Source organism: Ruegeria sp. AF3 (genome assembly GCF_056536285.1).
On record NZ_JBQFJM010000002.1, the window covers coordinates 518212 to 574895 of the forward strand.

The window sequence follows — 56684 nt, forward strand, 5'->3', positions numbered from 1 at the left end:
CCGCCTGAAAATAGCAGAACTGATGAGGCGACGGGACGAATGCCTCGGCATTGGCAGAACAACCGAACTTGAAATCCAGCAATGGCACGCCGCCGACCGCACCCTGTTCGATCATCCAGGTAACCGACCCGTGCAGCCCCTCTTCGACGAGAATGCGAGGGACATTGGCCGAGATACCAAAACCGATATTCACGGCCCAACCATTTTTCAGCTCTTTCGCAACCCGGCGTGCGATGACCTTCCCGACGTTGAATTCCGCCGTGCGGAAACTTTCGATGGGACGCGTCAGTTCACCTGAAATTGCCGGGTCGTATTCTGTCGCCGTCGTCTGCAATTGATCTGGGGCCTCGACAATCGCGTCAACCAGAATGCCCGGCACATGGACATCGTGGGGCCGAATGCTGCTGGCGGCAGCGATGCGCTTGGCCTGGGCGATCACGACACCGCCGTTGTTCCGCGCAGCCAGCGCCATTTCCATTGCCCCCAAATATGCGCCTTCGTGCTCGAAACTCAGATTGCCCTTTTCATCAGCGGTGGTGGCGCGAATTATCGCCACGTTTGGGGCCATGGATTTGAAATACAGCCAATCCTCACCTTCGAACTCCATACGTTTGACGATTGGTTCGGCACGGGCTGCATCGTTCATGGCGCAACCTTCGATGTCGGGGTCCACAAATGTGTCCATCCCTACCTTGGTCAAAACACCAGGCCGCTTGGCCGCTGCTTCACGCAACATGTCAAAGATGATGCCCGACGGGACATTATAGGCGCGCACCTGTTCGCCTGTGATCATTTGCCAGATAAGCGGAGGTTCGGCCTTGCTGGGACCTGAAGGGTACGAGCCGCCAATGATCCGGGTCAACAGACCGGGTTTTGCGATGTGATCCACGCCTTTGGTGCCAAACATATCCCCAGCCGCGATAGGATGGATCGTCGTCAGGCTACTTGGCGCACCTTCCTCGTCAAAGCGTTCGCCCAGACCTTTGAGAACCGCATCGGGGCAGCACAGTCCGCTTGACGAGTTTATTGCCACTGTCGCCCCGTCAGGAACAAGGTTTGCTGCTTCGCGTGCCGTCATCTGCTTTGTCATGCGATCCTCACGAAGGTAACTAACTGGTTATATGTATGCCTTGGCAGGCTTCCAAAATCAACCAGAATTAATCACACAGCAGAATTGACCTAACAACAAGTAACCAATAAGTTACTTACTAACTTGAGATCAGGGAGAACCGCTATGAATATCTACTTTCAAAACACCAATCAGCGTACTTTTGGCACATTCCCACTAACCGGAAACGAACTTCGGGACGCCATGATAATCGCGGCAGAGGTCGGATATCGCTCGTTCGACACAGCACAAATGTATGAAAACGAAAAAGAAACTGGAGACGCGCTGGCTGAGCTTGGTCTTGCCCGCAACGAGGTTTGCGTCACCACAAAAGTCCATCCCGACAATTTCGGCGCAGCGGCGTTTCTACCGTCCGTTAAGGAGAGCCTGAAGAAACTGCGACTGGATTACGTCGACGTTTTGCTTTTGCACTGGCCTCCAATCGGCGGCGACATCGCGCCATCCCTCAAACAGTTGGAACTAGCACATGCAAATGGGCTGGCCAGGAATATCGGTGTTTCGAATTACACGGCGCAGATGATGCGGGACGCAACCAAAATCATCGATACGCCGTTGGTAACGAACCAGGTCGAGTTCCATCCGTTGCTGAATCAGGATATCCTGCTTGCAGCGGCCAGTGAAACCGGGATTCCACTTTCCTCTTATTGCTCGGTTGCGCGTGGCGAAGTCTTCAAACATCCGATCTTTGCCGAAATCGGTGAAGGTTATGGAAAGACCGCAGGTCAGGTAGTGTTGCGGTGGATTCTGCAAAAAGGCGTCTCGATCAACACGATGTCCACCAAACGCGCCAATATTCAGGCTAATTTCGAAGTAATGGACTTTACGCTTTCCAGCATTGACATGGATCGGGTTGATGCCATGACCCGGGCCGGCTACCGGATTGTCAGCGAAGATCTGGTGCCTTGGGCGCCTGAATGGGACTAAACAAAAAAAACGGCGGTGCCGCTATTAGGCACCGCCAGTTCGGGGAGTTATCCAAGCCTTTGAGAGCGGAATAGCTTAGCAATTACCCCTGATCATGTCAGAAGCTTTCTCTGCCATCATTATTGTCGGGGCATTGGTGTTTGATCCGATCAGGCTGGGCATTGCCGAGCTGTCGCAAATTCGCAACCCTTCAATCCCATGCACGCGCATCCGCGGATCGACCACCGCCATCTCATCCACGCCCATCTTACAGGTGCATGTGGGGTGATAGGATGTACGCCCGTATTGCCGTGCATAAGCTTCGAACTCGGCGTGTGTCCTGACACTGTCATCCGGGAACCGGATCTTGCGGATATATCTCTGCAGGCTTTTCTGCCGGAAGATCTCGACACTGTGTTTCACTCCCTCGATCGAGGTTTTCAGGTCATCGGGATGCCCAAGGAAGTTGGGGTCAACGAGCGGCATGTCCTCGACCCGGTTTGAGCGCAGCCGCACAGTACCTCGTGCCTTGGGACGCAAGGTGTAGGAGTTCAGTGTGATACCCGAGCTGCCTTTGGGAACACTTGGCACACCGGCCTCGGCACCGGCGCCGGCCAGGAAATGAAACTGCAAATCAGGCTGACTTTCGGACCTGTCACCGTACCAGAATGCGCCACCTTCCACCACGTTCGATGCCACCGGCCCTGACCCGAACAAGTAATATTGAATCCCGGCCCACATCGCCCAGTGCGGTTTGTTGTATTTGTCGAGGCTTTGATGCCCATTCAACTCTGCCACGATATCAATGCCGAAATGGTCATTCAGGTTTTCACCTACTCCCGGCAGATCTTGTTTGACCTCGATCCCATGCGCGCGCAGATGCGCGGCCGGACCAAGGCCTGACAGCATCATCAGTTTGGGTGTGCCGATCGCACCAGACGTCACCAGAACCTCCTGATCGACCGCCACCCGCCGCATCTGTCCACTCTTGTCGTATTCAACACCGGTCGCACGCCCACCTTCGATCAAAATGCGATGCACCTGGCAGCCGGTTTCAACGGACAGGTTTGGTCGTGATAGCGCCGGTTTCAGGTAACCCACCGCCGCCGAACAGCGTTTCGCGTTCCATATCGTGGTCTGATAGACACCCGCCCCTTCCTGAACCGCGCCATTGAAGTCAGGATTATAGGGAATGCCCGCCTCCTGACAGGAACGCACAAAGGCACGCGTCATTTCCTGTGGCGAAGCGATATTCGATACGCCCAATGGACCTTCGGTCCCGTGCCAGTCACCAGAAAGAATTGCATTGCGTTCCGAGCGGACAAAATACTTCTGGATTCCCTTGAACGACCAGCCCTCGCAGCCTTCTTCCTTGGCCCAGCGATCATAGTCGATGGGGTTGCCTCGGGTGAACACCTCGGCATTGATTGAGCTGCCACCGCCGATCACCCGACCTTGAGCATAAGGAATCTCGCGGTTGTTGGCGTTGACCTGCGGAACTGTAGTGAAACCCCATGTGTGGGGACCGTCAGTCATCTTGGCAAAACCCACAGGCATGTGGATCAGCGGATGGCTGTCCTTGCCGCCAGCCTCCAGTAGCAGAACCCTGGCCGCGCTGTCTTCGGTCAGGCGGTTCGCCAGAACGCATCCGGCCGAGCCACCGCCGACGATAACATAGTCATATCCAGTTTCAGCCATCACTCCACCCAATGCGTCCGCTTGCCGATCTCGATATGGATCGATTTGACCTGCGTATATTCCTCGACCCCGTGCATTCCGGCCTCACGCCCCCAGCCGGACGCCTTGAAACCTCCAATCGGCAGTTCCGGTCCCCCGGCCAAAGTGGTGTTAACCCAAAACCGGCCCGCCTGAACCCGACGCGAGACGGTCAGTGCCGTGTCGATATTCTTGGTCCAGACACTCGCGGCCAGCCCATATTCCGTATCGTTGGCAATCGCGATTGCGTCGTCAATCGTATCGAACGGAATCACGCACAGGACGGGGCCGAAAATCTCTTCCTGGGCAATCGCCATGTCCATCGTGACATTGGTGAAGACAGCCGGGTCGATATACTGGCCACCGGAAATCTCGGGCGTGGTTCCGCCTGTCAGCAGCGTCGCCCCTTCTTCCTGGCCTTTTGTGATGTAAGACAGGATAGTGCGGTTCTGCGCATCCGTAGTAATTGCTCCGGCCTGAGTGTTTTCATCCAGTGGATCGCCAACACGTACCTTCCGTAGCTTGTCTGCCACTTGGTTTGAAAACTCCTCCGCGACCGATCGTTCGACCAGAAGGCGGGCACCGGATACGCAGCATTGCCCGGTATTGAACGCGATACCAAAGGCAACGCCGTCGGCGGCATCCTCCAGATCGGCATCCGCAAACACGATTTGCGGGTTTTTGCCGCCAAGTTCCAGCCCCAACTTCTTGAAGTTGCTCTGGCCAGACGCCGCAACCACCGACCGGCCGACGGCAGTCGAGCCGGTGAAAGACAGCATGTCGACATCCATATGCTCGGCCAGTTTCTGGCCAATCACACTGCCCGCGCCGGTGACGACATTAAAAACCCCGTCAGGCAACCCGGCCTCACTGAGAATTTCCGCAAGAAGCAGGGTTGTTGCGCTGGTCACCTCGGAAGGCTTGGCGACAATCGTACAGCCAGAGGCAAGGATATACGGCACCCTCTCGCAAAGGATCAGAAACGGAAAATTCCAGGGCGTGATAAGTCCGACGACACCCACGGGTTCACGGGTGACGATACCCATTGCCCTGTCGCCGCTGTTGTTGAAGCTGTCACCATGCAACGCGCGCGCAAGGCCTGAGGCAAACTCGAACATCCCGACACAGCCCTTAACTTCGACCCGCGCCTGACTGATTGGCTTGCCGTTTTCCAGCGTTTCCCAATAGGCAATCTCATCTGTGCGAGTGTGGATCAGCTCTGCCGCCTTCAATAGTACCGCGGCGCGATCAGCGCCGGACAGACCACACCAGCGACGATCATCAAACGCATTTCTGGCCGAGGCGACAATCGCGTTCAGATCGTCCTCGGTGCAGCGGGGAATGCGGGTCACCGGAACGCCGTGACCTGGTGAGGATCGTTCGAATACCTCACGGTCTCCGGCAGGCACCCATTGCCCATCCAGAAAAAAGCCAAACTCCCGCGGCTCAGACGGCGGTGTCAGAATGTGGCTCTTTTGATCCATTTGATGTGCTCCATCGTTGCGTTTCGACTCAGGCCGACGCGTCCAGCCTGTCGCGGAAATCGTTCCAGCCACCATCAACCGAAGACGGCGCATCATGCCATTGGTGCAACATCTCTCCGGTCGCCGGGTCATTGTCTGGGATCGGTAGCATCATGATCCGCTTGGCTGCTGCTTGAAACAACTCGGGCGTCAGGAAAGCTTCCTGAATATTGTCCCAGTCGCGGCCTCCGGCATAACCACCGCACATCATGATGTCGTCCGAGCACCCGACCATCTCATGGCTGACACCTGCGGGCATGACGATCACGTCGCCGATTTCAATCCGCACTCTGGTCCAGCCTTCCACAGACAGGTTGAATTCCATCCAGCCTGCGGCACAGCCCAGGCATTCATGTGAGGTCGAGTGGAAATGAGGGTATTCGTAAATGCCAGGGTATTCCCAGTTGTTCCCCCACCCATTTGAACGAAACCGCGACTTGACCGCATCCACTCCACCACCGGGAATTGCTCCTCGATGGACCAGCAGCGGAAAGCGGCTGTTGGGGATCATACCTTCGGGTTTCGATTTGTAGATTTCAACAGTCAATTACAGCTCCTCCCCGGTTGGATGATGCGCTATGACAATCTGGGTTTTCAGGTCCTTTGGCCGGTCCCGGAAGCTGTCAAACGCCTCCTGAATGCGATCCAGCGTGTAAGTGGCTTGGGTAAAGAGACCGGTCTTGATCCGGCCATGCGTCAGCAAAGTCAGGGCATCGTGCATATCCTGACCCATGCCTGCGACGGACCCTTTGATCGAGTTCTCCTGCAGGATGGTCTGCAAGATATCGACCGGCAATGTCTTCCCAGCACCGGTCAAGCCAAAGGCCGCTATGTGGCCGCCCTTGCGGATCAGTTGCATCGCCTGCCGGTACAACGCCGGCAGACCAACACTTTCAATCACCACATCCGCGCCGCGCCCGCCCGTGTGTTTCAGGACGGTTTGTTCCAGCATGGCCGCGTCGGTAACACCGATGTCGGCCCCCGCCTCAAGTGCCATGCTGACCCGATCCTCGGACAGATCCGCCACGATGACCGGAGCGGCACCGATAGTACGAAGCAGCTGCACATGCAGATTGCCGATGGGCCCTGCGCCCAAGACCACTACGGATTGACCGAAGGTGATATTGGCCTTGCGCGCGCAGCGCACTACACAGGCCAAAGGTTCGGTCAGGGTCAGAACCTCGGCGGGAACGTCGTCCGGGGCCGGGATCACCAGCCTGGCGGGAACCGAAATATATTCTGCGAAAGCTCCGTCCATGGTGATACCCAACTGCTGCATCTCAGGGCAGTTCAGTATCTCGTTCCGGAGGCACCAATAACAGGTGCCGCAGCCAATATTCATATCAACCACAACCGGAGCACCCAAACTCAGGCCGGTCACACCCTCGCCTAAAGCTGCAATTGTTCCGGTAAATTCGTGACCCGGAATCATCGGTAGTTTTTCCACCGAATAGTGGCCTTTGAAGATATGAATGTCCGTGCCACAGATGCCGACCCGCGATATGCGAACCAGCACCTCGCCCCAACCAGGATCAGGGCGCGGCACATCCCGAACCTCGAACTGTCCCGGCCTGGTCAGGACAGCGGCTTTCATGGTCCCGGTCATTTCACGACCCTGAGCTTTGATCGATCGATGGTCAGAGCAATCGCCACGATCAGGATGATGCCAAAAACCATCTGTTGCTTCGTGGCGTCCACTTCGAAATACAGCATCGAGGACCGGATCACCGCCACGATAAGTGTACCTATCAACGTGTTGATGACGCCGCCGACGCCACCGGTCAGCGGGGTGCCGCCAACCAGAACCGCGACGATTGCAGGCAGCAGGAACCCGTTCGCCAGTGTGGGAGAACCACCGGACAGCTTGACCGAGAACAGCAGGCCCGCAATCGCCGCCAGCCCGCCGGACAGCGCGAATGCCATAATCTTGATCCGGTTGACATTCAGACCCGAGGCGACCGCCGCAGGTTCCCCCGCGCCCACCGCCTTGAGCGCACGCCCGAAGATCGTCCGCGACTGCAGGAACCACGCACCCAGAACCAGAACAGCCGCAATGATCAACTCGCTTGGCAGACCGAAAATTGACCTGGTCATCCAGCCGAACGTCGCATCCCGCAACGCCGCGTCCATGAACAAGGCGCGCTGACCCGAAAGGTATTGCGCCGTCGAAAACGCGATACCGCCAACCGCCAGGGTCGAGATGAACGACGGCACGAACAGTCGCGTTGTTACGTAACCCGAGATACTGCCCAGAACGACGCCTGACAGAATGCAGATCAGCCCCGCACCAATGCCGAAGGTTGGCAGCGCGATGGTGGCTACAACAGTTGTCATATTTGCAATTGATTGGGCCGACAGGTCGATACCGCCGATATAGATGGCAAACGTCATGCCAAGGGCCATGATGAACAATGGCACGATGTCGGCCACCATCGATATCAGGTTCGCGGGTCGCAGGAAATTTGAATCCGCGAGGCCAACCACCAGCACAAGCGCCAGCAAGGTGATCCAGGGCAGATGGGGTTTGATGCGTTCGAAACTCATGGCGCGTGCCTCAGATCATATGGTGGACAAGGTCGTACAGCGACGGCTTGTCTCCCGGGCTGCAATCGAAACGTTTCTGTGCGACACCATCCTTGAGAACGATGATTGTGTGGCTGAGGCCGATGGCTTCTTCCAGAGTATCTGCGACCAGAATGATGCCGACACCGTCATCCGACATCTCGCGCACCATGTCATAGACATCCTCTTTCGCACCGATATCCAGACCGCGTGTCGGATGGTCGAGCAGGATGATGTCGGATCCGGCTGACCGCCATTTGGCCAATACGACTTTCTGCTGGTTACCCCCCGACAGCCCGCCGCAATCCTTGTAGACATCCGGTGTCTTGATCGCGAGGCGATCTATCCATTTGCGGGCCAGCGCCTTTTCCTCGGCAATGCGCAGCACGCCCGAGTTGGCATAGTTCCCCATCTGACTGAGCGTCATGTTCTCGTAGACGTTCATCCCGGCTACGATGCCTTCGACCTTGCGTTCGCGGGGGACGTAGCCCACCCCGCCCACGACACCGGCCTGCGCGGTAAATCTGCTGACGGCTTTCCCCTTGAGTATCACCATACCCGAGGACGGGGTTTCCAAGCCAAAAATCGTTCGCAGGATGGCCTCTCTCCCGGACCCTTCGGTGCCAACAAGACACAGAACCTCGCCAGGATGCAGTTGGAACGAGATGTCTGTGTATTTGCCGCTGACCGACACGTCGCTGAACGCGACAAGGGGATGCGCAGCGGACTGGTAGGGGTTCTGCTTCTGCTCGCGGTAATATTCTTTGTCGACGTCACGACCGACCATCTTGTGCTGGATGGAGCTGACATCGGCATCATCGTGGGCAACGACATCCACAACCTCACCATCCTTCATCACGTAGATGCGGTCGGAAAGCTCCAGGACCTCATCCATACGGTGGCTGACAAAGATGAACGACGCACGGTTGGTCAGTTCGCGCACTAGGCCGAACAAAAGCTCGACCTCTTCTGTAGCCAGAACCGATGTCGGCTCATCGAGCAGGATAACCAGATCACCGTCGATCCGTTCTTCCAACGTCAAAACCTTGGCCAACTCCACCAGTTGCCGTTGTGCAAAGGACAGCTTTGACGTGATTATTCTGGGCTCGATATCCAGTTTAACCTTGGCCAGTTGCTTGCGCGCGGCCTCGGCCATAGCGTTCCAGTTGATGACGCCAAAACTGACGAATTGCTGCTCGAACCCCAGAAAGATGTTTTCCATCACAGTCAGGTTCGTGATCAGGGATTGCTCCTGAAACACCATGCCGATCCCATGATCCATCGCCTGGCGCGGGTTCTGAAATCGAACTTTGATACCGTCGATCGTGATGTCGCCGCCATCGGGTTGGTAAGCGCCATAGATGACCTTCATCAGGGTCGACTTTCCCGCGCCGTTTTCACCCACAAGGCCAACGATCTCGCCTCGTTCAATCTTGAAGTTGACGGATTTCAGCGCGTGAACGCCGGGGAATTTTTTGTCAACGTTTATAAGTTCGTACATCTGCCCGCCCCTATTTCACGAAGGTTACGGATTTTCGGTCGGTCGACAGAACCACCGCGGCAATGACCAGAACGCCCAGAACGCCGTCCTGCACGTAGCCCGGCAGTCCGATCACAACCATGCCGTTGTTAATGACATTTACGATCAGAACGCCGATCAGCGTGTTCCAAACACCGCCAATTCCACCCCAGAGTGCGGTGCCGCCCACGACGACCGATGTTATTGACACAAACATGAAGTTCGACCCGGTCGCGGTTTCAGCAATCCCGATCCGTCCAACCGCAAGCAGCGCGCCAACCGCGTAGAAAACCCCAGCCAGCGCAAATCCCATGATCCGCACGCGTTTGACGTTCAGGCCAGATGCATGGGCCAGCTCTTCACCCCCGCCAACGGCGTAGAAATTCCGCCCCAAGGTCGTACGCGATTGGATAAACCAGGCAATCAACAGAAGAAACAGGGCCACATAGCACATAATCGGAAACCCAAACCAACGCTCGGTCAGGAGCGAACGGAACAGCTCATCTTCGACCCGGATCCGATCACCCCCGGTTAATAGCAATGCAAACCCGGTACCTACAAAGCCCATGGCCAAAGAGGCCATGAAGGAAGGAACCCTGAGAATGACATGGACAAGCCCGTTCACCAGCCCGATTGCGGCGCCGACCAGCCCTGCCAGTGGAAGGGCCAGCCACGCCCAGGATGACAATGTGCCCCCCATACCAATAAAGGCAAAGGCGAAGACTACAGCACAGACCGAAACCGTACCTTCCATCGACAGGTCAATCGATCCCATGATGATGATGAATGTCACACCGATAGCGACCATCAGCGCAGGCGTGGACGAGATACCGATCCGTGCGAAGTTGCGCAGCGAGAAGAAACGGGGCTCAATCGCCGTAAAGAACAAAACCAGGACGATAAGGACGATCAGAGGGGCCCATTTGATCAGAACATCCCGTGCCAGCACATTACGCATGTGCTTCCTCCCACTGAGTAAATTATTCGGGCTGACTGCCCTTGAACTTCTTAGCCAGACATGAAGTGGCAGACCGGGCTATAACCCGGTCCGCCTAGGCCACTACTTGTACTGAATCTGGCCGTTTGACGTGGACCAAAAGTCTTTCCAGTCATAGGTGGGAACATCGTCCAGATATTCTGCCTTGAACGCCAGCGCATCTTCGGGCCGGACCATGATGGTCGGACCATAGAACTCGCGATGTTCATTGGGCTCTTCCGAAGGCTTGAAATGGCCGGTCGCCGCATAGTAGGCCAACGCCGCCGTTATGCCGCCGCCCCAATGCGGGTTGGTAAAGACGGTAGCCAGGATTTTGCCTTCGCCCACCAGTTGGACTGCCTGCGGGTTGCCGTCATAAGATACGATTGGCATGTCCTCGATACCTTCGGCGCGCAGCGCTTCGAGCACACCATAGGCGATTGTGTCGTTGGCACAATGAACCCCTTTGATCTCATCACCATAACGGGTCAGGAAGGCACTCATGACCTGATTGGCTTTCTGAGTATCCCAGTCGGCAGGCTCAGCGGCCAACAGCTCGGCGTTCGGATAGTCTTTCAGTGCGTTCTTCAGACCTGCTAAACGTTCAATCGCAGGGTTATTCGACGCGATGCCACCTAGATGGACAACGCCGCCTGAACCGCCCATCGCATCCAGCAGGATGCGCGCGGTCTGCTCGGCGGGCCCCTCGTCAGACCAGCTCATATGGCTGACATAGTTGTCCCCGAAATCCCAGGGATGCAGATCGTCAGTTTTGTTCCAAAGCGTCGAAACATAGGCGCCGGCTTCCACACAGGATTCCACCACCGGGCGCGCGTTTGGCGCGTCATTGGTGTCGATAGCCAACGCCAGCTCACCATTGGTTTTGGACAGCAGCGCCTTAACATCTGCCAGCGACTTCTCTGACGAGCCTTCATTGATCAGATGCGTTAGGAAATCCTTGGGCTTGCCGAGACTTTCAACGAAAGCCTCACCACCCGAAACAATCTCGTTCCAGTACGGATTGGTCCGGTTGCGGTACGACCATGCAACCGTCGGGTCTGTGATCGCCGCGCGCGCCATGCCGCCCAGCATACTCGATACTGCTGCGCCGCCCACACCATAGGCGGATGCGAGCAGGAAGCTACGACGGGTTATCGTCTCCTGCTCGATGTATTTTTTGATGAATGACATAATGTCCTCCCTTTCGATCAGCACTTGGGACCACAGGTACTTCCCATGTCGGCCCCTCCCCGACACATATCTCGCATAACGGCAACTTGCACCATTAATGCACTAACCAGTTACTTCTTTACGAAACGCTATGTCAAGCGTTAAGAATGAGGTAGAAACGAAGGTGGGCGGCACGCAGTAGCGTGCAATTTAAATCGGAAGGTCAGGCAATAGGACCGCGTTGGCCATTTTCACCGTGCAAGAAGCCCGGAAGAAAGGAAGTTCGTAGTGGTCGAAAAAACAAAAAACAAAAAGAAAAGAGATGCTGAGGCGACAAAGGCACGGATACTTCACGCCGCGAAGAAAGAGTTTGCCAAACATGGTTTGGGTGGCGCGCGCGTGGATGAAATTGCCGAGCGCGCGGATGCGAACAAGCGGATGCTCTACCACTATTTCGGAAGCAAAGAAGATCTGTTCCGAACCGTTCTGGAAGCGGCCTATCTCGACATCCGAACCGCGGAACGCAAGCTAAACCTGGAAAGCCTGTCACCGTCCGATGCCCTAGAATCCCTGGTGAGATTCACCTGGAAATACTACCTCAGGAACCCAGAGTTCATTACACTCGTCAATAGTGAGAACCTGCACCGTGCGCGCCACATAAAATCGCTTTCGAGTCTTCCGGAAACAACTAAAGGTCTCGTTGAGATGGTGGAAGAAATTCTGAAGCGAGGCGAAGAAAGTGGCGAGTTTCGTTCGGGTATAGACGCCACCCAGCTGAACATCACAATTGCCGCCATCGGGTATTACTACCTGACCAACAGGTTTACTGGCTCATTTCTGTTTCAACGGGATATGATGGACGAACAAGCCTTGAACGAGCGCTTGGACTTCAATGTCGACAGCATTCTGCGGATCGTTCGAAAGGAGCAGCCTTAGATGTAGTGAAACAAAAGCATCGAGTAATGCTGACAGTTGGATGATCTAAGAAATCCTTTCCTGCGTGGCCGCGACGTTACTTAGTGCCCACGCCAGGTACCGAATAAGTTTTCTTGACTTGGTGAACACTTGCGTCACTATAGAAAAAGTAACCGACCAGTTACAAAAGTACAATCAGGGAGGACATCATGAAAAAGATTGCCACGATACTGCACTTTACGACGGCAGTTGCTGCCCTATCCGTGACAGCTGCTCAGGCCGAAGATGTGGAAGTTCTGCACTGGTGGACATCAGGCGGCGAAGCTGCGGCGCTGAACGTGCTCAAACAGGATCTGGAAAGCCAGGGCATCGGTTGGCAGGATATGCCCGTTGCCGGTGGAGGTGGAACCGAGGCTATGACTGTATTGCGTGCCCGTGTCACTGCAGGTGATCCGCCCACGGCAGTTCAGGCGCTTGGTTTTGACATTCTGGACTGGGGAAATCAGGGGGCGCTTGCCAACCTGAATGAACTTGCCGCCCAGGAAGGATGGGATGAAGTTGTTCCCGAAGCGCTGCAGTTTTTTGCCAAAGTTGATGGCAAGTGGATTTCAGCACCTGTGAATGTGCATTCAACAAACTGGGTCTGGGCCAACAAATCCGTGCTTGATGCCAATGGTATTGCCGTGCCCGAGTCTTGGGAGGATTTCGTAGCTGCGGTTGAAACTCTGAAAGCGGCGGGCATTACGCCGATCGCGCATGGCGGCCAGGCCTGGCAGGACGCAACAGTGTTCGATGCGGTGTCCATGTCAACGGGTGGGCCAGATTTCTACAAGGCCGCCTTCGTTGATCTTGATGAGGAAGCTCTGGGTTCGGAGACCATGAAAGAGGCATTCGACCGGATGGTGTTCATTCGCGAAAACGTCGATGACAACTTCTCGGGCCGCGATTGGAATCTGGCGACGGCGATGGTCATCAATGGCGAAGCCGGCTTTCAAATGATGGGCGACTGGGCGAAGGGCGAGTTCCTGAATGCAGGCAAGGTCCCGGGCGAAGATTTCCTGTGCTTCCGCTTCCCCGGCACTCAGGATCAGGTCACATTCAATGCAGACCAGTTCATGATGTTTGATCAGGGCGGCACCGTTTCGACGGAACAGGCCGCTTTGGCCAGCGCCATCCTGTCCCCGTCCTTTCAGATCGCCTTCAACAAGGTGAAAGGGTCTGTCCCTGCCCGCACCGACGTGGATGGAAGCGAATTGGATGCCTGCGGCCAGCAGGGCATGAAGGACCTTGCAGCAGCGGCATCCTCGGGCAACTTGTTCGGCTCGATGGCGCATGGTCATGCTGCTCCGGCTTCGGTGAAGAATGCGGTTTATGATGTGGTCACCGCGCATTTCAACGGCGAGTATGACAGCGAAACCGCTGTCCAGGAACTGGTCGACGCGGTTTCCATCGCAAAGTGATCAACCTGCGTGGGGCGGTTCCTAGGGATCGCCCCTCACGGCTTTGAAATCCACGTAACCCGTTCTCAGGAGAGTTGCCATGGCCACGGTTGCCGAGGCAGATTTCAAGACCCGTCTGCAAAACTGGATTCCCAAGCTCGTCCTATCGCCGTCACTGGCTATGGTCCTGATTTTTGTCTACGGGTTCATTCTGTTCACGATCTACGTATCGTTTACCGACAGCCGCATTTTGCCGTTCGTCGACAAGGACGGGCAGCGGACATTCGACCTGATCGGGCTGTCGAACTACGAAAAGCTGTTCAAGCTTTCCCATTGGGAGATCGCATTGACCAACATGGCCGTCTTTGCCGGTCTGTATATCGTAGTCTGCACATTTATCGGCCTGACACTGGCCATTTTGCTGGACCAGAAAATCCGCGGCGAGGGATTTTTGCGCCCGCTTTACCTCTACCCAATGGCGTTGAGTTTCATTGTAACCGGCACCGCCTGGAAATGGTTTCTGGATCCCGGCATCGGACTGGAAAACATTGTGCAGTCCTGGGGATGGCAGAGCTTCGAGTTCGACTGGATCAAGAACCGGGACTTCGCAATCTATACAGTCGTTCTGGCGGCCGTCTGGCAAACCTCCGGGTTTGTCATGGCAATGTTTCTGGCCGGTTTGCGCGGCATCGACAACGAAATCCTCAAGGCTGCTCAGATGGACGGCGCATCGAACTGGAACCTGTATCGCCGTATCATTATCCCACAACTGCGACCTGCATTCCTGTCAGCCTTCGTGATCCTTGCGCATCTGGCAATCAAAACCTTCGATCTTGTCATCGCGATGACCGGAGGTGGCCCCGGCAGGGCAACGGAATTGCCTGCGACTTTCATGTATTCCTACACGTTCAGCCGAAATCAGATGGGTATCGGTGCATCCTCAGCCGTCATTATGCTGATGACGATTGCCGCAATCATGATCCCTTATCTCTATGCTGAGCTGAAGGAGAAGAAGTGATGGCCGTCGCAAGCTCTGACACCGCTATCCGAACAGGCCGATACACTCGCACGCTGATCTACGTCGTGCTGATCCTGTTCGTGTTGTTCTACATGCTTCCGCTTTATGTCATGCTGGTGAATTCAGTGAAACCACTGTCCGAAATCACCGGCGGAGGGATGATGTCCCTTCCAAACGCCTTCACGCTGGAACCCTGGGTAAAGGCGTGGTCCACTGCGCAGGTCGGGGTTGAGCCGACAGGTCTCAGACCCTATTTCTGGAACTCAATTTTGATGGTCGTCCCGGCCGTTGCAATTTCAACGGTACTAGGGGCGCTGAATGGATACATTCTGACCAAATGGAGGTTCCGTGGCGACACGATCCTGTTTGGGTTGATGCTGTTTTCCTGCTTCATCCCGTTCCAGATCGTCCTGATCCCCATGGCTGCGATCCTCGGCGTTCTTGGCCTGTCCGGCAAGACCGCCGGACTGGTTCTGGTCCATGTGGTTTATGGCGTCGGTTTTTCGACCCTGTACTTCCGGAACTACTACGCAGCGTTCCCGACCGAATTGGTTCGGGCCGCTCAAATCGATGGTGCAGGGTTCTTTCAGATCTTCTGGCGCATCCTTCTGCCATCCTCGGGCCCGATTATCGTAGTTTGCGTGATCTGGCAGTTCACCAACATCTGGAACGACTTCCTGTTTGGTGCCTCGTTCGCCTCGGGCGATGGCGCCCCGATGACAGTCGCCCTGAACAACCTTGTGCAAAGCTCGACCGGCGTGAAGGAATACAACGTCCATTTTGCCGGCGCGATCCTAGCCGCAATGCCAACCCTGCTCGTCTACATCGTTGCCGGACGCTATTTCGTGCGCGGCTTGATGGCGGGCTCTGTTAAGGGGTAACCGATGGGTTTTCTCGATATCGACAACGTCACCAAGTCCTACGGCTCTGTCGAGGTTCTGCATAAAGTAAATATTGCAGTGGAAGAAGGCGAGTTTCTGGTGCTTGTTGGGCCCTCTGGTTGCGGAAAATCCACACTGTTGAACATGATTGCAGGCCTAGAGGACATCACGTCGGGCGAAATCCGGATCAAGGATGCCCGCATGAACTGGGTACACCCGTCCAATCGCAATATCGCGATGGTATTCCAGTCCTACGCCCTCTATCCGAACATGACTGTCGGCCAGAACATTACCTTTGGTCTGGAAATGCATGGTGTTCCCAAGCCCGAACGTGAAAAGGCGATGGCGGATGTCGCCAAGTTGCTGCAGATCGAACAACTGCTTGACCGAAAACCGGGCCAGTTGTCGGGCGGTCAGCGTCAGCGGGTTGCCATGGGTCGGGCGCTGGTGCGCAACCCCGACGTTTTTCTGTTCGACGAGCCCTTGTCTAATCTCGACGCCAAGCTGCGGGTCGATATGCGCACCGAAATCAAGAAGCTGCACCAGAACCTTGGCACCACCATAGTCTACGTAACCCATGACCAGATCGAGGCAATGACACTTTCGACCCGGATTGCCGTGATGAATGGCGGATATGTACAGCAACTGGGCACACCGAAAGAGATTTACGATACTCCGGCAAACCTGTTCGTCGCTACATTCATGGGCTCACCGTCAATGAACCTGATCAAGGCATCCGTACGGGTCGAAGGGGGCTCGGTCTATGCAGTTACATTTGATGATCGCGGCGACGAAGTGCGACTCGCCCTTTGCGCGCCTTCGGGCGCGATAAAGACATACGAAGGTAAAGATGTGATATTGGGCATCCGCCCCGAAGCGCTTACCGATGTGGAAGGCGCTGATCACCGGTCAACGCACATTGTGTCGATCCGAAACACGGTGACTGTGACAGAACCCGCAGGCTCGGACACATTTGTGGCCACAACGATCGGAGGCGCCGAATGTGTCGCCCGCATGCGCGCGGATGCTGAGGTTGCGCCCGGCCAACAGGCCGAGTTTGCTTTCAATATGGAAAAGGCCGTCGTGTTCGACCCGGTATCCGAGAACAGAATTGTGTAAATGCGCAAGAACAACTAAGGGAAGCACGAGGCGTGTTTTCGGCCAACTCGGGGTCGGTTGCGGCTGGGGTGAAATCCTGCCCTAGGCTTCAGACTCATTTATTTACAGCCGGAACAAGACGGTGGCTACGAGCGCGATGTCCGGGAGGAAGGCCTTTAGGCATCTGTCGCAACGGGTGGCCAAACGGGCCAGTCCTTCACGCGACCGAACATGATTTCAGTTCTATTTCTTCGTTTGTCGCGGCGCTTGTCGTGCCGGGCAGGCTTGTCGCGTGTCTTGCGGCCCGGGATGCAGGGCATTCCGCCTTTGTCTATCAGGGCTTCACGAAACCAATCCGCTTCAAAACCGCAATCACCAAGTAACCAATCATCCAATGGCAGGCTGTACACCAGAGCCCTGGCGCCTGTGTAATTGCTCACCTGGCCAGCGGATATGAAGAAGCGTATCGGGCGTCCGAGAGCATCGGTAATGGCATGCAACTTTGTATTCATACTGTCCTTGGTTCGTCCGATCAGTATGCCACGCCCCCCTTTTTCAGTTGCAGGCTTGAGGCCGTGCGGAGCGCTTTGAGTTAGGTCGCGTCAATCGCGATGGTCTTGTGATCGGCCCCTCCGCTGCCGCCCCGGCCATGATCCGAGCAAACTCCCATGTCGCTCCGCCGCTTTCAACGGTGGTACAGCGCCTTGGGCGGTCCATATTCGCGAGGGGCATCAGGTCACTGCAACCCATTGCTGTTAATAAAGATAATACCACTCAGGACACGTCGGTCTTCAACCCTCGGCTTGCCATACTCTTCGGAGCGTAAGGCTTCAGACGCTCCCACTGTTCGTCATTCATCTAGAATAGATTGCTTGTTACACGCCCCAAAAAATCTGGGACATGAACCAAGCAGTCTAAGTCCTGGCAACCGATTTAATGGGTCCAGAACCTAGATTGGCCGGTGGAAACACAAGCCACTGAAAAAACAGGTGGCAAAGCACAGGCTATTTCCCGCAAAGCAAAGATAATCAGGCCTACTACCCGTCTGTCGCCCGGGCAAAAAAGGTGCGTGAAATCGTGTTAAGTACCTATTCTCGCCTCGCGTCATCGCTCAACCACTATCATTCGGCGGTCAACAAGGCCGCGGCACTAATGGTGTCGACCCAAATCTGTGATAGGTGGCGGCACGAGCGTCAATCGCTTAACGACTGTAACAGGTCCAAGCCGGAATCTGCATGATCGTCAATCCAGACACAAAAGCTTGCGACATATCCTTGACGCATTCGGGCGCGCGTTACGGGCTATACATCTGAACCAAAAACCACTATCGCCAGATCTTTCCCGGCAATTGGTGACCCATGAATGATTTCTCTGCCCTCCCGAAAACCCTGTCCGCAGCTCTGTCCCAAAAAGGCTATAGCAACTTGACGCCTGTACAAGAGGCTGTGTCAGATGAAGCGCTGGCAGGAAAAGATCTGCTTGTCTCTGCGCAAACCGGTTCCGGCAAGACCGTGGGCTTCGGGCTGGCGATGGCAGAAGAACTTCTCGACAAGCACGGCCGTTTTGACCGACCAGCAGCGCCTTTGGCCGTGATCATCGCACCCACGCGCGAACTGGCTCTGCAAGTGCGGAGAGAATTCGACTGGCTGTTTGCCGAAGCCGGGATCGTTACTGCATCGGCTGTCGGTGGTATGGATGCGCGCACAGAGCGCAGGGCGCTTGAACGCGGCGCACATGTCGTAGTCGCCACACCTGGGCGGCTGCGCGATCATATCACACGTGGGGTGATCGACCTGAGCGATCTGCGGACCGTCGTCCTCGACGAAGCCGATGAAATGCTGGACATGGGGTTCGCCGAAGATCTTGAATACATCCTTGATCAAACGCCCGAAAACCGGCGCACCCTGATGTTCTCTGCCACTGTTCCACGAGGCATTGCCAGGCTTGCCCAGACCTACCAGAAAGAGGGTGCGCAGCGGATCAAGGTCGGAAGCGCAGATGTCCAGCATTCGGATATAACCTATAGTGCCTTGAACGTAGCTCCGTCGGATATTGAAAAAGCGATCATCAATTTGCTGTGTTATCACGACGTTCAAACCACGATTGTGTTCGCCAACACCCGGTCTATGGTGGCGCGCCTGACCGCGAAACTTTCCAATCGGGGGTTTTCTGTCGTCTCACTGTCAGGGGAACTCAGTCAGGCAGAGCGCACCAACGCGATGCAAGCCCTGCGTGACGGGCGCGCGCAGGTTTGCGTTGCGACCGACGTGGCCGCCCGCGGCATCGATCTTCCAGGGTTGGAGTTGGTGATCCATGCGGATCTGCCCTCAAATGCGGAAACTTTGTTGCATCGCTCTGGACGGACAGGCCGTGCCGGACGCAAGGGAACATCCATTCTGATCGTGCCGGCTCGGCAGCGTTCAAAGGCACAACGATTGCTGAAAACCGCCAAGCTGGAGGCCGAATGGGGCGCACCACCCTCAGCCGATGAGGTGTTTAAACGGGAAGAGGAACGCATCATTTCCAATCCCGCCCTGGATGAGCCGCCAAGTGCTGAGGAAACGGCTTTTGCCGAGCGGCTGCTCAGCGGAAGAACTCCCGAGCAGATCGCCGCAGCCTATATGCGCCTCTACCGAGAGCGCCACTCGGCACCCGAGATCCTTGGAACGGCACCAGAGTCTGGAAAACGCGACACTGATCGGCGCGTGGCGTTTGGGCCAAGCACATGGTTCTCACTTTCTTTGGGACGCAAACAGCGTGCGGAGCCGCGTTGGTTGCTGCCAATGCTGTGCCGCAACGCGGGTTTGTCCAAAGACGCTATCGGCGCAATCCGCGTTCAGTATCAAGAGACCTTTGTCGAGATCGCCAATGATGCTGTGCCCGCAATGAAACAAGAACTGGGCGCTGATCTCATCATAGAACAAGGTGCGACGTTGACCGAGCTGGTGGGCACGCCAGATTTCGATGCCTCGCCCAAAGGCCCGCCTGCAGCCCCACAATCATCGGACGAGCCCGCCAAATCCCGAGGGCTTGATTCAGGCAAGCCGTCGAAAGCTGCGCCTGGCTTCGAGCGTTCTGACCAAGATGTCCGGACTGAATCCGAGCGCCCTAAGAGCAAAGGAAAATCTGCGGCACGCACGTCGAACAAACAAGCAAGCGAAGACAAGAAAAAACGGGACTCGGCTCCGCAAGCGCGACCGACGCGTGAGCGCGGAAATGCCAAACCACAGCCCGTCGCAACGGATAAGAAGCGACAAAAGCAAGATAAGAACGCTTCTGACACATCCAAATCTCTGAAAGCACAAAAGGCGCGTTTCAAGACCGACACCAAAGACCAGAAAGCGCCGCGTTCAAAAAGCAAAAACGGCAAGGGCGGAGAAGCAAGGCCTTTCCGCAAGCCTTCAAAGAGAAACTGAGCGCTCGGGCAAGAGACATTCATCAAGGACACCGGTACAGTGGCGCATCGTCCTAGGCGGTCCTTAATCCTTCCACCCAATCCGCTTGAGGGCGAAGGACACGGACGGCCAAGAGCAGACATGGATCGCGTTCAAATGCGCATCGATGTTTCTTCGCAAGGCGGACTTTCATGTGTGTTGCAGCCCTTCGGGCTCAATTGGCAAGGTCATCCGTCGCGCAGAACGCTCTGACCGGTCAGCTTTAGCGCCTTGGTTCACACAATTGTTTGTGTATCATGTCACAAAACGGTGCCGCTTTAAAGATTTACACAACCCTTGGCCACACTTCTGCGGAGTGTAGTTAGTGCCCGCCAATAATGATCTCTCATGGCCTGAAGCGTTTATCGAGCTTTTGCCACTGGTTGCTGACAAGTGGTCAGTAGAGGATGAAATTTATTTTCACCGTCAGCTAAGTGCCGGTAAGTCCGGAGCCCTTGTTTATATTGTCGACATTACATGCGACGCGTTCAGCGGCCAGGCCATTCTTAAGTTTGACGCTCTTCCCGATCCGGAATGGAATGAAAAGGCCGAAAACCAAAGGCATCGGGAGGCGTTCGAAGCAGTTCCCGCGTTTGGATCAAGGCATTTGGCGCGCATCGTCCACTCTTTGGAATACGACGGTAAGATTGCGATACTTTCCACCGTTGTGGCTCAAGGGCTTGAATACTCACTTCCCTGGAACGATTGCGGCTACGAACTGGCCTTGAACGTACTTGAGCGGCTGTCGACAAGCCTGCTTGATGACTGGAACGTTGATTACAGCATGGCGCCTGGTTTGCAATCGCCTCGGGATCTGCTTTCGGGATGGCTCGGCTATAGATTGGATCCTAAGCTAGGTCGGCTTCATCACTTTCTTTCGGGTATTTGCGGTCATGACCCGAATGAACGTTGTCTGATGTTTGAAGGACATTGGTACCCGAACCCACTGGCTTTTGCCTGTGACGAGCATCTTCCAAGCCGGTTGAGCGTAAGAGCAGCAAAAGGTCGAGTGCACGGGGATCTGCATGGCTACAATGTACTGGTTCAAGCGCACAAAAGCCGCGATCCAGATTATTTTCTAATCGATTTGGCACTGTACGAAGACAAGCAGTTCTTATTTTATGATCATGCCTATTTCGAGTTGGCATACCTCTTGGCGCGGCGCGGAAATTGTGTACCTGCCCAATGGGATGCTATCCTTGATGACCTTGGCCTCTTTCATTCAAAACACCACACATTAGGGCTTTGGCAGGATGACGTCGGCATCGTCGAGTTTGTCAGAACTCTGCGGCGAGGCGCTATGAGTTGGGTTGAGCGCCACGAAAGCCACCGGCTCAGCTTTATGGAAAGCCAATACTTGCTGGCCCGTGTCGCAGTGGGACTGAATTTCGCACATAAGAACCTCAGCGTCGGTGCGCGCAGCCACGCATTCTTGTATGCAGCTCACAATCTCAAAGACTACATGACGCTCAACAATGTTGAATGGCCCAGGCACGGACCTGTGTTCCGTTTTCCAACAACGCTGGAACCTTTGACCGAACCTCGACCTGAGGCCGAAACACTTGCACCAATAACCAAACCTCCCGCCGAAAAAGACCGACTGTATGATCAGATGGTTACCCAGCTACCAACGCCACAGAAGCCGGTCATTGCAGTGCTGCCGTTTGACTGCATTAGTGGACAAAGCGACACCAACGGATTTGTGGCTGGCATCAACCATGAACTCGTGACCGAACTTGCCAAAGTGGATTGGTTGTCGGTCGTCTCACCTTCCTCCACCAAGCTCCTCAAGGATGCTTCTTTGCTCGGAGAAGAGATCGCGCAACGTCTCGGGGCTCACTATTTGGTTGAGGGCACCGTCCGTTATGACGATCAGCGCGTTCGCGTAACTGCCCATCTGGTAGATACATCGACCGGGCATGATCTTTGGGCCGATCGCCTGGATCACAAGACAGAAGATGTCTTTTCCTTGCAGGAGGAGATCGCATCAGCCGTTGTGGGGCACATAGATTGGGAGTTGCGGTTCGAAGTGCGTGAGCAAGCGCGGCTAAAACGTGGCGAAGTCAACGTATGGGACAGCGTTCAAAAAGCACTGTGGCATCTGTTCAAATTCACAGATGAAGATACTCAGAAGGCAAGGGATATTCTAAACAGAACAATAGATATCGCACCAGACTATGCACTTGCGCACGCGGTGATGGCAAATGCCGAGCTTCGGAAACTGTTCTTCGTACAGGTCGATAATCGAAATGAGGCCAGAGAACGCGCGCTTTATCACGCAGAGCACGCCGTGGCATTGGATGAACAAAGCAGTTTTGCGCATGCCAGTCTTGCCCGTGCCTACACGCAGTTCAACAAACACGATGCCGCTATTGCGGAGGCACAGCTTGCCGTCAGCCTCAACCCAAGCGCGGCAAACGCTCACTTGGTTCTTGGATATGCGCATCTCGCAAACGGGCAAGCAAAGCTAGCGCTATCGCATTTCGAGACCGCAACCCGGTTTGGACCATCGGGTCCTTATTTCAAGGTGAAATTGTTGGCTAAGGCCTTTTGCCTTTACTTTCTCGACCGCTTTAGCCAGGCCGAAACTTGTGCGAGAACGGCATTGGAGGGCAAATCGGTTGATCCATTCGGCCGTTATGTGCTGGCGGCGATACTGATACGGCAGAAAGCCACAGACGAGGCGAGACGAATAATTGGACAGAGCCAAGAAAAACGCCCTGACATGACCTGTTCCCGTGTCTGTCTGGCATTCGAAAACCTGCAACAAAGCAATCTTGACAGGTTTGTCGGAGATCTTCGGAAAGCTGGGTTGCCGGATTGAGCTTGGCCCTTTTCGATCTGCGCGGTGCGGCAAAGCACTTCTTTCAAATCGTTTGGCCAGAAAAGGAACCCATCGCCCGCTAGGTGCATGGTCAAATGATCTAGAAACCGCTTTGGAGGGTTTCGCTCGAGCAAAAACTTCGCGGCAAAACCTCTGGGACTATGGCAGCTCATCCAACAACATCGGGTACAGCAAGTTTCCTGCCTGCGGCCCGGCCCAGAGGTAATCAACCTATTGATCGGTCGACTCGTTGTACCACCGGTACCGTTCGATCTTGTCATACAGCCCGTTCACGATGGTTTGCTGTTCTGAAATCGGAAAGCGCACCCAATCATCTTCAGTGATAATCATGATCTGAGACTTATAGGACAGGTCAGGCAGGTATTCGTCCAACGCCACAACTTCGGCAAAGCTTGGGTCTGATTGGCGTGATACCTGATCAGCTCTGCGGCATCTCCAAGAACCTGTGCAAAGAAATGATCAGGGTTCACGACGTTCCGCTCGGCCTGGTCGACAATCATCTGCAATGCTTCTTCCAGGTTATGCGCTCACGGATAATCCAGTTCAGACTTTCGGCGCTCAGCCCCGTGGTAGAATACTGATCATCGAATTCGCGAGGACCTGCATCTGTAACCAGTACGATAAGCCGACGCCCAAAGTCGCTCCAGTCCATGTCTTCCAATGCGTATTCAATACCGCGATAGCTGTCTTCGCGAAAATTCTTGCTGCTGGATTCCGCTTCTTGCATCTGATCGATGCCACTCAGGAAGTTGTCAACGTCAAGGCCCTGCTGAAGGTCCGCGAAAGTCCGAAGGTCATACCCAAGGCCCGGAGCTGCCTCGAGGCGGTCACGATAGCCGACAAGCCCGAAACTGATCGCGTCTGCTGCCCCGCTGATCCCGCGGCCTCTCGATAAACCTCCTGCAGTGCTGCACGGGTAGCGCGGATATACCGCTCCGTGGATATCGTGGTGTCCACGACAAAGACCACTGCTGTTTTTAGGTCACCCGACTTCTGACTACCCGATGGCGCCGGACGGTACGGGGGGTGTTGTCACGTTAACTGTGTTTTGTTGCTCTTGCCCGCAGTTGGACGTAGGTGACGTCGATGAAGTCATCGTCGATCAGTTACAAGCGCCACCAGTTTCCACCTGATATTCGCGCACGCGGTATGGCTGTACGTTCGCTTCAACCTGAGCTTCCGGGAAGTTAAAGCGATGCTGCTGCAGAGCGGAATCAGTGCATCATACGAGACGGTCCTGCATTGGATCATCAAGTTTGGGCCGGCGGTAGCTCGAAACCTGCGGCAGAGACAGAAGCGTTCAGGTGAGATCTGGCATCTGGATGAAGTTGAGGTGAGAATCTCAGATCGCAAGTATCGGCTTTGGCGCGCAGTCGATCAGCATGGCCTCGTGTTGGACGAAGTCCTCCAGCCGAAATAGGGCAAACGGGCGGCCATTCGGATGTTGCGCCGCCTTATTAAGCGTCTTGGTTTCCTTCCCAAGCAGATAATCACTGACAAACTGCGTTCATATGGTACCGCCAAGCGCGAGCTGGCGCAGGAGTTGGATCACTGGTCGCTCAAAGGCTTGAACAATCGAGCCGAGAACAGCCACCTCCCTTTCCGAAAGAGGGAACGGACGATGCAAGCCCATCGCTCTTCAGGAGGTTTACCGAGGTTCATAGCAACCCATTCAGCCATTCGGGATTATTTCTGTATTCCCTCTCGCCGCCGCTCCGCCTTAACAATCCGATGTCACCGCCTCGAGGCACTTGACGTCTGGAATGCTGCCACTCAAGCTGCTTGAAGTCCGAAAGTTCCTTGCAACTTCCAATCTAACCGCCCCAAGTGTCTGATAGACGAAAACCCTGAGGGAAAGGGTCGGTCGGATCCAAGCCGATCTGGGTTAACCCGTAGATCCAGCACTGCCCCGACACTCGGTTCCGGATCGCCGCATATGATCCCACGTTGGTGATGTCCAAAAGCTCGGTGGTGAACTCGCCTCCGATGATCGAACGCGACACCACAATGTCGCCCGGTGATGCCAATCCTGCCGCATGACGCACCGCCATGTTGGCGTTCGATCCAGTGCCGCAAGGCGATCGGTCAGCGCGCCCAGGGCGCAGCGTTGTGCAGGTCCGCACCGCACCATCCGAGTCCGTTGACCGGAACATGACATAGGCCAGACCGTTCAGAGCCGGAGTGGTCGGATGCGGCGCATCTTCGGTTTCGGCGATCATATCACGTAGGGCGACTCCGCGCGTGGCAAGCTCGCGGGCGTTGCCCGGAGTGATCGACAACCCGATCTGGTCCACATCCACCAGTGCATAGAACACTCCTCCAAAACACAGATCATAGCGGATCTTCCCCCAGTCCGGGGTATCGATTTCACTGTCCTTCTTGGCAACAAATGAAGGCGGCATATCCAGCGACACTTTGGTCACCTTCCCGTTGGAACAACGGGCCACCGCGCGCACCAGACCAGCAGCGGTATCCAGCGTCACGGTTGTTTCGGGCTCGACCATAGGGATCATGCCCGTTTCAAGCAGGGCCGTGACCGCACACATTGCATTGGATCCCGACATCGCATGGGCCTGATCAGGTTGCAGCACGATGAACCCAATGTCTGCCGCAGGGTCGCAAGGCGGGACCAGCAAACAAAAAGACCCGGCCGGGGCCGAACGCGGTTCCGAGCACAAGAGCTGGCGCAGGCTGTCATCGACCTTGTTCAAATGATCCAGCTTATCGGCCATGGTTGCCCCGGGAATGTCCAGCACTCCTCCGGTCACGACACGGCCGATTTCGCCGGCGCAATGCACGTCGACCGTTTGTAGAATTCGGGACCAGCGCATGAGTTTGTCCTTTCCGTTTTCTAAGCCACAGCCTGCGCACCGGTGATTTCCACCACCGAGCCACAGAGGTATTGCGCCTCGTCCGAGGCCAGAAAAGCGATGAGGGCGGCAATCTCATCTGGCTCTCCAATCCGGCCAAACGGCACAAGTGCATTCAGATCGGCAAGACTGCGCCCTGAGCGTGCCAGATTGCTTTCCAGCATCGGCGTCCGGACTTCGCCCGGGGCAACGCCATTCACGCGAATATTGTCCGGCGCATAGTCGCGAGCAAGGTTCTGGGTGAAAGCAACAACAGCCGCCTTGGCAGTGTTATAGGCGATGTGGCCTGGCGCCGGGTGAATCCCCCATTGCGATGCCGTATTGACGATAGCCCCACCACCCTGACCCTGCATCACCGGGATGACGGCCTGACACACATGAAATAGTGCATCGACATTGACGGCGAAGGTTTGTTGCCAGTCTTCAGCAGACAGTTCCATCAAAGCGCCCCGCCGCATCAGCCCGGCATTGTTGCACAACACGTCTATCCTGCGCCCTGCGCAAGTCCAGTCCCGGACAAAGCCCCGAATCTTTGCAGGATCGGTTAGGTCAAACGCTTGGGCTTCCGCCTGACCTCCAGCCGCCCGTATGTTCCCGGCGACGGTTTCCGCCCTGGTCAAATTTGCATCGGCGACACAAACCAAAGCCCCTTCATCTGCAAACCGCTGACAGATCGCGGTGCCAATACCCCCTGCTCCACCGGTGACGACAACAGATTTTCCTTCAAAACGCTGCATCATGACCTCATCTGACTTGCGCCATTTATATCCAGAACCGCACCTGTAAGCGAAGCCTGCGAGGGCCGAAGAACAAAGGCTACTAGTTCGGCAATTTCCTCCGGCTTGGCCATCTGACCCAGCGGGATGCCCGAAAGGGCAGCAGCTTCGCCATGCGTGTGGATGAAATCCTCGGACATCTCGGACCGCACCCATCCCGGCGCAATAGCCACCGCCGTAATCCCGTCGGCGCCGAAGCCTCGCGCGATGCTTTGGGTCAGGTTGATCAGGGCCGCTTTGGTCGCGCCATAAGACATCGCCTCGGCCCGATATCCGCCCTGCCCTGCGCGCGACGCCATGTTGATGATCCGCCCGCCGCCTTGCGCCCGGAAATGCCGAATGGCCGCGCGGCTCAGATCAGCGGTGGCCATCAGGTTGACCTGAAGATCGCCATGCCAGACCCGATGCCAAGACTCTAAAGGATCATCCACGGATGAAGCCGTTAGAATGCCCGCGTTATTGATTAGCGCATCTATCCGGCCTGCTTGGGTTTCGGCGGCTTCCCACAGCGCATTTGGCCCCAAAGGGTCGGACAGATCAGCGGCAAGTGCACTCGCCCCTTGCCCAATCTCTGTTGCCAACGCCTCGGCACGGGCCGCGTTGCTGTGATAGTGCAGCAAAACACGTGCACCCACTGTTGCCAATTCGCGTGCGATAGCCTGGCCAATGGACCCGGTGGCCCCTGTCAACAGAACGGTTTTATCTTGCAGAGAACGAGTCAATCCGCCCCTCCCTCGGTCGCTTGGCGCGCATTGCTCAGCCGTAGCAATACGATGTCGAGCCCCGCTTTCAAGGCCTCGGGGCCACCTGCATTTGCAAAAACCTCGAACAGTTGCGCATTCAGTCCTGCGGGCGTCGAGTGTTCGACCCGCAGCAATTCATAAGGTTTGTCGCGATCTTCCATTGCCGTATGCGCCAATCCGGAAAAAACTCCGCTCAGATAGTGTTGCGCATCCACCCGCCCAATCCCATTGGATTGCATCCAGTCTGAGACAGCACCCAGAAAACCAAAATACGTTCCCATCACAGCACTTGCAGCGGCGAAAGCATCAAACTCTTCCACTGTTCGGGCGCTGACCACGGCCCCCAGCGGGCCAAACAGCGCTTCGCCAACCGGGTCATGCGGAAACAGAACCGTCACGCCACGATGATGGGCGACCGAGGGCAAAGGAATTGCACGGAACAGGCGCACAGACGTGCCGATCCAGTCTTGCAGAGCCTCGTGGGTCACCGTAGCGATCAGGCTGCAAACATGCTGCCCCTCGGCAAATCGAAAGGACGATAGCACCGCCTGCGCGTCCTGCGGGCGGATAGCTAGAAACACCAGATCGGACCCATCAACAACGGCCTGCGCGTCTGTGCAGACCTGCACCTTTTCACTCACCGCTGCCAACCGCGCCGAGATGGTGCGATTGCGTTCGGTGACGTAGATTGCAGTGACATCAACATCTGACGCCAGCAATCCGGTCACCACCGCTTCGGTTATGACGCCAGTTCCGATGAAGCCAAGTCGCATCCCTACTCCTTGATATACCAACCCCAGGGTTTAGAGCGGTCATAATACGTGATTTGTTTGGTTTCGAGGTAGTTGTTCAGGCCCCAAACTCCCAGTTCCCGCCCGATGCCCGATTTTTTGTATCCGCCCCAAGGCGCTTCAGTGAAGGTCGGTTGCGAGCAGTTGATCCAGACAATGCCAGCCTGAAAGGCCCGGGCAACACGCTCAGCGCGGTCGGTATCGGCGGACATGACGGCTGCAGCCAGACCAAATTCCGATGCGTTGGCAAGCGCGACCGCTTCTGTTTCTGTGGTGAAGGAGCGGACACAGACCACTGGTCCAAATATCTCTTCGTTCCAGACAAAACCATCCAGCGGTGCATCGGCAAAGATAGTGGGTTCAACATAGCAGCCCTGCTCAAAGCCTTCTGGAACGCCACCGCCACAGACCAGCCGGGCACCCTCGGCCTTGCCCTTCTCGATCGCGGCCAGAATTTTCCCTTGCTGCACCTTGTTGACCTGCGGGCCTAGCAACACGCCATCCTCCAGCCCATGGCCAATCTTGATCTTGCCAGCCTCTTCAACCAGCCGGGACATCACCGCATCATAGATCGGAGCCTCGACCAGCACACGCGAGGTGGCCGAGCACACCTCACCCTGGTTCCAGAAGATACCAAACATGATCCACTCGACGGCTTCTTCGATGGGCGTATCTGCAAACACAACCAAAGGCGATTTGCCGCCCAGTTCCAATGAGATGGTTTTCACATTCTGCGCCGCTGCCGCCATGATGCGCGATCCGGTTGGCACCGATCCGGTAAAAGCAAGCTTGTCCACATCCGGGTGTTCAGCCAGCCGCGCGCCTGCATCCGGGCCGAAACCGGTGACGATGTTCAATGCTCCGGCAGGCAGACCTGCCTTAAGTGCAATATCCCCAAGCTCAAGCGCTGTCAGCGGTGTGATCTCCGAGGGTTTAAGCACAACCGTACACCCTGCGGCCAACGCTGGGGCCACTTTCCACGAGGCCATCAGCATCGGAAAATTCCACGGGATGATCGCACCCGCCACCCCAACAGGTTCCTTCACAGCCTTTGAGGTGAACCCCTCCATGCCCAAAGGAATTTGTTCTTCGGCATTATTGTCCAGACGTTCCGCCAGATCCGCATAGATGTGAAAGACTCCGGCCGTGTCTTCGATATCCCACACCGCCTCGGGTAGGGGTTTGCCGTTATCCATCACCTCCATCCGGGCCAGCTCATCCGTGCGCGCAGAGATTTCGTCGCCCATCTTGCGCAAAACAGTGGCGCGCTCGGCACCGCAAAGTTTTGGCCAGGGGCCGGTGTCAAAAGCCGTACGGGCCGCTTTGACCGCCGCGTCGACATCGGCTGGACCACCTTTGGCGACTTTGTGCACGACCTCATTGTTCGATGGGTCCACCACGTCGAACACCTCGCCAGAGGCGGCAGCAACCCATTCGTTGTTGATAAACAGTTTGTCCCGCATGGCGTTTCCTTTACATATTCCGGGTGACGCCGCCGTCGACGCGCAGAGATTGACCGGTGATGTAGCTGCTGTCGTCACTCAGCAGAAACGCAGCCGCTTTGGCCTGTTCCTCGGCCCGAGCCAGACGGCCAAGGTCCGACATCTCGGCGAATTTATGCGGCAAGTCGAGGCTGTCGGTGAAACCGGGCAGCAGGCAGTTCATGCGGATATTGGCCGGGCCATACCGGTCCGAGAATTGCTTGGTAAAGCTGGAGACACCAACGCGGTAGACGCTGGAGGTCGGAAAGGTCAGAGATGGCTCAAATGCTGAAAAGGTTGTGATGTTGACGATTGAGCCACCACCCTGCGCCTCCATCACCGGCGCCAGCAGCTTCGCCATGCGGATGACCGGTTTCAGAACCATCTCATGGGCGCGATCCCAGTCCTCTTCCGGGATTTCAAGCAGATCTCCTTTAGGAGGGCCACCCACATGGATCAGGCAAGCGTCGATGCGCCCAAAGGTGGCCATGGCAAGGTCAAAGACCGCCTGCGTATCCTCTGCGTTTTCGGCCTTACCTCGGTGGGCAACGCTGCCTAGCTCCTGAGCCAGTAACTCGCAGGACTCCGATGGTGACATCAGCGCCAGATTGTATCCCCGCGCGTGCATTTCGCGCGCCGTGGCTGCGCCCATTCCGCGCCCACCACCAATGATAAGACATATCTTTTCGGTCATGGTCCGCTCCTGTTTTCAAATTAAAATCGGTCGACCCTATAGGGGTGCAGATCGACATCGGGTATCTCTCCGGAAATGAGCTGCCCCATCAACCGGGCCGCAGTCGCAGCATAGGTCAGACCCAGATGTCCATGTCCCGTGGAATAGAACACCCCCGGCATCTTGCCTGAGGTTGACATCACCGGGATCGTATCCGGCAAGGCCGGCCGGTGTCCCATCCATTCGGATGTTTCATCAAGAGATAGCCCCGGTAGCGCCAGACGTGCCCGCGCGACAGTGATCCTGGCGCGGCTATAATTGGGCGCGGCCTCAAGACCCGCCATCTCGACGGTTCCGCCAATACGAATTCCACTGGCAGTCGGGCTCACCATGAACGCCTTGGCAGGCCAGATGATCGAATGGCCCAGTGTGACCCCCGGAGACATGATCTGCGTGTGATAGCCACGCTCTGTCTCCAATGGCAGCGGTTCACCCAGCATTTTGGACAGACGGGCCGAAAAAGCCCCAGCACAGATGACCACATGTTTCGCACGCAAACGAGCGCCGTCACCAAGACACACGGTCTTTTCTTCGCCCGTTGCCTCAAACCCGATGACATCGCCCCGAACGATCTGTCCGCCCCTGGCTGCAATAATCTCAGCAAGCCGGGACACGATGTCGAACGGATTTCGAACAGTCCGGTTATCCGGCAACAGGACCGCTTTTTGAATGACCGGAGCAATGTCTGGCTCCAGTTCGCGCAACCGATTGCCGCCGATCACTTCATAATCGAAGCCGTACCGGTCGAGCATGTCCAGCCGCTCGCGATCCGCCTCGAACTCCTGATCGTTGGCATAAAGCGACAAGCACCCCGTTTCGCTGACATCATCCGCAAGGCCTATCTCAGCCATCAGGGCCTGCATGTCCGGCAATGCACGTTCACACAGCGCCGCTCCGTTCGCCTCCAACTGCCGCAGCCGCGATGGCAAACCAGCCCTGAAGAACCGTAGGAACCACGGGACAAGACGTGGAGCATAAGCCGGAGCCACGCGTATGGGTCCTTCGGGGTCCAATAGCCAACGCGGCGTTTGCATCCAGACAGAAGGGCGCGACACCGGCATAAATTCGGTCACGGCGATCGAGGCCATATTGCCGAAAGACGCACCGTTTCCGGGCGTCCCACGATCAATGAGGGCCACCCTGTGTCCCCGTTTCTGAAGCTCATGGCCAAGCGCAGCACCGATGATACCGGCGCCGATGATGGCTGTGTCAAACTGATGTTCGGTCTGGGGCATCGCAGTTCGCAAACTTGAAGGACGACCGGGCGCGAACGGCATGTAGCCAAGCGTACCCTGGGTGGGACTACCAGTTCAGGATTGGCTCCATCGCCGCGCGCATGTCTGCCTTTTCTTCATCCGTCAGCGGCCCCCACGGTGCGCGACATTCGCCCAACGACAGGCCCTGAAGTTCGCAGCCGTATTTAATTTTTTGAACGAACTTGCCGGATTCCAGGATATTCATGGCGCGATAGAGTTTCTTCATCATCTCGCGCGCCTTGTCCAAATCTCCTGCCCGATAGGCACGGTCCAAATCGCAGCAAGCCCGGGCCATGCAGTTCGACGGTCCGCAGATCCAGCTGTCCGCGCCCCAGAACATGAAGTCTAGAGCAATGTCGTCCGAACCTGAGATCAGCTGAATTTTGCCCTCATACCGGCTGGCAATGTCGACGGCGCGTTGCAGCACGCCCGAACTCTCCTTGATGCCGATCACGCGTGGATTGTCGGCGAAATGATCCATGAGCTCGAAGCTGATATCAGCGCCATCCTTTGCCGGATAGCTGTAGAGAACCAGATTGACATCCACCTCCTCCAGTACGGTTTCATAATGCCGGATCAGTTCGTCCTGCGTCGGGCGTGTATAGAATGGCGGCGCAAGCAGCACGGTGTCATAGCCGATTTCCTTGGCCATCGCCGTTTGCGCGATCACCTCACGCGTTGCAGGGGCATTTGTTCCTGCGATCAGGATTTCGCCGTCGTTGGCAAAGTCTTTGACGAATTGCAGGACGGCTCGGCGTTCTTCATTACTCTGCGAAAAGTACTCACCAGTTGAACCATTTGGGACCCACCCTGTGACGCCAGCCTCGCGGAGATGCGACAGCAGCTTTTCGAACGCGCCGAAATCGATCTTGCTATCGTCGCCAAACGGCGTCACCAGGGCTGGCATGATGCCAGAGAGTTTCACGTTGTAGCTCATTGGTCAGAGTCCTGTGATTTGTTGTAGTAGAGGTATCCACGCCGCTCGACGGTTGGAAACGCGTCGCCCCGACGGACATAGTTAGTGTTCTGGGTCAGGGGACGCGGTGTAAAATCCCAAATTTCCTCACGCCCTGTAGACAGTGCAGTGTCGATCAGCTTGCGGGCCACCTGGCTGGCCACGACGTCGTCCAGCAAAGTGTCCAGCGGCCAGGTCTCCTCGGCCAGTTGGGTTAGGCGTGCCTCGTCAGGATCGCCCTGCCCCGCGATGTTTGTCTGTTCCAGCGGGTCGTTGGACAGGTCATAGAATTGTGGCGGATAGGCGCGCGAGAGTATCAGTTTTTTCTCACCGTCGCGGATGCAGACACGCGGGGCTGACGTGCCGCCGTCGATATGTTCGGAAAAAACCGGACCGCACTGGGGCTCTCCGCGCAGCGCTGGCAACAGGCTGCGCCCGTCAAGCGGTGTCCGTATATCCTTGGCGGGCACGCCACTGATATCGAGGAGGGTTGGAAAGATATCCAACAGCGATACCGGGGCAGAAACGCGACCCGGAGCGTGTTCGGGATGGGCAATGATCAACGGTACCTGAATCGCGGGGTTGAACAGGGTTTTCTTAAACCACATCCCGCGCTCGCCGATCATGTCGCCGTGATCCGAGGCGAACATTACAACTGTGTTGTCGGCGTAGCCACTGTCCTCCAGCGCCTGCATCAGCCGACCGAACAGATCATCCACATATGAGATCATGCCGTAATACCCGCGCCGGGCATTGCGATAATCGGCATCGCTCAGTTCGCACTTGTCCTGACCATAGTGGTAGTAGAGCGATTGGCTGTGCGCGTCGCGCTGATCGACTGGGATATGTGGCACGCGTGGCGCGTCGATGTGTGCGTCATCGTACCTGTCCCAATAGTCTCGGGTAATCACATAAGGATCGTGCGGATGAGTCAGTGAAACCGTCATCATGAACGGGCGGTCATCGTCGCTGCGGGCTCGGGTGTAAAGCTCTCGCACCGCGTGGTGAACAACATCCTCGTCGTAGTCGATCTGCATCGAACGGGCGACCGGGCCTGCGTCGCGCACTGTGTCGATGGTCGAGACGCCAAAAGTATAGGCGCGTTCTTCATCCTTGTTGAAATCGCGGAAATCCGCATCCGGCGTCCAGGACATGTCGGCTGGGTAAATCTCGGTGGTCAACCGTTCCTCGAACCCGTGATACTGGTCCGGGCCCACGAAATGCATCTTGCCCGAGATGCAGGTATAGTAGCCGTTCAGCCGCAGATAGTGGGCCAAGGTCGGTGTGGACGCGGTGAATTCGGCCCCATTATCATAGGCCCCGATGCGCGACGGCAGCCGTCCGGCCATCATGCCGAAACGCGACGGTGCACATAAGGGATAGGGGCAATAGGCGTTCTCAAAAACCTTGCCACGCGCGGCAAGCGCGTCGATATTGGGCGTTTTGCAGACCGTTCCCCCATAGGCATTCAGCACGAACGAGGTCAATTGGTCGACCATGAACAGGATGATGTTTGGTTTCATGACGATCGTCCGCGCTGGGATTTCTGGGTTGCCACGTTATTGGCGACTAGATCTTTGTAGAGTTCTCGGATTTGCCGAGTGACCGGACCTGCGCCGCCTTCATCACCAATCGTTTTGCCATCGATTGAGGCTACAGGCGTCTGCGCCCCGAACGTGCCGGTCAGAAACGCCTCATCCGCGCCATAGGCCTCGTATACCGAGAAGTTTCTTTCAAAGACCGGAATGTCATTCTGGCGGCACAGCGAGATGACCTTGGCGCGGGTTACACCGTTCATGCAGTAGTCCCCGGTCGATGTCCAAACTTCGCCTCGCCGGACGATAAAGAAATTGCAGGCGTTGGTGGTGTTCACAAACCCATGCGGGTCCAGCATCAGACCCTCATCCGCGCCGGCCTGCTCCGCCTGAAGACAGGCGATCACGCAGTTGAGCTTGGAATGGCTATTGAACTTCGGGTCCTGGCTGGTCGGCAACCCCCGGACCTGCGGCACGGTGGCCAGCCGGATACCCTGCGATTGCAGACCCTCAGCGGGTTTGGAGTGTTCAATAATCGCAACAATCGTTGGGCCGAACCTGCTGAGGCCCGGATGCTGAAACGGTTTCGCCTTGCGACCGCGTGTGATCATCAGACGGCAATGGGCGTCGGAGATCATGCCATTGGCCGCTGCCGTCTGATCCAGAATGCCCCGTATGTCCTCGGGGCCCATGCCGATATCGATCGAGACCGATTTGAGTGAATTGAAGAGTCGGTCCATATGTTCGTCGAAAAAGGCCCATTCGCCATCATACAATCGCAAACCTTCCCACATGCCATCGCCCAACATGAAGCCGCTGTCATAAACTGAGACACTGGCCTCTTCCTTGCGCACAAGCTCGCCGTTTACGTAGATCAGAAGCGCGTCATTGCGTGCGTCCACTTCGGCGTCATGGGTGGATATGTCGTGAGAATCCATCGCCATGATCAGTGACCGAGGACCTGACCAAGAAAGGTTTTGGTGCGTTCGCTTTTTGGGTTCTCGAAAAACTCGCCGGGCGGGGCCTGTTCGATGATTTCGCCCTCCGCCATGAAGATCACCCGATCCGCCACCTGACGTGCGAATCCCATCTCATGCGTCACGCAGACCATGGTCATGCCCTCCTCGGCCAGTCCGACCATCACATCCAGCACCTCGGAAATCATCTCGGGATCCAGCGCCGAAGTCGGCTCGTCGAACAGCATGATCTCTGGCGCCATGCACAGGGCGCGGGCGATGGCCACGCGCTGCTGCTGGCCACCCGAAAGCTCGCCGGGATATTTGTGCGCCTGTTCTGGGATCTTGACCCGCTCCAGATAGGACATGGCAATTTGCTCGGCCTCTTCGCGGGACTTTTTGCGCACAAGCGTCGGAGCCAGCGTGCAGTTTTCAAGAATGGTCATGTGCGGGAACAGATTGAAGTTCTGAAATACCATTCCCGCCTCGCGCCGGATTTCGTCGATGTTGTCGACATTGTCATCCAACGGAATGCCGTTAACTTCTATGGTTCCAGCCTGATATTCTTCAAGCCGGTTGATGCAGCGGATCAGGGTGGATTTTCCCGACCCCGACGGGCCGCAAATGACCACTTTCTCACCCCGACCAACGTCAAGATCGATGTCCTTCAGCGCGTGAAAGCCGCCATAGAACTTGTTCATGGCACGGATCGAGATGGCTTGCTCAGACATGTGATTTCCTCCTCAACGGCTGCCAACGCTCATGCGGCGTTCCAGATAGGCGCCATAGCGGGACAGTGAGAACACGAAGACAAAGAAGATGAGGCCGACAAACACGTACATTTCGATCGTCGCAAAGCTCCAGTCGGCGGTACCAGCGGCGGCACGGCCCGAGGCCAAGATATCGAAGAAGCCGATAATGGTGACCAGCGAGGTTTCCTTGAACGTGATGACGAACTGGTTGATCGTCGGCGGCAATGCGTTGCGAAAGGCCTGCGGCAGCACGATGTACCCGATCCGGTGCCAGTAGCCCATGCCAAGCGCCTTGGCGGCCTCTTCCTGACCAGCCGGAATAGCCTGCATGCCGCCACGTATGATCTCGGCCTGATAGCAAGCAAAGAAAATCGCGTAGCCAATGATCACGCGGTACAGCTTGTCACCGATCGCCCAGCCCGGCAGCACGAATGGCAAGACGATGGCGAAGGTGAACATGATCGACAGCAGCGGCAAGGACCGGATGACGTCGATCACCAGCGCCATGGTTTTGGCGATCCAAGGCAGTTCAGACCTACGCAGCAGGGCAAAAACAATCGACAACGGCATGCCCATCAAGCAGACGGCGGAAAATATGAACACCGTCAGGGATAGCCCGCCCCAGTCACGCTCGACCACGGGTGTCAGGCCAAAGACACCACCGCGCATCAAAATGTAAAAGGCTCCGAACCCGGCGACCCACAAAATCGGCAGGCGCATTGCATTCCAGAACACCGGAACACAGGACAGGATCGCGACTACCAGCATGACGATACAGGCAAGCGCCGAGCGCCACTGTTCCTCGAACGGGTAGAGGCCGAACAGCACGATCCGCCAGCGCGTCGCAACAAAGGACCAGCAGGCCCCATGCTCGTGCGCGCGGCACTCCTCGTTCTTGCCATAGCCCCAGATCGCCTCGAGAACCGCCCAGTTGAAAAGGTTCCACAAAACCCAGGCCGTGAATGCTGCAAGAAGAACGGTGATCGCGCTATTCAGTGGGGTCGCAAAATAGTGTTTCTTGATCTTGCCGAACGCAGGCGTGTTTGGAATTGAAAGATCGGTCATCATTCAGATCCTCAGCTGCGTGCCCTTGAGCTTGATCGCATCATTCACGCGATTCAGAACCCAGGCCATCGAATAGTTGATGATCAGAAAACCACCCATCAGTATCGCGATCAGTTCCAGCGTCTGCCCCGACTGATTGATCGCAGTGCTTATCACCATGAAGAAGTCGGTGAAGCTGATAGCGATACCAATCGTAGTCGCCTTGAACAGCCAGACATACTGGTTGATCAGCGTTGGCATCACGATGCGGATGGCCAACGGAAGGCGAATGCGACTGAAGATGTACCACGAGGACAGACCTAGGGCGCGTCCAGCCTCGGACTGACCTTTCGGAATGGCATTGAAGCCGGCCCGAACGATTTCAGCAATGTAGGCTGCGCCGTAAATCGCGATGGCAATGAGACAGGCCATCAGTTCCGGTGAAACGCGGATTCCACCGCGGAAATTCAAACCGGCTGCTTCGGGAACACTTACCAAGGGCGTCTCGGGAATGCGCCCTAGCCACATCGCTGTAATGGCCGCAACCAGAGCCGCAGACCACAACAGTTTTCTCTCCTTGCTGGCTTTTCGCAAATGCAAATCCGGCCAGCGCTTGGCCCCCAGCCACAGCGCTGCCGCAAACGCGGCGACGATGACCAGAACGGAGACAAAAACAGAAGCACCGGTTACATTGAGCCCCGGAATATAGATGCCGCGCCCTGTCAGGGCGATACCGCCCAGCATCGGTTCTGCATTTCGGGGGCTGGGCAGAGACAAAAGCAGCGTGTACCAGAACAACAGCTGCAGGATTAGGGGCGCATTACGGAACAGCTCGACAAATGTGGTGCCGACCAGCTCGGCCATTCCGTTGCCCGATGTCCGCATGACCCCTACCGCGACACCCATGATCGTGGCGATCGGCAGGGCAATAGCGCCAAGGAACAGGGAATTGAGGATTCCGACCAGAATTGCCCGCGCATAGGTCGAGTTCGTGCTGTAGTCGATCAGAGAAAAGCTGATACGCCAGCCTGTGGCCCGTTCAAGAAACCCGAACCCCGAAGTCATTCCCTGCGCCTCGAGATTGGCGCGGCCAACCAGCACCATGACAATCAGCATTGACGCAATTCCGCCTACAAATGCGAATTGCAGTCCGGTATCCCGGAACTTTCTGCTTTTGATGAGTGATTGCATCGGCTTATCCCCCAAGCGGCAACCTGACCTGAGCCGGGCGCAATCCAAAGGCTGCGCCCGGTAGGCATCGACGTATTAGTCGATGATCATCGGATAGAAGACACCGCCCGCGTTATAGAGATTGTTGATCCCACGCGGCAGGTTATAGGGAGAGCCAGATCCGATGTTGCGGTCGTAGATTTCGGCAAAGTTGCCGACCTCTTTGATCATGTTGTACGCCCAGTCATCCGACAGACCCAGGCGCGCACCATATCCCGGGTTTACTCCCAGAAATGTACCAACCGTCGCTGAAGGCGGGTTGGCGCGCATGTCGTCGATGTTCTCCGACGTGATTCCTTCCATTTCGGCGAACCACAGCGAGGACAGCATCCAGTTCTGGACGTCCAGCCAATCCGGGTCGCCTTCCGGGACAATGATGCCTTCCGCCTCCAGTGCGATCACATCCGGCAGGATGACATGAGCATCCGCGCCGTCCGGCGCATCGACACGCCCTGCGGCAAGGCTGGGCGCCCATTCGATAATACTGTCGCAGCGGCCCTCATAATAGGAATTGCGTAGTTCGTCGCCATTCTCGAAAGTCAGCAATTCGGCGTCGATCTGATGCGTGTCGAGATAAGTTGCAGTGGCGCGCTCGGTCGAAGTACCGGCAGCAACACAAATGGACCCTCCGGCCAGATCCGCTATCGTCTTGGCGCCGAGATCCGTGCGCGTCATTGCCTGAAACGCACCAATGAAATACGGGCGGCTATAGGCCAGGTTGAGCTCCGTGTCCCGGCTTTGGGTCCAACCGGACACCTTGATGACAACGTCAATGTCACCGGATTGCAGAGACGGCCAACGCTGGGCCCAGCTTATCGGAACAATCTCAAGGTTACCTTCGGACGTTCCAAACAGACCTGCCGCAAGTGCCTTGCACAAATCGATGTCCACACCGCGCCAGTTCCCCTGATCGTCAACCTCGGCAAATCCAAGAAACGAACCGTTGTGGCCGCTACACAGAAGCGAACCGCGTTCGAGGACTGTGTTCAGACGGCTGTCTTCAGCGACCTGCGCATGCGCCATCTGAGACGCAGCAACAACCGCCACCGCTGATGATGCAATAGCCTTGGCAAATTTCATTTTCACCTCCCTGTGTCGACATTTTGTCTGCATGATTTCTGTCGACACGATGGCGACATGTCAATAAAAACTTAGTCGAAGCCGAACTACTTGACCCAGGCACTTCATTAGGGACTAAGAAAAAATGGTTGATTCACAGCAACTTCCTCAACGGCACGCAAAGGGTCGTGGATCGAAGTTTGTCTATGGCGAACTCAAGAGGGAGATTCTGACACTCGAGCTAAAGCCGGGATCGCCACTGGATGAAACCAGCTTGTCGGAACGATTCGCCATGTCGCGCTCACCCGTGCGCGAAGCGCTGGTTCGGTTGTCCGCCGAAGGTTTGGTAGTGATGCTGTCGAACCGCTCAACCCTGGTTGCACCAATCGACTTTGAAGGCTTTCCCCGCTATGTCGAAGCCCTGGATTTTCTACAGCGGATCAACACGCGTCTGGCGGCGCAAAACCGGACCGAGGACGAAATCCAGAATATGACGAAAAAGGCCCAGGCCTTTGATCGCGCCTGCGCCGAAAACAACTATCTAGAGATGTCGGCGACGAACTACGACTTTCACATGGTGATCGCCGCAGCAGGTAGAAACCCCTACCTCGGACGTGCCTATGGTCAGCTTCTTTCGGAAGGACGTCGCATATTGCACATGCATTTTGATTATCTGGCGGAATCGGCGACCGAACATCTTCTGAGCCCGGATCACTACGACATGATTGACGCAATTCGCGACAGGGATGTGCCGGAGGCCGATAGACTGGCCCACGCCCACACGAGGCATTTCCACGACCGGTTTGTTATGTTCATGAGCGCCAATTATAGCGAAGACTTTGACTTTGATCTTTCCACGCGCAAAGGATCGATGGGTTCCGGCCCCTAAATTGGGCACTGTCGCAAAGTATTGAGCAAGCCGAACTTTTTCAGCGATCTTACAAGGATTGGTTTGGTGCTTAGTCACGGCATCTTGTGGAGCGGATTCTGCAAATGTGGGCGAAGCTGATCGGGGGTGTTATCCAAAGGCAAGAGTGGTTGCCATTGGAAGACAACGACAATCGCATACTCCCTCAAGATAAAAATTGGTTGAAGGCATCTTGTCGCCTACCGTCTGCCGCTTACTCTAAATCGCGACCGCCTTTGGTTTAAATTCAAGCTCCGAGCACAGTATTGTGCTGAAAGCCTGCGACCACCGTATTTCTGCTTCGACGGCATGCATGACAAGTCGCTCCAGCGACGACGTGGTCCCAAAGCCCCTATCCGATTCCAAAGAATTTATCACACCATCAAACTCTGGGAACAAGCACCTAGGAATAGGAACAAAGTTTCGAAGTCGTGAGCTTGGCTTTGACCAAAGCTTCGGCAAAGGTAACGGCACAGGCAACGCCATCGACAACGGGTAGTTTGAATTCTTCCGATAGGTGCGCCATGAGGTCGGTCATTCCCGCACAGCCCAAAACAATTGCTTCCGCTCTATCCTCCTCAATTGCGGCGCGAATTTCGACCCTTATTTTGTCGATGGTCGCCGGATCGTTTTCCTCAAGCTTCAGAACCGGTACATCCGATGCCCGAACCCGAACACATCTGCGATCCAAACCGTAGCGCAGCAAATTTGCTTCCAATCCTGCGAGAGACCGGGACAAGGTTGTAATTACACTGAATTTTGGGCTTATCATGGAGGCCGCGTGGTAGGCCGCTTCCCCGACGCCGATGACCGGCGCCGAAGTTATACAGCGCACAGCGTCGACTCCGGTGTCGTCGAAACACGCCACAACAATGGCGTCCACGTCCGGGTGTGCCTTCACCACATCCAGCAGACCCGGAACGCAGGTCGAAACATCCAGATACCCCTGAATACTGGCCGGGCCATCTTGCGAGTTCACTGCTATGATCTCGGTCTCGGGATGTGCACAAGCGTGCGCCGCTTTCGCAATCTTACGGGTCATGGAACTTGTAGTGTTGGGATTGACGACCAGCAGTTTCACAACATACTCACACTTCCCCGCCTAGATAGGCGGCTTTGATACGTGGATCGGTCAAAAGCTCTTTGGAATTGCCGGAGATCACCACATTTCCTGTGGTTAGTGCATAGGCGCGGTGCGATATCGACAGCGCCATGCGCGAGTTCTGTTCCACCAGCAGTACAGACACACCTTCGTCCCGGTTGATAGCCACAATAGACCGCGCAATGTCCTGCACCAGTTTGGGCGCAATTCCCAACGACGGCTCATCCAGCAACAGCAGGCGTGGCTTAGCCATCAGAGCGCGCCCGATCACCATCATCTGCTGCTCGCCACCCGACAAGGTTCCTGCCGACTGGCTGTAGCGCTCTTTCAGACGCGGAAACCGTTCCAGAACCGAATCCAGAGTGCGTTGAACATCCGCTTTGTCTGAGCGGGTAAACGCCCCCATCAGAAGATTGTCTTTTACCGACATGTACGGGAAGACGCGCCGCCCTTCTGGAACCATTGCGATGCCTTTCGAGACAATCTCGGCCGGGTTGGTTCCAGCGATATCTTCACCTTCAAACGCCACCGATCCGGATTTGATTTTCGCCAGCCCGGTAATCGCCCGCAGGATCGAGCTTTTGCCTGCCCCATTGGCGCCGATCAGAGCAACTGTTTCGCCTTGCTCAAGATCAATTGATACCCCTTTAAGGGCATAGACGTGATCGTAGTAGAGCTCGACGTCCTTGAAATCTAACATCTTGGTCATGGCTCAGATCCCAATCTCGTCGTCGGCGCTGCCCAGATAGGCTTCGATAACTTTTTCGTTGTTCTGGATTTCTACCGGTGTGCCCTCGGCGATCATCTCACCGAAGTTCAGCACGACGATCCGGTCCGAGATATTCATCACCGCAGGCATGTCATGTTCTACCAGTAGAACGGTCACCCCCCGGTCATCCCGCACCTTGCGCACCAGATTGACCATTTTCATGGTCTCGTCATGGTTCATCCCGGCGAAGGGTTCATCCAGCAGCAACACCTTGGGATCTGTTGCCAGACCAATCGCGATCCCCAACGCCCGCAGGTTTCCCTGTGGCAGGTTTGAGGCCTGTTCGTTGGCGATCTCGGTCATTCCGAGGAAATCGATTAGATCGTCGGCATATTGCCCGAAACTGTCGACATCCTCATGCGCCGTTTTTTTGCCCCAGAAATACCCGGCCAGCGAGGCACGGGCCCGTAAGTGCTGCGCGACGATGATGCTTTCGCGCACTGTCATGGATTTGAAGATCGTCGTTTCCTGAAACGTACGGACAACGCCTTTACGCGCCACTGCGTGCGGTTTCAGGTTTGAAATCCTCTCACCCTTGAACAGCACCTCTCCGGTCGTGGTCGGCAGAAAGGACGAAATCATCTTGAACAGCGTGCTTTTACCCGCACCGTTCGGTCCGATCACCGACAGGATCTCGTTCTCATTGACGTTGAACGAGATGTTGCTGTTCGCGGTTAGGCCACCAAATTTCTTGGTGACGTGGCGGACTTCCAGAAGATGGCTCATTTGTCCTCTCCTTTCTTGCCGGGCAGACGCAGGCTAAGCAGCCCGTTGGGCAGGAACAGCATCAGGATGATCAGCAAGCTGGAATAGGCCAGCAGTTGGAAGCGACCCAATTCGAACAACAGGTCCCAGCCAAAATACAGAACCAGCGTGCCCAGCATCGGGCCAAACACATATCCCAGACCACCGAGGAAGCAGTTCAGCATGAAGTTCACACTGTCGGCGACCTGAAAGCTGGACGGATAAACCGATTGCGCAATCGATCCGAACATCGCGCCGCCAATGCCGCCCAGAAAGGACGAGATGGCAAAGACGATGACCCGGATATACGAGATGTTCACACCGATGGAGCTGGCCAGTTCCTCATTCTGCTGCATCGAGCGACAAAGATGGCCAAGGCGCGAATTCACCAGCCGGTACATGGCGGCAAAGGTCAGGACCATCAGAACGCAGGCCGTGTAGTAGAAGGCCAGTCTTGGGTTCTCCAGCGTTCCGAAATCGGGTATCAGAGGGATACCAAGGATCGACACCCCACCCGGAAGCGGGATCGAAGTGATGCCCTTGGCACCATTGGTGACGGGCAGGGCCAGCGCAGTCAGGGTGACGACCTGTGTCAGCACCAGCGAGATCATTGCAAAATACACACCCCGCAGCCGCAGGATCGGCAGACCGATCAGAACCGCCACACCAGCTGCAAAGAGGCCCGCAAGCGGTAGGGACAGCCAGAACGAAATGCCAGTCTTTGTCACCAGAATGGCCGAGACATAAGCTCCGATCAGGGCAAAGGCACCCTGCCCGATGTTAATGCGGCCGATATAGAAGGTCAGCCAGACACCGGCACTGGCGATCGACAGCAGTGCCACCGATGTCAGCGTGTAGTACAGGTCAGACCGACCGGACGCGGCGACAAAGCCGGGAACCGCGATGAAGATGGCCAGCAGGAAGACCGCCACACCGGCCCATTGAATCATTGATAGTTTTGGCACTGCGTTATCCCCACGGTTTGCCCATCAGGCCCTGCGGGCGGATGGCCAGGAAAATCATCAGTGAGACGAAGATCAACAGGTAAGTGATATCGCCATATTGAGACAGGACAGCCAGACCGATGGCTTCCATGAAACCAAGGATAATTCCGCCCGCGATTGCTCCGGAAATCACGCCTGCACCGCCGATCATCACCATCATGAATGCTTTGATCGAGGTTGGCCCGCCCATGCCTAGATTGACGCCTGTGATGGTCACCAGCAATCCTCCGACCAATCCGGCCAGCATCGCGCCCAAGGCAAACCCAATCATGGAGTACTGAGCAACATTGACGCCCATCAGTTGGGCAGCGGTTCTGTCCTGCGCCAGCGCACGCAGGGCGCGGCCAGTTTTGGAATATTGCATAAACAGGATGAAAGTGACGATCGACAGGATAGCCAGCACGCAGATCAAAATACGATCATATGGCATGATCAACTTGAAATCCCAGTTGAAGACTCCGTTGACGATCTTGGGCACACCGCGCTGTTTTTCTCCAAAGACCAACAGGATGACCGCATCAAACAGAAACGCCAGTCCCGCTGCCAACAGCATTGTGCTTTCTTCGCGCGACGATCGTCGTATGACTGGGGCGAACAGAAACCGTTCTATCAGCGCCCCAAGTACGGCCAGAGTGATACAGGACGCCAGCAGCGCAAGGATGAAAGGCCAGCCAAGTTGTCCGTAGAAGGTGTAGGTCACAAAGCCGCCGAGAACGTACATCTGTCCATGAGCAAAATTCAGTACGTTCATCAGGGCAAAGATCAGCGTCAAACCTAAGGCGATCATCGCATATTGCGCGCCCAGGTAGATGCCGTTTGCTAGTATCTGTTCCATGATAGTCCCGCGTTGGGTTCGGGTTTCCCGGGCCGATCATCAGCCCGGGAGTTTGAGTGGCTCGTTAGGCTTTCGCCTTGTCTTGGGGAGTTCCGCCTCAGTCTACTTCAGCGACAAAGAGTGTTTCAAACTCTCCGTCCTGGTAGACATTCACTACCAGCGGGACCGCAATCTGACGCTGTTGTCCGAAGGAGGTTGTTCCGACATAGCGCATCACGGCGTCACCCTTCATGAAGGGGTTCGGTGCTTCGAACGTGTCCATCGTGGTCTGAAACGCCTTGACGTCGTCAATACCCGCCGGGTTGGCGTTCAAAGTCGCCAGAATATACTCCAGCGCATAGACCTTGGTATTCGATTCATCGTTATATTCGCCGAACATATCGGTGTAACGCTTGACGAATTCCTTCATGTCGTCCGATGCGATTTCAGGTGTAGATGCACCGCCGACCGAGATGAACCCGTTGGCCAGATCGCCCGCACCTTCGCGCAGAACCGTCGCATCCTGCGCGGTCTCGGTCGAGATTATGCCCTGATACCCCAGTTCGCGCGCAGACCGGATCAACTGAGGTGCATTGGCCGGGGAGACGCCGGACAGAACCAGAAGATCAGGCTGCGTGCGCATTACAGGCGTCAGAACCGGGGTAAAATCAGTCGTGTCCACCTGATAGGTTACGTTGTCGGAAACAACTTCCAGACCCAGCGCATTTGCTGCCGCGATACCGCCGTCGCGCTGGCTTAGCGGGTCGGACTCGTTTGCCGCAACAAAGGCCACGGTCTTCACGCCTTTTTCGTCGCGCAGGTATTCGTAAATCGCCGGGCCGGACTGATAGTTCGCGACCATGCCCAGAACCGCGTTTGACGCGGGCGCTGTATAAAGCTCTTTCGGGAAGGCATATGGGAAATACATGATCCCTTGAGCCTCGGCCACAGGGCGCACGGCAGCAGCGCCGTCATCCACATTCGGACCAACCACATAGTGGATGCCTTCCTGTGCCATCTTCTCCATGCCCGCGATTGCGCGCTTGGGGTCTTTCTGGTCATCGAACGAGACGATTTCGATATCGTAAGTGGTATCACCGATCTTGTAGCCGCCGGATTCATTGATCCAGTCAGCGCGTGCTTCCATCGAGCGCTGGTTCGAGATGCCCCAGGCCGCTGCCGGACCTGAAGTCACACCAACAAAGCCAATCTTGAGAACCGGGTTTTCCGCCCAGGCGGTGGAGCCCAGAACGGATATGGCCAGCGCCAGGGCCGCCGATGATTTCATCAGATTTCTGCGTTTCATTTTTTCCTCCCTATTGAGGTTCGGGCGCCTCTTTCGGGCGCTTGCAAAGGTCATTGAGTCACAGGTCGAATCCCGGTGATGTTGCCAAACTCAATATTGTTAACAATCTATGTCAACATTTTTTAATGAATGGCAGTGTTGATATTGTGAACAAATACTCAATATATTGTCAGTCAGAAGCCGTGCGTCTAAGAAAAACGCACAAGAATTCCAGTCGAATTGAAACCAGATGACAGACGCACAACAAATACTCGACACCGTCCAATCTGATCCGGATGAGCAATTGATCGTTGATCGAATTTATTCCGCCGTAATGGAACAAAAGCTGGCTCCACGAACCAAATTGAGTGAACAAACCTTATGTGAGACCTTTGGCGTTGGTCGCATGCGCGTCCGCCGCGCATTGTTGTTGTTAAGTAGCCAAGGCATTGTTGAACTTCATTCCAACCGCGGTGCATTCATTGCTTGCCCAAGCCCCGAAGAAGCCCGAGACGTGTTTGAGGCCCGCTTGATGATCGAAACCGGTATCGTTCGGGATTTGACGCGAGAAATTAGCAACGCGGGGGTCAAAGCGTTGCGGCTTCATATCAAAAAAGAAGATGAGGCTAGGGCAAGGAACGACCAAACAGAAATTATCAGGCTCTCTGGTGAATTTCATGTCGAGTTAGCTAAATGCCACAACAACGCAGTTCTCACTCGCGTCGTCAGGGAACTGGTGACCCGGTCTTCTCTGATCGTGGCGCTGTTTGGAACCAACAAGGACTCATCTTGCCCCGATGATGAGCACGCGTCGATCATCAATGCGATCGCGAGTGGTGACCCGCAATCTGCGGTAGACAGCATCCAACACCACCTTCTTCACGTTAAAAACAGCCTGGATCTGGAAAAAACCCAAAAGGTTGAACCTGATCTGGCTAAGATACTCACCGGACGCATGTAATTGGTTCTGTCACAAACTCCGTCCGAACAGGATCGTTGAACTAAAAGGGCATTCTGGCCGGGCCTTTCTGAAAACGTGCCGCCGAAGGAATTCGAGCGATCCGTGCAACACGGTCGCTTCCCGTCACGCGACCAGCCCGGAACTAAGGACAATAACCTGTTCGTCGTGGCAGGGCACCGCCAACAATCTGGGGCTGCTGAAAACTCGGCAGCCCCATCGTTTCGGAACAAGTTGGAAACGGCGTTACTTCCCGCGATAAACCAGCCAGTCCGGCAGAATTGCGAGCGCGCGGATCACCCAGGAAAACGGCGCCGGGAAATCCGTGCGGAAACGGCGCCTTGTCATGGCCTTCAACACACGGGTCGCGGCATCTTCGGGCGTCATCAACATGGGCATACGGAATTTGTTTTTCAGGGTCAGGCGGGTCTTGATGAAACCGGGATTGATCAGACGCACAAATACTCCGCTGTCTCTAAGATCAAAACGCATGGTTTCGGCAAGGCTGATCAATGCAGCCTTGCTGGCGCCATACCCGATCGCGGCGGGAAGACCGCGATATCCCGCCAGTGATCCGATCAGGGTAATGTCGCCCCGATCCTGCGCAACCATCCTTGGCACCACTTCGCCCAGGACACGCATCGCCCCGGTGAAATTGACATCCACCATGGTCAACGCGGTTTCGCTGTCCCACTCTGTTGTGCCCATGGGCTCGTAGGCGCCGACATTATAAATCACACCGTCCACATCACCCACCGCCTGCGCCGCGCGACGCACGGAGTCGCCATCGGTCACGTCCAGCGCAAGCACGGTTGCACTGGTCAACTCGGCATTCAGGGCATTCAGTCGCTCGCGATTACGCGCCGACAAGATCAGGTGCGCACCTTCTGCGTCCAGTCGCTTCGCAAGGGCTCGCCCCAATCCTTCGCTAGCTCCGATGAGCCAATATGTCTTGTTTAGGAAATCGGTCATTTGCCGACGTCACCTAACGGCTGGCTTTCGCTTATAAGAGCCGCGGGCGCAGGGCGTTTCCGAAGAAACGGCGCGCGTTTCAGATACAGGATCGCCGCCTGCCAATGGATCAGCGCCAAAACCCGCACCGCACCCAAGGGTCGGCGGACGGCGGCCCAAAGGAGCGACCTGTTTGTTGCCGCACGCCGCTCTCCGGATAGCGTAGCCAGAACGCCCTGGTCTTCATTTTCAAAGGAAATGCGAATGTCGATCCGTGTGTCACTGAAGCCGAAATTGAACCGGTAGTGACCAGCAATTCTCTGAAACGGAGACACGTGCATGAGTTTCTCGGCAACCAGAGTGTCACTACGTGCGATCGGGCGAAATCCTTCGTGTGCGCAAAAATAGCAATGTCGCTGGCCGAAGGTGCTGTTAACCTCGGCAACAAAGGCCCTCGGGGTGCCATCAAGCAGCGCAATCCAAAAGCTGACCGGGTTGAAATGAAACCAAAGGAAGCTTGGCTGGGTCAGAAGCAAAAGTTGTGCGTCCTTGGTTCGAAACCCACGCTCTTGCAGAACCTGCTTGAACCACGCCAACCCGCGCCCGTCACCCCGTGTTCCGCCATGCTGACGATCCCACAGTGACCATAGATTGAACCGGTTTCGCGACAACAGCCAAGGCGCCTTAACACCAAGATCGGTCAACACAAAATCGACACCGTAGCTGAAGGTGTTCTTCAGCTTTCCGCGTCGGGCATGCAGGGTTTGGGCCTGAATATGTTCCAGCATCATGTGTCCTATACGCGGCTGCGCGGCTCATGGATCAGAACGCGTTAAAAACTATTCTCGTGCTTTTCTGATCCAATCTGACCGGCGCCGCGTAACAGCCTCATAACGTTGTAAAGATGAGGACGGCATGTTCGATCAGATTCACGGCCCAAGAAAGAAAATCGCAATTGTCGGCGGTGGTATATCGGGCCTCTCGTCCGCCTATTATCTGGCGCCCTACCATGACGTCACCCTGTTTGAAGCAGCCCCGCGTCTAGGCGGGCATGCCCGAACCGTGATGGCGGGCAAGAACGGCGACCAACCGGTCGACACCGGATTCATCGTGTTCAACTACGTAACCTATCCCTACCTGACGCGGCTGTTCCGTGATCTCGACGTTCCGGTGATCAAGAGCGTGATGAGTTTCGGCGCCAGCATCAATGATGGCTGGCTGGAATACGGTCTGAACAACGTGGGATCGATCACTGCGCAAAAACGCAACCTGCTGAGACCGCAGTTTTACAAGATGATTGCGGACATCATTCGCTTTGGAAAGCGTGCCGAGGCTGCCGCTACGGATGACAACAAGACCATTGGTGAACTGGTCGAGGAGCTGGGCCTCGGCGATTGGTTCCGCAACAACTACCTGATGCCGATGTGCGGAGCGATCTGGTCAACCCCGGTTGAAGATATAGACCAATTCCCGGCGAAATCGCTGGTACAATTCTTCCGCAACCACGCACTTTTAGCCGGCTCTGGCGAACATCAGTGGTGGACGGTGAAAGGTGGCAGCATCGAATATGTCCGCCGGTTGGAATCCGCGCTTCTGGCTCGCGGCTGTGTCATTCGCTCCGATGCACCGGTTCGGCATGTCCAGCGCGACACGCATGAAGTGCGCATCTTTGCTGACAAGGGCCTATCGGCTTCTTTTGACGAGATCATCATGGCTTGCCATTCGGACCAGGCCCTCCAGATCTTGGGGCAAGACGCGACACACGCCGAAGCCGCCGCTCTTGGTAACATCCGCTATCAACCCAATACGGCTGTTCTGCATTGTGATGAAAATCAGATGCCCCGGCGGCGCGCCTGCTGGTCGAGCTGGGCGTACCGGTCGCAGGATGGCGACATCGGCCTCACTTATTGGATGAACAGGCTGCAGAATATCCCTGAATCCGATCCCCTGTTCGTCACCCTGAACCCGTCGACCGAGATCCCTCAGGACAAAGTTTATGACGTAGCGAACTTCGCCCACCCGATGTTTGACAAGGCAGCGCTCAAGGCACAGCGCGACATTCGGGAAATGCAGGGACGCAACCGGACATGGTTTGCCGGAGCATGGAACCGGCACGGGTTTCACGAGGACGGTATCGCCAGTGCAATGCGCGTCGTGCGCGCCCTGAATGAACGTCACCTAATCACAGGAATGGAAAATGCGCTTAATCAACAAGGCTCTGAAATCGAATTTTCTATCGACCTGCGAGCGACTGCATGACGGGCAGCTGATCCTGCGCACCCCCGAGGGCGAGCGCTACTGGCCCAGCTACTTTGCCATGCTCAAGCGCAGCTTGGCCGAGGGTGGGCGCGTGTTGTTGCAAGCGATCACCGTCAAAGACAGCTTTTTTGACACATACAAGTCCTCGTCCGATTACATCCGCCAATACGTTTTCCCTGGCGGCATGCTGCTGTCGGACCGTGTTATCGAGGCCCAAGCCAGTAACGCTGGGTTCGCAGTTCGCGACAGCTTTGCTTTCGGGCGGGATTATGCCCGAACCTGTCGGAACTGGGCCAAAAACCTTACCGCGCAAAAGCGTCGCGTTTCGGAATTGGGATATGGCGAGAGCTTCTTCCGCAACTGGCAGTACTATCTCGAGATCTGTGCCGCGTCCTTTGCCGTGGGGCACACCAATGTCGTTCAGGTGGAGATGGCCCATGCGTAGTTTTGTCTTTGCTTTTGCCTTGCTCGCTTCGCCCACGGGTACGCAGGCGTCCGCAATCAAATCTGTGCTGCCCGATGCCGAAACGCGCGGCACGGCAACTTTTCGTTATATAGGCTTCCCGCTCTACGAAGCTCAGCTCTTCACCAAGTCCGGAGCACCTCTGGACTGGAGCAAGGATTTCGGCCTCGAGCTGAAATACTTCCGCAACCTGACAGAACTTGATCTGGTCGAAGCCACCATGCGCGAACTGAACCGTACCGGGGCCACTCTGCCAGTGCGCGGCCAGTTGGAAAAGTGTTTCAACGATGTACGCAAGGGTGACCGCTATGTCGCCATCTCCAAGGGGCCAAACCAAATCGGATTCTGGCACAATGGAAAACGGGTTTGCACGCTAAGCCATCCAAGGATCAAGAACAGGTTCATGTCGATCTTTCTTGGCGAAAACACACGTTCGGAATCCTTCACCCGGAAACTGAAGGGCGAGTGATGCTTTACCCGCGTGTCAGCCTCTATGCGCTGATGCTGGCCGCGGCTGGCATTCCGCTTTACATCCACTTGCCGAGGTTTGCTTCGGTCGAGCTTGGCATCGGGCTGGGGGCAATTGGCACGATCCTGTTGGTCATCCGGCTGGTCGATCTTGTTCAGGACCCACTGATTGGCTGGGCAATCGACCGCTGGCCACGGGCACAAATCCTGTTTGCCAGCGCCGCGGCGCTTGGGCTGGCCATCGGCTTTCCATTGCTATTCACCGCTCAACCGGGGCCAAACGCGATGCCACGTCTGGTGGCAGTCCTTGTTCTGCTCTTCTCGGCCTACAGCCTTGGCATGATCCTGCTCTATGGACGCAGCGCCACTTTGGCAGCCAAACCGACGCCACGCTCTCTGATGACGCTGGCGGCGTTTCGTGAGGGTGGCATGCTGGCTGGCGTGGTGATTGCTGCCATTGCACCGGCTTTCCTTGTCACCTTTGGGGCCACCGGTCAGGGATACGAAGCGTTTGGCCTGTTTCTTGGAGCGCTGGCCCTTGTCGTTGCCGTGATCACCCTGCCGATCTGGCGTCGCGAACCCATCGAAGGCGACCGTATGTCCCTTGGTGGGCTACGCCAAACTGGCGCTCTGAGACTTCTCGTGTTGGCACTGGTCAACAGCCTACCTGTTGCCATTACCTCGACATTGTTTCTTTTTTTCGTGGAAGACCGCTTACAACTGCCGGGCAAAGCCGGCCCCTTGTTGATCCTGTTCTTTCTCAGCGCAGGTTTCAGCGTGCCGCTATGGGCCCGTCTGAGCCAAAGAATGGGCTCGAAGGCCACGCTGTTGGTCGCCATGCCCTTGGCAATCCTCGGCTTTGTCGGGGCCGCGTTCCTAACACCCGGCAGTCAGGTTGGCTTTGCGGTGATCTGCCTGGCATCCGGCGCCGCCTTGGGGGCCGATATGGTTATCCTTCCGGCTATGTTTTCGGTGGCGCTGACCCGGGCGGGTCTAAAGGCATCGTTAGCTTTTGGCATCTGGTCCTTTGCGGGCAAACTTGGCCTTGCTGTGGCCGCTTTCGCGGTTCTGCCCGTGCTGGAAAGCAGTGGCTTTAGACCCGGCGCGACAAACAGCACTGAGGCCCTGAATACATTGAACATCTCTTATGCCGTCCTTCCCTGCATCCTGAAACTCGGCGCCTTGGCGCTTGTCCTGGCGCTTCCTACGGAGAACCCAACCCAATGAAACTCCTTACTGCCCTGCTCATTCTTGCCGCTCTGGTCATGGCGGCAAAGTCCATGTTTCTCAGTTTTCGCGCACAAACCCCGTCAGACTATGCCGATACAAGCCCTGCCTTTTCGCTCAAAACCCACCTGAGCGGTGAAATCCTCTCCGAAGGTCTGATTTATGGCCCAACCGGAAAGATGACGAACAGGTTCGTTGCCAGAATGGTCGGTGAATGGGACGGCGACACTGGTACGCTGAGCGAAGAGTTCACCTATTCAAATGGCAGAAAGCAAAGTCGCAAATGGTTCCTGAAGCTCAGCGACGGCAACACGTTCACCGCCACCGCCGACGACATTGTCGGCGAGGCACGAGGAGTCGTTTCTGGGTCAACAATCAAGATGGAGTACCAGATCATTCTACCGGAAGATGCTGGCGGTCACACGCTGACAGCAACCGACTGGCTTTACCTAACCGAAAGCGGCGTCATCATGAACAAATCCGAGATGCGCAAATTCGGCATCAAGGTGGCCGAGCTGATCGCGACCATGCGCCCGGACCACGAAGCACGACGCTGAACCGGGATGGGACCCGAACAGAAGGACCTGTCCTGATGAACAAAATCTACCCATTCTTGCGATGACAGTTGCACTGGCGTCTGTTGTGTTTGCGCCGTCTCCGTTGATGACAAATGAATTCGCAGGCTACCGGCCCGAACAGTTTCCTGTCACCATGGACATCTGGCCGGATCAACCCCCGGGGTGGGCTTTGGCATCTGGGGTGTGATCTATATTGTCTGACGTCAGCGCTAATGGGACAGTTTAGGTTGATTTGATAAGAGTGGGTTTCTGGCACATCGTAACCACCAAGGAGTAGAGATGAGACAGACACCCGGAATCAAGCAGAGCCATGGCGAGATGGTCGTCAAGTCGCCGCCTATGCGCCAACAGGACAGCTTTGCGCTCAGGGACCTTGCCGTCGCCAGATGCATAGAGCTCTGCAAAAGATCGCATTTTCGTCAAAGGCACTCCTGTCGAGCGAAGTGACGCCAATAACTCCAACCAATCGACATCTGTCTTCTTGAACCTGCGTTTGCCATCCGAGCCGCGTTGGATGAAGGGCATAGCCCCGATTTCTCATGAAAGCGAATTGTCGAGATGCTGAGCCCGGTGAGTCCGGCAACTTCTGAAATCATCATACTATCAGACCCTTTCGCCCAGGCTCCTACAGTCCTGAAGCTACTTCAGGTCAAGCGTCTTTTATAGAGTTTCTCAGCAATCGGCTTTCGACGACAGTGCAGCATAGGATAAATAGGACTCTCAACTTCAATTAGATTGGTCGCCGCATGCCCTACTGCCAGATGGTAGCGCTCAGGCAAAAAGGCCAGTTGCAAACAAATCAGGCGTTCGCCCACTGCCCGCAATGGGTTTCTTTCAACGTGCCCTGTCCGGCGTGTCTTCCGGTTCACGTGCAATCAGGGCTTCGATCTGCTGCGTGACAGGTTCCGGCAACGCACCGTGCGAGAGAGCTTCCACAAGTCCTTCGATCTGTTCGACGGTGCGAGCGCCTGGAAGCCAGATCGTTTTCATCGGCACGAAGGGCGAATTGGACGGCGAATGGCTGTCCATCACGGCAGTTGGAGCATCATGGCTACCCTTGCCGCGTTTGGTGTGGCGCTGTTCAGCGCGCGCGATTTGCTGGCGGCCGCACGCAGCACGCGGTTGAATGCCGTCAACGCGGCCTCTCTGGTCACGCAACTCGCGCCCCGACAACATCTGCTGATCACGGGTGGCACCGGTTTCATCAGGCAACGTCTGGTCGAGGCCCTGGTTGCTGGTGGCCACCACGTCACCGTCCTGACCCGCAACCTGCAAAAGGCCGACGCATTGCCCCATCCGGTACGCCTGATCACCTCACTCGAGCAAATTGACAACACAGAGCGCTTTGACGCCATCGTCAATCTGGCAGGTGAGCTGGTGGCAAACGCGCATTGGACGCGTCGGAAACGCGCGCATCCTGCAGTCTCGGGTCGTGATGACGAAAGATTTCGTCGCACTGATCCGCAGGCTGGATCAAAAACCATCTTGCCTAATCACCGGTTCCGCCGTGGGCTGGTATGGGCCGCGGCAAGACGAGATCCTCACCGAAGACGACACCTACCACCCCGTCTTCATCCATGAGGTGTGCGACACATGGGAGCGCGCCGCTGCGCCAATCGTGGGTATGGGCATCCGGGTTGTGCAACTGCGTAGCGGTCTGGCGCTAGGGGTAGAAGGCGACATGCTGGCCCGAATGCTGACACCTTTCGAATTTGGTGCCGGTTGTCAGCTGGGGGATGGACAACAGTGGATGCCCCGAGGAACGCCGCGCCTGACCCACGCCCGCCGCACAACGCCGGAACCCAGACGAATCCCAGTGTTGCGCGAGGCAAGGGTAGGACGTGTTACGGCTTGGCTTGCTTGTTGGTGCACAGACCCAGAAGCGCATAAATCGGGCAGAATTTCATGAAGGCCGTCACCACAAACACAGCTCCAAGCCAACCCCAGGGGCCGATGGTGCCGGTCAGTGCCAGAAGGATCAGCACGCCACCGAGGATCAGGCGCAGAACCCGGTCGACAGAACCAACATTAGACGTGAATTGCATGGTCGAATCTCCTTGATTATCTGGTCCAAGATTCGCTGTTTTCCAAACCGTGTTATGTGACGAGGTCACACAACTCCCGTTCTGGCATGGTGGTGCAGGGCTGGGCGATCCTGCAGATAAATCACACCTCGCTCAAGCCTGACCCATCCCCGATGTTCAAAATCCTTGAGGATACGGGACATGACTTCGCGTGCGCTGCCCAGTTCGGCCGCAATGCGCTGGTGCGTGGTGTGGATATCGCCCGAATGTGCGCCTTGATCGAAAAGCCACTGCGCCAATTTCAGGTCCATCCGGTTAAGTAGAAGATCATCGATAACCTCGGACAGTTCAACAATGCGTTGTGAAAACGCCATGAAGACCGCACCTCGAAATTCTGCATCTGTGGCCAGCAACGTGTTGAACTTGTCCCGCCCGATGGCCAGCGCCGTCACCGGCCCCTCGGCATAACCGAACCCTGAATAGGGGATGTCCGACAACATGCACGAGGTCGTCATAACGCAACTGTCGTACGGGCCAACCCGATAAAGAACAACGGTCCGCCCTGACGGGCTGGTTTGTTCCACTCGGACGATGCCCGAACGAATGATCAAAAACACCTCACCGTAAGCGCCCGGTGCAAACAGTTGGTATCCGTCTGGTATGGCCAGACGACTTCCTTCGGACTTGAGCCGGTCGAGAATTGCCTGGCTCCAGTTCTGTTGGGTCACTGCTTTACCTCCGTATCACGCTCTCTTCCGGGTTTTTTGCCTTGGGACCCTCGCGGGCAAACCCAATTAATCTGTGACGAACCCACCTGCACAGGATCAATGTTGAAGATTCTGTCAATTCAAGCCTTGAATACCAACACCTCATGGGTCCGAAACGAGCTCCATTATCTTTTGGAAGGCTTCCCCATTCCTACGGGTTCCCCGGAACGACTGTCCCCGTTGCGTTTGAGTGCCGGAACGTCAAAGTCATCGCTGTCAGATGGGCGGAAGTCGAGATGACTCCTGAGAGCCGAATACCGGCCTAACAACTGGCGGGAAAATCGCCTCTCCAGCTCCGTCTGTGCAGTTCTCAAAGAAATCTGCGACAGAACCTTATTGTTTCAAGGATGAATATCATTCTCAGGGCACCTCGAGATCATAGAAGTGTTCTGCGGTTTCTCTGAACACAGCCGATTGGGCCTCAGCCGGAACCAGATCACGGTAAGCCTGTACCAGCGATGTGTAATTGCCATAGAGTTTGTCGACCGGGAAATTCGAGCCAAACATGACCCTCTTTGGTCCGAATTGTTCAAGGCAAATCTCCACGATCGGGCGAATACTCTCAGGCGCCCAGTTGTGATCGAACATGCCCAGACCTGAGAGCTTGCATGAGACGTGCGGCAGATCAGACAGAGCGCGCAGTCTTTGAGCCCAGCTTTTCAGGCCCGCCGGAGTGCGGTCATATGGTGATCCGGCATGGCATAGAGCGACTCGTGTATTCGAGGCTTGAGCGAGAATTCTGGTGGTTTTTACGATCAAATCAGGAATGAGCTGCAGATCAAAGCTGAGGTCACGCCGTCCAGCCTCCTTCAATCCGTCCAGAAACCGCGGATCATCCAGCAGGAAATTGGTGCCCGTCTGCGCGTCCTCTCCGGGTGCGCGCCCGACGATCTGGCGCACACCGCGTACAGTTGGAAGAGCCTGAAACGTATCAAGCTGGGCGTGTAGGTCAGCCGAGGTCAGGTCACAGAACACAACCTGCGCCATTGGCCAGTCTGGATTGGTTTCGGCGACAGCTTGAACCCACCGGGCTTCGTCCAGACCGTTTTTGGCCC

The 56684-nt window shown here is 56.1% G+C and carries 55 protein-coding genes and 3 pseudogenes (2 of these 58 only partly in view); 18 read left to right on the forward strand and 40 right to left on the reverse strand.

What is annotated here, in order from left to right; translation table 11 throughout:
* A protein-coding gene (locus ACR3FC_RS19010; RefSeq protein WP_480477813.1) for an acyl CoA:acetate/3-ketoacid CoA transferase crosses the window boundary here: on the reverse strand, positions 1-1090 show its 5' portion. It extends 491 nt beyond the left edge of the window; the window shows 1090 of its 1581 coding nt (coding positions 1-1090); it begins with the start codon at positions 1088-1090; the stop codon falls past the left edge of the window.
* A gap of 144 nt (positions 1091-1234) precedes the next feature.
* Between ACR3FC_RS19010 and ACR3FC_RS19015 the strand changes: the two genes are divergently transcribed.
* Positions 1235-2053 carry an aldo/keto reductase gene (locus ACR3FC_RS19015; protein WP_480477815.1) on the forward strand — a complete coding sequence of 273 codons (819 nt, stop codon included), beginning with the start codon at positions 1235-1237 and terminating at the stop codon, positions 2051-2053.
* Between the two features lie 75 nt (positions 2054-2128).
* Here ACR3FC_RS19015 and ACR3FC_RS19020 read toward each other — a convergent pair whose 3' ends face one another.
* The 8 genes from ACR3FC_RS19020 to ACR3FC_RS19055 all read right to left on the reverse strand — a co-directional run bounded on the left by ACR3FC_RS19020 (position 2129) and on the right by ACR3FC_RS19055 (position 11519).
* Complete coding sequence (locus ACR3FC_RS19020) at positions 2129-3730, reverse strand: GMC family oxidoreductase (RefSeq protein WP_480477817.1); 1602 nt, start codon at positions 3728-3730, stop codon at positions 2129-2131.
* Positions 3730-5232, reverse strand: a complete 1503-nt coding sequence (locus ACR3FC_RS19025; RefSeq protein WP_480477819.1) for an aldehyde dehydrogenase family protein — start codon at positions 5230-5232, stop codon at positions 3730-3732. The genes ACR3FC_RS19020 and ACR3FC_RS19025 overlap by 1 nt, the downstream gene beginning before the upstream one ends.
* 28 nt (positions 5233-5260) lie before the next feature.
* Positions 5261-5818 (reverse strand): hypothetical protein, encoded by a 558-nt coding sequence (locus tag ACR3FC_RS19030; RefSeq protein WP_480477822.1) that lies wholly within the window; start codon positions 5816-5818, stop codon positions 5261-5263.
* A complete protein-coding gene (locus tag ACR3FC_RS19035; RefSeq protein ID WP_480477824.1) occupies positions 5819-6877 on the reverse strand; it encodes a zinc-dependent alcohol dehydrogenase in 1059 nt (352 codons plus the stop codon). It abuts the gene before it with no gap.
* Complete coding sequence (locus ACR3FC_RS19040; protein ID WP_480477826.1) at positions 6874-7815, reverse strand: ABC transporter permease; 942 nt, start codon at positions 7813-7815, stop codon at positions 6874-6876. Before ACR3FC_RS19040 ends, ACR3FC_RS19035 begins: the two co-directional genes overlap by 4 nt.
* Positions 7816-7825: 10 nt before the next feature.
* Complete coding sequence (locus ACR3FC_RS19045; RefSeq protein WP_480477828.1) at positions 7826-9334, reverse strand: sugar ABC transporter ATP-binding protein; 1509 nt, start codon at positions 9332-9334, stop codon at positions 7826-7828.
* 10 nt (positions 9335-9344) lie between these two features.
* Positions 9345-10310: an ABC transporter permease gene (locus tag ACR3FC_RS19050; RefSeq protein ID WP_480477830.1), complete on the reverse strand. Its 966-nt coding sequence runs from the start codon at positions 10308-10310 to the stop codon at positions 9345-9347.
* A gap of 102 nt (positions 10311-10412) precedes the next feature.
* On the reverse strand, positions 10413-11519 hold the full coding sequence (locus tag ACR3FC_RS19055; protein ID WP_480477832.1) for a sugar ABC transporter substrate-binding protein: 1107 nt from the start codon (positions 11517-11519) through the stop codon (positions 10413-10415).
* Between the two features lie 267 nt (positions 11520-11786).
* On the opposite strand from ACR3FC_RS19055, the gene ACR3FC_RS19060 reads away from it, so the two are divergent.
* The 5 genes from ACR3FC_RS19060 to ACR3FC_RS19080 all read left to right on the forward strand — a co-directional run bounded on the left by ACR3FC_RS19060 (position 11787) and on the right by ACR3FC_RS19080 (position 16870).
* A complete protein-coding gene (locus ACR3FC_RS19060; protein ID WP_480477834.1) occupies positions 11787-12434 on the forward strand; it encodes a TetR/AcrR family transcriptional regulator in 648 nt (215 codons plus the stop codon).
* Between the two features lie 188 nt (positions 12435-12622).
* On the forward strand, positions 12623-13873 hold the full coding sequence (locus ACR3FC_RS19065; RefSeq protein WP_480477836.1) for an ABC transporter substrate-binding protein: 1251 nt from the start codon (positions 12623-12625) through the stop codon (positions 13871-13873).
* Positions 13874-13952: 79 nt separating this feature from the next.
* Positions 13953-14870 (forward strand): carbohydrate ABC transporter permease, encoded by a 918-nt coding sequence (locus ACR3FC_RS19070; RefSeq protein ID WP_480477838.1) that lies wholly within the window; start codon positions 13953-13955, stop codon positions 14868-14870.
* Positions 14870-15751: a carbohydrate ABC transporter permease gene (locus ACR3FC_RS19075; protein WP_480477840.1), complete on the forward strand. Its 882-nt coding sequence runs from the start codon at positions 14870-14872 to the stop codon at positions 15749-15751. Before ACR3FC_RS19070 ends, ACR3FC_RS19075 begins: the two co-directional genes overlap by 1 nt.
* 3 nt (positions 15752-15754) lie before the next feature.
* Complete coding sequence (locus ACR3FC_RS19080; protein WP_480477842.1) at positions 15755-16870, forward strand: ABC transporter ATP-binding protein; 1116 nt, start codon at positions 15755-15757, stop codon at positions 16868-16870.
* A gap of 102 nt (positions 16871-16972) precedes the next feature.
* Here ACR3FC_RS19080 and ACR3FC_RS19085 read toward each other — a convergent pair.
* Positions 16973-17707: pseudogene (locus ACR3FC_RS19085) on the reverse strand (IS5 family transposase).
* Between the two features lie 500 nt (positions 17708-18207).
* On the opposite strand from ACR3FC_RS19085, the gene ACR3FC_RS19090 reads away from it, so the two are divergent.
* Positions 18208-20265: a DEAD/DEAH box helicase gene (locus ACR3FC_RS19090; RefSeq protein WP_480477844.1), complete on the forward strand. Its 2058-nt coding sequence runs from the start codon at positions 18208-18210 to the stop codon at positions 20263-20265.
* 343 nt (positions 20266-20608) lie between these two features.
* Complete coding sequence (locus ACR3FC_RS19095) at positions 20609-23107, forward strand: tetratricopeptide repeat protein (RefSeq protein ID WP_480477846.1); 2499 nt, start codon at positions 20609-20611, stop codon at positions 23105-23107.
* Positions 23108-23338: 231 nt separating this feature from the next.
* Here the strand turns inward: ACR3FC_RS19095 and ACR3FC_RS19100 are convergent, their stop codons facing one another.
* Both ACR3FC_RS19100 and ACR3FC_RS19105 read right to left on the reverse strand, forming a co-directional pair.
* Entirely contained in the window at positions 23339-23506 is a 168-nt protein-coding gene (locus tag ACR3FC_RS19100) for a hypothetical protein (RefSeq protein ID WP_480477848.1), read from the reverse strand.
* Between the two features lie 118 nt (positions 23507-23624).
* The gene (locus ACR3FC_RS19105; protein ID WP_480477850.1) at positions 23625-23855 is read right to left on the reverse strand and encodes a hypothetical protein; all 231 of its coding nucleotides are present in this window, start codon (positions 23853-23855) and stop codon (positions 23625-23627) included.
* A 372-nt stretch (positions 23856-24227) separates the two neighbouring features.
* On the opposite strand from ACR3FC_RS19105, the pseudogene ACR3FC_RS19110 reads away from it, so the two are divergent.
* Positions 24228-24914, forward strand: a pseudogene (locus ACR3FC_RS19110) (IS6 family transposase); the annotation flags it as partial.
* A 28-nt stretch (positions 24915-24942) separates the two neighbouring features.
* Here the strand turns inward: ACR3FC_RS19110 and ACR3FC_RS19115 are convergent.
* From ACR3FC_RS19115 to ACR3FC_RS19180, 14 genes are all read right to left on the reverse strand, one after another.
* Positions 24943-25959 carry a proline racemase family protein gene (locus tag ACR3FC_RS19115; RefSeq protein ID WP_480477852.1) on the reverse strand — a complete coding sequence of 339 codons (1017 nt, stop codon included), beginning with the start codon at positions 25957-25959 and terminating at the stop codon, positions 24943-24945.
* Between the two features lie 20 nt (positions 25960-25979).
* Positions 25980-26735 carry an SDR family NAD(P)-dependent oxidoreductase gene (locus ACR3FC_RS19120; RefSeq protein ID WP_480477854.1) on the reverse strand — a complete coding sequence of 252 codons (756 nt, stop codon included), beginning with the start codon at positions 26733-26735 and terminating at the stop codon, positions 25980-25982.
* The gene (locus ACR3FC_RS19125) at positions 26735-27496 is read right to left on the reverse strand and encodes an SDR family NAD(P)-dependent oxidoreductase (RefSeq protein ID WP_480477856.1); all 762 of its coding nucleotides are present in this window, start codon (positions 27494-27496) and stop codon (positions 26735-26737) included. Before ACR3FC_RS19125 ends, ACR3FC_RS19120 begins: the two co-directional genes overlap by 1 nt.
* Positions 27493-28290, reverse strand: a complete 798-nt coding sequence (locus ACR3FC_RS19130; protein ID WP_480477858.1) for a pyrroline-5-carboxylate reductase — start codon at positions 28288-28290, stop codon at positions 27493-27495. Before ACR3FC_RS19130 ends, ACR3FC_RS19125 begins: the two co-directional genes overlap by 4 nt.
* 2 nt (positions 28291-28292) lie before the next feature.
* Entirely contained in the window at positions 28293-29771 is a 1479-nt protein-coding gene (locus tag ACR3FC_RS19135; protein WP_480477860.1) for an aldehyde dehydrogenase family protein, read from the reverse strand.
* A gap of 10 nt (positions 29772-29781) precedes the next feature.
* Positions 29782-30483: an SDR family oxidoreductase gene (locus ACR3FC_RS19140; RefSeq protein WP_480477862.1), complete on the reverse strand. Its 702-nt coding sequence runs from the start codon at positions 30481-30483 to the stop codon at positions 29782-29784.
* A gap of 20 nt (positions 30484-30503) precedes the next feature.
* Positions 30504-31757: an NAD(P)/FAD-dependent oxidoreductase gene (locus tag ACR3FC_RS19145; RefSeq protein WP_480477864.1), complete on the reverse strand. Its 1254-nt coding sequence runs from the start codon at positions 31755-31757 to the stop codon at positions 30504-30506.
* A 67-nt stretch (positions 31758-31824) separates the two neighbouring features.
* Positions 31825-32715 (reverse strand): 4-hydroxy-tetrahydrodipicolinate synthase, encoded by an 891-nt coding sequence (gene dapA, locus ACR3FC_RS19150; RefSeq protein WP_480477866.1) that lies wholly within the window; start codon positions 32713-32715, stop codon positions 31825-31827.
* Positions 32712-34256: a choline-sulfatase gene (betC, locus tag ACR3FC_RS19155; protein ID WP_480477868.1), complete on the reverse strand. Its 1545-nt coding sequence runs from the start codon at positions 34254-34256 to the stop codon at positions 32712-32714. Before betC ends, dapA begins: the two co-directional genes overlap by 4 nt.
* Positions 34253-35206: an aminotransferase class IV gene (locus ACR3FC_RS19160; protein WP_480478203.1), complete on the reverse strand. Its 954-nt coding sequence runs from the start codon at positions 35204-35206 to the stop codon at positions 34253-34255. The genes betC and ACR3FC_RS19160 overlap by 4 nt, the downstream gene beginning before the upstream one ends.
* 8 nt (positions 35207-35214) lie before the next feature.
* Complete coding sequence (locus tag ACR3FC_RS19165) at positions 35215-35955, reverse strand: amino acid ABC transporter ATP-binding protein (RefSeq protein ID WP_480477870.1); 741 nt, start codon at positions 35953-35955, stop codon at positions 35215-35217.
* 12 nt (positions 35956-35967) lie between these two features.
* Positions 35968-37041, reverse strand: a complete 1074-nt coding sequence (locus ACR3FC_RS19170) for an amino acid ABC transporter permease (protein WP_480477872.1) — start codon at positions 37039-37041, stop codon at positions 35968-35970.
* A 3-nt stretch (positions 37042-37044) separates the two neighbouring features.
* A complete protein-coding gene (locus ACR3FC_RS19175; protein WP_480477874.1) occupies positions 37045-38211 on the reverse strand; it encodes an amino acid ABC transporter permease in 1167 nt (388 codons plus the stop codon).
* A gap of 75 nt (positions 38212-38286) precedes the next feature.
* A complete protein-coding gene (locus ACR3FC_RS19180; RefSeq protein ID WP_480477876.1) occupies positions 38287-39330 on the reverse strand; it encodes a transporter substrate-binding domain-containing protein in 1044 nt (347 codons plus the stop codon).
* A gap of 124 nt (positions 39331-39454) precedes the next feature.
* Between ACR3FC_RS19180 and ACR3FC_RS19185 the strand changes: the two genes are divergently transcribed.
* A complete protein-coding gene (locus ACR3FC_RS19185; RefSeq protein ID WP_480477878.1) occupies positions 39455-40198 on the forward strand; it encodes a GntR family transcriptional regulator in 744 nt (247 codons plus the stop codon).
* 421 nt (positions 40199-40619) lie between these two features.
* On the opposite strand, the gene ACR3FC_RS19190 is transcribed toward ACR3FC_RS19185, so the two are convergent.
* The 6 genes from ACR3FC_RS19190 to ACR3FC_RS19215 all read right to left on the reverse strand — a co-directional run bounded on the left by ACR3FC_RS19190 (position 40620) and on the right by ACR3FC_RS19215 (position 45955).
* Positions 40620-41297, reverse strand: a complete 678-nt coding sequence (locus ACR3FC_RS19190) for an aspartate/glutamate racemase family protein (RefSeq protein ID WP_480477880.1) — start codon at positions 41295-41297, stop codon at positions 40620-40622.
* 7 nt (positions 41298-41304) lie between these two features.
* On the reverse strand, positions 41305-42027 hold the full coding sequence (locus tag ACR3FC_RS19195; protein ID WP_480477882.1) for an ABC transporter ATP-binding protein: 723 nt from the start codon (positions 42025-42027) through the stop codon (positions 41305-41307).
* 3 nt (positions 42028-42030) lie between these two features.
* Positions 42031-42813 (reverse strand): ABC transporter ATP-binding protein, encoded by a 783-nt coding sequence (locus ACR3FC_RS19200; protein WP_480477884.1) that lies wholly within the window; start codon positions 42811-42813, stop codon positions 42031-42033.
* On the reverse strand, positions 42810-43781 hold the full coding sequence (locus tag ACR3FC_RS19205; RefSeq protein ID WP_480478205.1) for a branched-chain amino acid ABC transporter permease: 972 nt from the start codon (positions 43779-43781) through the stop codon (positions 42810-42812). Before ACR3FC_RS19205 ends, ACR3FC_RS19200 begins: the two co-directional genes overlap by 4 nt.
* Before the next feature lie 19 nt (positions 43782-43800).
* Positions 43801-44670, reverse strand: a complete 870-nt coding sequence (locus tag ACR3FC_RS19210) for a branched-chain amino acid ABC transporter permease (protein ID WP_480477886.1) — start codon at positions 44668-44670, stop codon at positions 43801-43803.
* Positions 44671-44767: 97 nt separating this feature from the next.
* Entirely contained in the window at positions 44768-45955 is a 1188-nt protein-coding gene (locus ACR3FC_RS19215; RefSeq protein WP_480477888.1) for an ABC transporter substrate-binding protein, read from the reverse strand.
* A gap of 229 nt (positions 45956-46184) precedes the next feature.
* On the opposite strand from ACR3FC_RS19215, the gene ACR3FC_RS19220 reads away from it, so the two are divergent.
* Positions 46185-46895 carry a GntR family transcriptional regulator gene (locus ACR3FC_RS19220; RefSeq protein WP_480477890.1) on the forward strand — a complete coding sequence of 237 codons (711 nt, stop codon included), beginning with the start codon at positions 46185-46187 and terminating at the stop codon, positions 46893-46895.
* A 243-nt stretch (positions 46896-47138) separates the two neighbouring features.
* Here the strand turns inward: ACR3FC_RS19220 and ACR3FC_RS19225 are convergent, their stop codons facing one another.
* Together ACR3FC_RS19225 and ACR3FC_RS19230 are read right to left on the reverse strand one after the other, a co-directional pair.
* Positions 47139-47864 carry an SDR family NAD(P)-dependent oxidoreductase gene (locus tag ACR3FC_RS19225; RefSeq protein WP_480477892.1) on the reverse strand — a complete coding sequence of 242 codons (726 nt, stop codon included), beginning with the start codon at positions 47862-47864 and terminating at the stop codon, positions 47139-47141.
* Positions 47861-48634 carry a DUF1365 domain-containing protein gene (locus ACR3FC_RS19230; RefSeq protein WP_480477894.1) on the reverse strand — a complete coding sequence of 258 codons (774 nt, stop codon included), beginning with the start codon at positions 48632-48634 and terminating at the stop codon, positions 47861-47863. Before ACR3FC_RS19230 ends, ACR3FC_RS19225 begins: the two co-directional genes overlap by 4 nt.
* A gap of 124 nt (positions 48635-48758) precedes the next feature.
* On the opposite strand from ACR3FC_RS19230, the gene ACR3FC_RS19235 reads away from it, so the two are divergent.
* From ACR3FC_RS19235 to ACR3FC_RS19260, 6 genes and pseudogenes are all read left to right on the forward strand, one after another.
* Positions 48759-50102, forward strand: coding sequence for an NAD(P)/FAD-dependent oxidoreductase (locus tag ACR3FC_RS19235; RefSeq protein ID WP_480477896.1), 1344 nt, complete (start codon positions 48759-48761; stop codon positions 50100-50102).
* A gap of 28 nt (positions 50103-50130) precedes the next feature.
* Positions 50131-50547: pseudogene (locus ACR3FC_RS19240) on the forward strand (class I SAM-dependent methyltransferase); the annotation flags it as partial.
* A complete protein-coding gene (locus tag ACR3FC_RS19245; protein ID WP_480477898.1) occupies positions 50540-51034 on the forward strand; it encodes a hypothetical protein in 495 nt (164 codons plus the stop codon). The pseudogene ACR3FC_RS19240 and the gene ACR3FC_RS19245, both read left to right, overlap by 8 nt.
* On the forward strand, positions 51034-52260 hold the full coding sequence (locus tag ACR3FC_RS19250) for an MFS transporter (protein WP_480477900.1): 1227 nt from the start codon (positions 51034-51036) through the stop codon (positions 52258-52260). Before ACR3FC_RS19245 ends, ACR3FC_RS19250 begins: the two co-directional genes overlap by 1 nt.
* Positions 52257-52817 (forward strand): DUF3833 domain-containing protein, encoded by a 561-nt coding sequence (locus tag ACR3FC_RS19255; RefSeq protein WP_480477902.1) that lies wholly within the window; start codon positions 52257-52259, stop codon positions 52815-52817. The genes ACR3FC_RS19250 and ACR3FC_RS19255 overlap by 4 nt, the downstream gene beginning before the upstream one ends.
* A 61-nt stretch (positions 52818-52878) precedes the next feature.
* Entirely contained in the window at positions 52879-53025 is a 147-nt protein-coding gene (locus ACR3FC_RS19260) for a hypothetical protein (protein ID WP_480477904.1), read from the forward strand.
* 232 nt (positions 53026-53257) lie between these two features.
* Here ACR3FC_RS19260 and ACR3FC_RS19265 read toward each other — a convergent pair whose 3' ends face one another.
* The 3 genes from ACR3FC_RS19265 to ACR3FC_RS19275 are packed head-to-tail and all read right to left on the reverse strand — an operon-like array spanning position 53258 to position 53867.
* Positions 53258-53437, reverse strand: coding sequence for a MerR family transcriptional regulator (locus ACR3FC_RS19265; RefSeq protein WP_480477906.1), 180 nt, complete (start codon positions 53435-53437; stop codon positions 53258-53260).
* A 45-nt stretch (positions 53438-53482) separates the two neighbouring features.
* On the reverse strand, positions 53483-53653 hold the full coding sequence (locus ACR3FC_RS19270) for a hypothetical protein (RefSeq protein WP_480477908.1): 171 nt from the start codon (positions 53651-53653) through the stop codon (positions 53483-53485).
* A 19-nt stretch (positions 53654-53672) separates the two neighbouring features.
* Positions 53673-53867 carry a hypothetical protein gene (locus tag ACR3FC_RS19275; protein ID WP_480477910.1) on the reverse strand — a complete coding sequence of 65 codons (195 nt, stop codon included), beginning with the start codon at positions 53865-53867 and terminating at the stop codon, positions 53673-53675.
* A gap of 18 nt (positions 53868-53885) precedes the next feature.
* Between ACR3FC_RS19275 and ACR3FC_RS19280 the strand changes: the two genes are divergently transcribed.
* Positions 53886-54419, forward strand: coding sequence for an NAD-dependent epimerase/dehydratase family protein (locus tag ACR3FC_RS19280; RefSeq protein WP_480477912.1), 534 nt, complete (start codon positions 53886-53888; stop codon positions 54417-54419).
* Positions 54420-54682: 263 nt separating this feature from the next.
* On the opposite strand, the gene ACR3FC_RS19285 is transcribed toward ACR3FC_RS19280, so the two are convergent.
* The 3 genes from ACR3FC_RS19285 to ACR3FC_RS19295 all read right to left on the reverse strand — a co-directional run.
* A complete protein-coding gene (locus ACR3FC_RS19285) occupies positions 54683-54883 on the reverse strand; it encodes a YgaP family membrane protein (protein ID WP_480477914.1) in 201 nt (66 codons plus the stop codon).
* Positions 54884-54948: 65 nt separating this feature from the next.
* The gene (locus ACR3FC_RS19290) at positions 54949-55590 is read right to left on the reverse strand and encodes a Crp/Fnr family transcriptional regulator (protein WP_480477916.1); all 642 of its coding nucleotides are present in this window, start codon (positions 55588-55590) and stop codon (positions 54949-54951) included.
* 399 nt (positions 55591-55989) lie between these two features.
* Positions 55990-56684, reverse strand: partial view of an amidohydrolase family protein gene (locus tag ACR3FC_RS19295; protein WP_480477918.1) — the 3' portion only. 190 nt of this gene lie beyond the right edge of the window; only the last 695 of its 885 coding nucleotides appear in the window; its start codon lies off the right edge, out of view; the stop codon is at positions 55990-55992.

Bases quoted from the DNA above. Each gene is read 5' to 3' on its own strand.
- ACR3FC_RS19040 (WP_480477826.1), bottom strand. From the start codon at position 7,815: ATGAGTTTCGAACGCATCAAACCCCATCTGCCCTGGATCACCTTGCTG.
- ACR3FC_RS19120 (WP_480477854.1), bottom strand. From the start codon at position 26,735: ATGCAGCGTTTTGAAGGAAAATCTGTTGTCGTCACCGGTGGAGCAGGG.
- betC (WP_480477868.1), bottom strand. From the start codon at position 34,256: ATGAAACCAAACATCATCCTGTTCATGGTCGACCAATTGACCTCGTTC.
- ACR3FC_RS19035 (WP_480477824.1), bottom strand. From the start codon at position 6,877: ATGACCGGGACCATGAAAGCCGCTGTCCTGACCAGGCCGGGACAGTTC.
- ACR3FC_RS19105 (WP_480477850.1), bottom strand. From the start codon at position 23,855: ATGCAAGAAGCGGAATCCAGCAGCAAGAATTTTCGCGAAGACAGCTAT.
- ACR3FC_RS19080 (WP_480477842.1), top strand. From the start codon at position 15,755: ATGGGTTTTCTCGATATCGACAACGTCACCAAGTCCTACGGCTCTGTC.
- ACR3FC_RS19285 (WP_480477914.1), bottom strand. From the start codon at position 54,883: ATGCAATTCACGTCTAATGTTGGTTCTGTCGACCGGGTTCTGCGCCTG.
- ACR3FC_RS19225 (WP_480477892.1), bottom strand. From the start codon at position 47,864: ATGACCGATTTCCTAAACAAGACATATTGGCTCATCGGAGCTAGCGAA.
- ACR3FC_RS19265 (WP_480477906.1), bottom strand. From the start codon at position 53,437: ATGATGATTTCAGAAGTTGCCGGACTCACCGGGCTCAGCATCTCGACA.
- ACR3FC_RS19090 (WP_480477844.1), top strand. From the start codon at position 18,208: ATGAATGATTTCTCTGCCCTCCCGAAAACCCTGTCCGCAGCTCTGTCC.
- ACR3FC_RS19210 (WP_480477886.1), bottom strand. From the start codon at position 44,670: ATGGAACAGATACTAGCAAACGGCATCTACCTGGGCGCGCAATATGCG.
- ACR3FC_RS19205 (WP_480478205.1), bottom strand. From the start codon at position 43,781: ATGATTCAATGGGCCGGTGTGGCGGTCTTCCTGCTGGCCATCTTCATC.
- ACR3FC_RS19275 (WP_480477910.1), bottom strand. From the start codon at position 53,867: ATGGACAGCCATTCGCCGTCCAATTCGCCCTTCGTGCCGATGAAAACG.
- ACR3FC_RS19025 (WP_480477819.1), bottom strand. From the start codon at position 5,232: ATGGATCAAAAGAGCCACATTCTGACACCGCCGTCTGAGCCGCGGGAG.
- ACR3FC_RS19165 (WP_480477870.1), bottom strand. From the start codon at position 35,955: ATGTCTGAGCAAGCCATCTCGATCCGTGCCATGAACAAGTTCTATGGC.
- ACR3FC_RS19245 (WP_480477898.1), top strand. From the start codon at position 50,540: ATGCGTAGTTTTGTCTTTGCTTTTGCCTTGCTCGCTTCGCCCACGGGT.
- ACR3FC_RS19250 (WP_480477900.1), top strand. From the start codon at position 51,034: ATGCTTTACCCGCGTGTCAGCCTCTATGCGCTGATGCTGGCCGCGGCT.
- ACR3FC_RS19235 (WP_480477896.1), top strand. From the start codon at position 48,759: ATGTTCGATCAGATTCACGGCCCAAGAAAGAAAATCGCAATTGTCGGC.
- ACR3FC_RS19070 (WP_480477838.1), top strand. From the start codon at position 13,953: ATGGCCACGGTTGCCGAGGCAGATTTCAAGACCCGTCTGCAAAACTGG.
- ACR3FC_RS19230 (WP_480477894.1), bottom strand. From the start codon at position 48,634: ATGATGCTGGAACATATTCAGGCCCAAACCCTGCATGCCCGACGCGGA.
- ACR3FC_RS19075 (WP_480477840.1), top strand. From the start codon at position 14,870: ATGGCCGTCGCAAGCTCTGACACCGCTATCCGAACAGGCCGATACACT.
- ACR3FC_RS19195 (WP_480477882.1), bottom strand. From the start codon at position 42,027: ATGACCAAGATGTTAGATTTCAAGGACGTCGAGCTCTACTACGATCAC.
- ACR3FC_RS19180 (WP_480477876.1), bottom strand. From the start codon at position 39,330: ATGAAATTTGCCAAGGCTATTGCATCATCAGCGGTGGCGGTTGTTGCT.
- ACR3FC_RS19160 (WP_480478203.1), bottom strand. From the start codon at position 35,206: ATGGATTCTCACGACATATCCACCCATGACGCCGAAGTGGACGCACGC.
- ACR3FC_RS19140 (WP_480477862.1), bottom strand. From the start codon at position 30,483: ATGACCGAAAAGATATGTCTTATCATTGGTGGTGGGCGCGGAATGGGC.
- ACR3FC_RS19045 (WP_480477828.1), bottom strand. From the start codon at position 9,334: ATGTACGAACTTATAAACGTTGACAAAAAATTCCCCGGCGTTCACGCG.
- ACR3FC_RS19115 (WP_480477852.1), bottom strand. From the start codon at position 25,959: ATGCGCTGGTCCCGAATTCTACAAACGGTCGACGTGCATTGCGCCGGC.
- ACR3FC_RS19135 (WP_480477860.1), bottom strand. From the start codon at position 29,771: ATGCGGGACAAACTGTTTATCAACAACGAATGGGTTGCTGCCGCCTCT.
- ACR3FC_RS19170 (WP_480477872.1), bottom strand. From the start codon at position 37,041: ATGACCGATCTTTCAATTCCAAACACGCCTGCGTTCGGCAAGATCAAG.
- ACR3FC_RS19255 (WP_480477902.1), top strand. From the start codon at position 52,257: ATGAAACTCCTTACTGCCCTGCTCATTCTTGCCGCTCTGGTCATGGCG.
- ACR3FC_RS19055 (WP_480477832.1), bottom strand. From the start codon at position 11,519: ATGTCATTCATCAAAAAATACATCGAGCAGGAGACGATAACCCGTCGT.
- ACR3FC_RS19020 (WP_480477817.1), bottom strand. From the start codon at position 3,730: ATGGCTGAAACTGGATATGACTATGTTATCGTCGGCGGTGGCTCGGCC.
- dapA (WP_480477866.1), bottom strand. From the start codon at position 32,715: ATGAGCTACAACGTGAAACTCTCTGGCATCATGCCAGCCCTGGTGACG.
- ACR3FC_RS19175 (WP_480477874.1), bottom strand. From the start codon at position 38,211: ATGCAATCACTCATCAAAAGCAGAAAGTTCCGGGATACCGGACTGCAA.
- ACR3FC_RS19220 (WP_480477890.1), top strand. From the start codon at position 46,185: ATGACAGACGCACAACAAATACTCGACACCGTCCAATCTGATCCGGAT.
- ACR3FC_RS19065 (WP_480477836.1), top strand. From the start codon at position 12,623: ATGAAAAAGATTGCCACGATACTGCACTTTACGACGGCAGTTGCTGCC.
- ACR3FC_RS19215 (WP_480477888.1), bottom strand. From the start codon at position 45,955: ATGAAACGCAGAAATCTGATGAAATCATCGGCGGCCCTGGCGCTGGCC.
- ACR3FC_RS19050 (WP_480477830.1), bottom strand. From the start codon at position 10,310: ATGCGTAATGTGCTGGCACGGGATGTTCTGATCAAATGGGCCCCTCTG.
- ACR3FC_RS19145 (WP_480477864.1), bottom strand. From the start codon at position 31,757: ATGCCCCAGACCGAACATCAGTTTGACACAGCCATCATCGGCGCCGGT.
- ACR3FC_RS19185 (WP_480477878.1), top strand. From the start codon at position 39,455: ATGGTTGATTCACAGCAACTTCCTCAACGGCACGCAAAGGGTCGTGGA.
- ACR3FC_RS19280 (WP_480477912.1), top strand. From the start codon at position 53,886: ATGGCTACCCTTGCCGCGTTTGGTGTGGCGCTGTTCAGCGCGCGCGAT.
- ACR3FC_RS19015 (WP_480477815.1), top strand. From the start codon at position 1,235: ATGAATATCTACTTTCAAAACACCAATCAGCGTACTTTTGGCACATTC.
- ACR3FC_RS19130 (WP_480477858.1), bottom strand. From the start codon at position 28,290: ATGCGACTTGGCTTCATCGGAACTGGCGTCATAACCGAAGCGGTGGTG.
- ACR3FC_RS19260 (WP_480477904.1), top strand. From the start codon at position 52,879: ATGACAGTTGCACTGGCGTCTGTTGTGTTTGCGCCGTCTCCGTTGATG.
- ACR3FC_RS19200 (WP_480477884.1), bottom strand. From the start codon at position 42,813: ATGAGCCATCTTCTGGAAGTCCGCCACGTCACCAAGAAATTTGGTGGC.